The organism is Xanthomonas bonasiae, from assembly GCF_017163705.1.
GTDB lineage: Bacteria > Pseudomonadota > Gammaproteobacteria > Xanthomonadales > Xanthomonadaceae > Xanthomonas_A > Xanthomonas_A bonasiae.
In genome coordinates, this window is the sequence record NZ_JAFIWB010000009.1 from 56,932 (window position 1) to 114,247 (window position 57,316).

The 57,316-nt window shown below is 67.9% G+C and carries 45 protein-coding genes, 1 other RNA gene and 3 pseudogenes (1 of these 49 cut by a window edge); 31 read left to right on the forward strand and 18 right to left on the reverse strand.

Annotated features, from left to right (window positions below; translation table 11 throughout):
• Positions 1 to 172: 172 nt before the first annotated feature.
• Positions 173 to 2,803: a TonB-dependent receptor gene (locus JR064_RS10575; RefSeq protein WP_206229689.1), complete on the reverse strand. Its 2,631-nt coding sequence runs from the start codon at positions 2,801 to 2,803 to the stop codon at positions 173 to 175.
• Positions 2,804 to 3,027: 224 nt separating this feature from the next.
• The gene (locus JR064_RS10580; RefSeq protein ID WP_191825269.1) at positions 3,028 to 3,201 is read right to left on the reverse strand and encodes a hypothetical protein; all 174 of its coding nucleotides are present in this window, start codon (positions 3,199 to 3,201) and stop codon (positions 3,028 to 3,030) included.
• A gap of 733 nt (positions 3,202 to 3,934) precedes the next feature.
• Here JR064_RS10580 and JR064_RS10585 point away from each other — a divergent pair.
• The 10 genes from JR064_RS10585 to JR064_RS10630 all read left to right on the forward strand — a co-directional run bounded on the left by JR064_RS10585 (position 3,935) and on the right by JR064_RS10630 (position 19,557).
• Positions 3,935 to 6,634: a TonB-dependent receptor gene (locus JR064_RS10585; RefSeq protein WP_206229690.1), complete on the forward strand. Its 2,700-nt coding sequence runs from the start codon at positions 3,935 to 3,937 to the stop codon at positions 6,632 to 6,634.
• 111 nt (positions 6,635 to 6,745) lie between these two features.
• Positions 6,746 to 9,631, forward strand: a complete 2,886-nt coding sequence (galA, locus tag JR064_RS10590) for a beta-galactosidase GalA (RefSeq protein WP_206229691.1) — start codon at positions 6,746 to 6,748, stop codon at positions 9,629 to 9,631.
• Positions 9,632 to 9,737: 106 nt separating this feature from the next.
• A complete protein-coding gene (locus JR064_RS10595) occupies positions 9,738 to 11,990 on the forward strand; it encodes an alpha-N-acetylglucosaminidase (protein WP_241092995.1) in 2,253 nt (750 codons plus the stop codon).
• Positions 11,987 to 13,141: an acyltransferase family protein gene (locus tag JR064_RS10600; protein ID WP_206229693.1), complete on the forward strand. Its 1,155-nt coding sequence runs from the start codon at positions 11,987 to 11,989 to the stop codon at positions 13,139 to 13,141. The genes JR064_RS10595 and JR064_RS10600 overlap by 4 nt, the downstream gene beginning before the upstream one ends.
• A gap of 104 nt (positions 13,142 to 13,245) precedes the next feature.
• Positions 13,246 to 13,968, forward strand: a complete 723-nt coding sequence (locus JR064_RS10605; protein ID WP_179568040.1) for a GntR family transcriptional regulator — start codon at positions 13,246 to 13,248, stop codon at positions 13,966 to 13,968.
• 38 nt (positions 13,969 to 14,006) lie between these two features.
• Positions 14,007 to 15,287, forward strand: a complete 1,281-nt coding sequence (locus tag JR064_RS10610; RefSeq protein ID WP_179567291.1) for a sugar MFS transporter — start codon at positions 14,007 to 14,009, stop codon at positions 15,285 to 15,287.
• A 42-nt stretch (positions 15,288 to 15,329) separates the two neighbouring features.
• Entirely contained in the window at positions 15,330 to 16,397 is a 1,068-nt protein-coding gene (locus tag JR064_RS10615) for a LacI family DNA-binding transcriptional regulator (RefSeq protein ID WP_179567289.1), read from the forward strand.
• A gap of 8 nt (positions 16,398 to 16,405) precedes the next feature.
• The gene (locus tag JR064_RS10620) at positions 16,406 to 17,434 is read left to right on the forward strand and encodes an SIS domain-containing protein (protein ID WP_206229723.1); all 1,029 of its coding nucleotides are present in this window, start codon (positions 16,406 to 16,408) and stop codon (positions 17,432 to 17,434) included.
• Entirely contained in the window at positions 17,434 to 18,579 is a 1,146-nt protein-coding gene (nagA, locus tag JR064_RS10625; protein ID WP_179567287.1) for an N-acetylglucosamine-6-phosphate deacetylase, read from the forward strand. The genes JR064_RS10620 and nagA overlap by 1 nt, the downstream gene beginning before the upstream one ends.
• 171 nt (positions 18,580 to 18,750) lie before the next feature.
• A complete protein-coding gene (locus JR064_RS10630; protein ID WP_206229694.1) occupies positions 18,751 to 19,557 on the forward strand; it encodes a fructosamine kinase family protein in 807 nt (268 codons plus the stop codon).
• Between the two features lie 173 nt (positions 19,558 to 19,730).
• Here the strand turns inward: JR064_RS10630 and JR064_RS10635 are convergent, their stop codons facing one another.
• Positions 19,731 to 20,966 (reverse strand): multifunctional CCA addition/repair protein, encoded by a 1,236-nt coding sequence (locus tag JR064_RS10635; RefSeq protein WP_206229695.1) that lies wholly within the window; start codon positions 20,964 to 20,966, stop codon positions 19,731 to 19,733.
• Positions 20,967 to 21,097: 131 nt separating this feature from the next.
• Positions 21,098 to 23,062, reverse strand: coding sequence for a transglycosylase SLT domain-containing protein (locus tag JR064_RS10640; protein WP_206229696.1), 1,965 nt, complete (start codon positions 23,060 to 23,062; stop codon positions 21,098 to 21,100).
• Between the two features lie 633 nt (positions 23,063 to 23,695).
• Here JR064_RS10640 and JR064_RS10645 point away from each other — a divergent pair.
• The gene (locus tag JR064_RS10645; RefSeq protein ID WP_206229697.1) at positions 23,696 to 26,581 is read left to right on the forward strand and encodes a TonB-dependent receptor; all 2,886 of its coding nucleotides are present in this window, start codon (positions 23,696 to 23,698) and stop codon (positions 26,579 to 26,581) included.
• Positions 26,582 to 26,872: 291 nt separating this feature from the next.
• Here the strand turns inward: JR064_RS10645 and JR064_RS10650 are convergent, their stop codons facing one another.
• From JR064_RS10650 to JR064_RS10665, 4 genes are all read right to left on the reverse strand, one after another.
• Positions 26,873 to 27,640, reverse strand: coding sequence for an endonuclease/exonuclease/phosphatase family protein (locus JR064_RS10650; RefSeq protein WP_179567270.1), 768 nt, complete (start codon positions 27,638 to 27,640; stop codon positions 26,873 to 26,875).
• 28 nt (positions 27,641 to 27,668) lie between these two features.
• Positions 27,669 to 28,499: a thiol:disulfide interchange protein DsbA/DsbL gene (locus JR064_RS10655; protein ID WP_206229698.1), complete on the reverse strand. Its 831-nt coding sequence runs from the start codon at positions 28,497 to 28,499 to the stop codon at positions 27,669 to 27,671.
• A gap of 118 nt (positions 28,500 to 28,617) precedes the next feature.
• A complete protein-coding gene (locus JR064_RS10660; RefSeq protein WP_191825280.1) occupies positions 28,618 to 29,259 on the reverse strand; it encodes a thiol:disulfide interchange protein DsbA/DsbL in 642 nt (213 codons plus the stop codon).
• A gap of 85 nt (positions 29,260 to 29,344) precedes the next feature.
• Positions 29,345 to 30,166 carry a c-type cytochrome gene (locus JR064_RS10665; RefSeq protein WP_191825281.1) on the reverse strand — a complete coding sequence of 274 codons (822 nt, stop codon included), beginning with the start codon at positions 30,164 to 30,166 and terminating at the stop codon, positions 29,345 to 29,347.
• Between the two features lie 129 nt (positions 30,167 to 30,295).
• Between JR064_RS10665 and yihA the strand changes: the two genes are divergently transcribed.
• On the forward strand, positions 30,296 to 30,919 hold the full coding sequence (gene yihA, locus JR064_RS10670) for a ribosome biogenesis GTP-binding protein YihA/YsxC (protein WP_206229699.1): 624 nt from the start codon (positions 30,296 to 30,298) through the stop codon (positions 30,917 to 30,919).
• Positions 30,920 to 31,485: 566 nt separating this feature from the next.
• Here yihA and JR064_RS10675 read toward each other — a convergent pair.
• The 5 genes from JR064_RS10675 to JR064_RS10695 all read right to left on the reverse strand — a co-directional run bounded on the left by JR064_RS10675 (position 31,486) and on the right by JR064_RS10695 (position 35,086).
• Positions 31,486 to 32,478, reverse strand: a complete 993-nt coding sequence (locus tag JR064_RS10675; protein ID WP_206229700.1) for an MBL fold metallo-hydrolase — start codon at positions 32,476 to 32,478, stop codon at positions 31,486 to 31,488.
• Positions 32,479 to 32,585: 107 nt separating this feature from the next.
• Complete coding sequence (locus tag JR064_RS10680; RefSeq protein WP_191825283.1) at positions 32,586 to 33,416, reverse strand: helix-turn-helix transcriptional regulator; 831 nt, start codon at positions 33,414 to 33,416, stop codon at positions 32,586 to 32,588.
• 269 nt (positions 33,417 to 33,685) lie between these two features.
• A non-coding RNA gene (locus JR064_RS10685) (sX9 sRNA) lies at positions 33,686 to 33,761 on the reverse strand.
• Positions 33,762 to 33,822: 61 nt separating this feature from the next.
• Entirely contained in the window at positions 33,823 to 34,245 is a 423-nt protein-coding gene (locus tag JR064_RS10690; RefSeq protein ID WP_191825284.1) for a VOC family protein, read from the reverse strand.
• Between the two features lie 145 nt (positions 34,246 to 34,390).
• On the reverse strand, positions 34,391 to 35,086 hold the full coding sequence (locus tag JR064_RS10695; RefSeq protein ID WP_191825285.1) for a VIT1/CCC1 transporter family protein: 696 nt from the start codon (positions 35,084 to 35,086) through the stop codon (positions 34,391 to 34,393).
• Positions 35,087 to 35,306: 220 nt separating this feature from the next.
• Here JR064_RS10695 and JR064_RS10700 point away from each other — a divergent pair, with 220 nt between their 5' ends.
• The 9 genes and pseudogenes from JR064_RS10700 to JR064_RS10740 all read left to right on the forward strand — a co-directional run bounded on the left by JR064_RS10700 (position 35,307) and on the right by JR064_RS10740 (position 42,523).
• The gene (locus JR064_RS10700; protein WP_206229701.1) at positions 35,307 to 36,671 is read left to right on the forward strand and encodes a glutamate--cysteine ligase; all 1,365 of its coding nucleotides are present in this window, start codon (positions 35,307 to 35,309) and stop codon (positions 36,669 to 36,671) included.
• A gap of 428 nt (positions 36,672 to 37,099) precedes the next feature.
• Positions 37,100 to 37,480 (forward strand): hypothetical protein, encoded by a 381-nt coding sequence (locus tag JR064_RS10705; protein ID WP_206229702.1) that lies wholly within the window; start codon positions 37,100 to 37,102, stop codon positions 37,478 to 37,480.
• A 66-nt stretch (positions 37,481 to 37,546) separates the two neighbouring features.
• Positions 37,547 to 37,795 (forward strand): hypothetical protein, encoded by a 249-nt coding sequence (locus tag JR064_RS10710; RefSeq protein WP_191825289.1) that lies wholly within the window; start codon positions 37,547 to 37,549, stop codon positions 37,793 to 37,795.
• Positions 37,796 to 37,903: 108 nt separating this feature from the next.
• Positions 37,904 to 38,266: a hypothetical protein gene (locus JR064_RS10715; protein ID WP_191825290.1), complete on the forward strand. Its 363-nt coding sequence runs from the start codon at positions 37,904 to 37,906 to the stop codon at positions 38,264 to 38,266.
• 461 nt (positions 38,267 to 38,727) lie between these two features.
• Positions 38,728 to 39,180, forward strand: a complete 453-nt coding sequence (locus tag JR064_RS10720) for a YybH family protein (RefSeq protein WP_206229724.1) — start codon at positions 38,728 to 38,730, stop codon at positions 39,178 to 39,180.
• Between the two features lie 1,522 nt (positions 39,181 to 40,702).
• A pseudogene (locus tag JR064_RS23370) lies at positions 40,703 to 41,035 on the forward strand (transposase); the annotation flags it as partial.
• 314 nt (positions 41,036 to 41,349) lie between these two features.
• The gene (locus JR064_RS10730) at positions 41,350 to 41,706 is read left to right on the forward strand and encodes a hypothetical protein (RefSeq protein WP_191825292.1); all 357 of its coding nucleotides are present in this window, start codon (positions 41,350 to 41,352) and stop codon (positions 41,704 to 41,706) included.
• Positions 41,707 to 41,768: 62 nt separating this feature from the next.
• Positions 41,769 to 42,065: a hypothetical protein gene (locus tag JR064_RS10735; RefSeq protein WP_206229703.1), complete on the forward strand. Its 297-nt coding sequence runs from the start codon at positions 41,769 to 41,771 to the stop codon at positions 42,063 to 42,065.
• 161 nt (positions 42,066 to 42,226) lie between these two features.
• A complete protein-coding gene (locus tag JR064_RS10740; protein WP_191825293.1) occupies positions 42,227 to 42,523 on the forward strand; it encodes a hypothetical protein in 297 nt (98 codons plus the stop codon).
• 328 nt (positions 42,524 to 42,851) lie between these two features.
• Here JR064_RS10740 and JR064_RS23375 read toward each other — a convergent pair.
• From JR064_RS23375 to JR064_RS10755, 4 genes and pseudogenes are all read right to left on the reverse strand, one after another.
• Positions 42,852 to 43,811 (reverse strand): annotated as a pseudogene (locus JR064_RS23375) (ATP-binding protein); the annotation flags it as partial.
• Positions 43,812 to 44,083: 272 nt separating this feature from the next.
• A pseudogene (locus tag JR064_RS23380) lies at positions 44,084 to 44,378 on the reverse strand (two-component sensor histidine kinase); the annotation flags it as partial.
• Positions 44,379 to 44,404: 26 nt separating this feature from the next.
• On the reverse strand, positions 44,405 to 45,121 hold the full coding sequence (locus JR064_RS10750) for a response regulator (protein ID WP_038237819.1): 717 nt from the start codon (positions 45,119 to 45,121) through the stop codon (positions 44,405 to 44,407).
• Between the two features lie 292 nt (positions 45,122 to 45,413).
• Positions 45,414 to 47,492, reverse strand: coding sequence for a beta-galactosidase (locus tag JR064_RS10755; protein ID WP_206229705.1), 2,079 nt, complete (start codon positions 47,490 to 47,492; stop codon positions 45,414 to 45,416).
• Between the two features lie 478 nt (positions 47,493 to 47,970).
• Here JR064_RS10755 and JR064_RS10760 point away from each other — a divergent pair, with 478 nt between their 5' ends.
• The 6 genes from JR064_RS10760 (at position 47,971) to fghA (ending at position 52,861) form a co-directional block, all read left to right on the forward strand.
• Positions 47,971 to 49,002, forward strand: coding sequence for a glycosyltransferase (locus JR064_RS10760; protein ID WP_241092991.1), 1,032 nt, complete (start codon positions 47,971 to 47,973; stop codon positions 49,000 to 49,002).
• A gap of 249 nt (positions 49,003 to 49,251) precedes the next feature.
• A complete protein-coding gene (locus JR064_RS10765) occupies positions 49,252 to 49,743 on the forward strand; it encodes a hypothetical protein (RefSeq protein WP_206229707.1) in 492 nt (163 codons plus the stop codon).
• Positions 49,744 to 49,856: 113 nt separating this feature from the next.
• Complete coding sequence (locus JR064_RS10770) at positions 49,857 to 50,132, forward strand: metal/formaldehyde-sensitive transcriptional repressor (protein ID WP_179567232.1); 276 nt, start codon at positions 49,857 to 49,859, stop codon at positions 50,130 to 50,132.
• 43 nt (positions 50,133 to 50,175) lie between these two features.
• Positions 50,176 to 51,285 (forward strand): S-(hydroxymethyl)glutathione dehydrogenase/class III alcohol dehydrogenase, encoded by a 1,110-nt coding sequence (locus tag JR064_RS10775; RefSeq protein ID WP_145702909.1) that lies wholly within the window; start codon positions 50,176 to 50,178, stop codon positions 51,283 to 51,285.
• 69 nt (positions 51,286 to 51,354) lie between these two features.
• Positions 51,355 to 51,927, forward strand: coding sequence for an S-(hydroxymethyl)glutathione synthase (gene gfa / locus JR064_RS10780; RefSeq protein WP_206229708.1), 573 nt, complete (start codon positions 51,355 to 51,357; stop codon positions 51,925 to 51,927).
• A gap of 103 nt (positions 51,928 to 52,030) precedes the next feature.
• Positions 52,031 to 52,861: an S-formylglutathione hydrolase gene (fghA, locus tag JR064_RS10785; protein WP_179567228.1), complete on the forward strand. Its 831-nt coding sequence runs from the start codon at positions 52,031 to 52,033 to the stop codon at positions 52,859 to 52,861.
• 43 nt (positions 52,862 to 52,904) lie between these two features.
• On the opposite strand, the gene JR064_RS10790 is transcribed toward fghA, so the two are convergent.
• Entirely contained in the window at positions 52,905 to 53,822 is a 918-nt protein-coding gene (locus tag JR064_RS10790; RefSeq protein WP_206229709.1) for a dioxygenase family protein, read from the reverse strand.
• Between the two features lie 340 nt (positions 53,823 to 54,162).
• Here JR064_RS10790 and JR064_RS10795 point away from each other — a divergent pair, with 340 nt between their 5' ends.
• The 4 genes in view from JR064_RS10795 to JR064_RS10810 are tightly spaced (at most 8 nt apart) and all read left to right on the forward strand, a layout consistent with a single transcriptional unit that may run on beyond the window.
• Entirely contained in the window at positions 54,163 to 54,771 is a 609-nt protein-coding gene (locus tag JR064_RS10795) for a lytic transglycosylase domain-containing protein (RefSeq protein WP_206229710.1), read from the forward strand.
• Complete coding sequence (locus tag JR064_RS10800) at positions 54,768 to 55,070, forward strand: TrbC/VirB2 family protein (protein WP_179567222.1); 303 nt, start codon at positions 54,768 to 54,770, stop codon at positions 55,068 to 55,070. Before JR064_RS10795 ends, JR064_RS10800 begins: the two co-directional genes overlap by 4 nt.
• Before the next feature lie 8 nt (positions 55,071 to 55,078).
• Entirely contained in the window at positions 55,079 to 55,363 is a 285-nt protein-coding gene (locus tag JR064_RS10805) for a VirB3 family type IV secretion system protein (protein ID WP_179567220.1), read from the forward strand.
• Positions 55,360 to 57,316: the 5' portion of a VirB4 family type IV secretion/conjugal transfer ATPase gene (locus tag JR064_RS10810; protein ID WP_206229711.1), read on the forward strand. It continues 443 nt past the right edge of the window; only the first 1,957 of its 2,400 coding nucleotides appear in the window; it begins with the start codon at positions 55,360 to 55,362; its stop codon lies beyond the right edge, outside the window. Before JR064_RS10805 ends, JR064_RS10810 begins: the two co-directional genes overlap by 4 nt.

A 57,316-nucleotide genomic window follows, 5' to 3' on the forward strand; every position in this document is an offset into this window, starting at 1 on the left:
ACGGGGAGCGGCGCCTGCGGGAGCGGCGCCGGATAGCCTGCTGAATTCATTGTAGGAGCGGCTTCAGCCGCGACCGGCAGCATGGGGCAATTGCGGACGCCCCGCGCGGTCGCGGCTGAAGCCGCTCCTACAGAAAGCGTGGTTCCGGCTGCAGCCGAGCGCCGGATCGCGCTCAGAACTTGAAGTGCAGCGTGGCCATGTAGCGGCGGCCGTTCTTGTAGCGTCCGGCCGGGTGGTCCTTGTCGCCCAGGTACTGGAAGTAGTCCTCGTCCAGCAGGTTCTGCGCGTCCACCTGCAGCGACCACTGTTCGCTGATCGCATAGCCGATGCTCGCGCCCAGGTCGGTGTAGTCGTCGACGCTGGCCGGCGCGGCGCCGGCGACGTAGCCGCCGGCCAGATAGCTGTCGCGCCAGTTCAGGCTGATGCGCGCGTTCCACGGCCCCTTCTCGTAGTACGGGCTGAAGGCCACGCTGTTGCGCGACTGGTAGGGCAGGCGGTCGCCGGTGTTGTTCTCGCCGTTGGCATAGGTGTAGTTGGCGGTCAGGCCGAAGCCGCTGCTGCCGAACGGTTGCTGGTAGGCGAGGGTGAAGCCCTTGACCTTGCCGTCGCCGGCGTTGCGCGGGCGCTGGATGCTGTAGTCGCAGTAGCCGTCGGCGGTGCAGCCGTTGCTGCCGAGCATCTGCGCCCAGGTCTGCGGCGAGGTGTCGCGGATCGAGTTGTACTGGCGTTCGATCGTTGCCGAGGTGTCGATGTAGTTGTCGATCTTCTTGTAGAACAGCGACCAGGCCACCACCGCCTGCTGCGCGAAGTAGTACTCGGCCGACAGGTTGAAGTTCCACGATTCGTACGGCGACAGCGCCGCGTTGCCGCCGCTGCCGGTGAGCGTGGTGTCGTTCAAGAAGGTGTTGTTGACCATCTGGTTGTACGGCGCCCAGGCGATCACCTTGCCCGCGGCGAAGCGGAACACCCAGTCGGTGTCGGTGTCGTAGGCCAGGTTCAACGACGGCAGCAGGAAGTTCTCCTTTCTGGTGCGGGTCTGCCACTTGCTGTCCAGGTCGTCCAGCGTCGGCGTGCCGCTGTAGACGAAGCCGCTGCCCTCGGTCTTGGAATCCACGTAGCGCACGCCGAGGTTGCCGCGCAGGCCGCCGTTGGAGAAGTTCAGCTGCACGTAGGCGGCGTTGTTGGTCTGCTGCAGCGCCCAGCTGTTGTTGAGGTAGCTGGCCGGGTCGGGATTGGCGTAGTCCACCGGGCTGTTGCGGATCCAGTCGATGACGTTGCCGCGCCCCGCCTGCACGTGTTGGCCTTGATCGGGATAGAAGCCCTGGATGTCGGTCAGGCCGATCGTGCCCACGTCGGCCAGGGTGCCGGGCGTGACGCCGCCGTACACGTTCAAGGTGAAGTCTTCATCGTGCTTGCCCTGGCGCACGCCGAACAGCAACTGGTTGAACACGCTGTCGAACTGCAGGTTGAAATCCAGCTGGGCGTAGCGGTCCTTGCTGTGCGTGGCGAAGATGCCGTTGTTGCCGAACCAGCCGCCGGCCGAGCCCCAGTTGGCCGGATCGCGCGCGCCGGCCTGATCGTCGAAGCGGATGCCGCGTTGCAGATCCCAGCTGAAGCCGCCGTTGTAGAACGGTTCGATGAAGTATTGCGACAGGTCCTTGTTGTCCGACTTGCTCTGCCCGACCTGGCCGCTCACGCCCCAGCCTTCGCCGCGGAACGCGCCGCGCAGGTCGATGCCCTTGGTGACGACTTCCGACTGGCGCACGTTGTTGTCGTAGATCACCGTGCCGCCGCCGGCATTGGCGTTGGCGCCGGAATGGCCGCTGCCGACCACGCCGTTGCGCACGCTGCCGAGCGCGTCCACCGCGTCGATGGTGCCCTGGTTCCAGGTCAGGAAGCTGTACATCGACTGGTTGTAGTTGTCGAAGTTCTCCTTGATGTACAGGCCGCTGAGGTTGAACTCCAACGCATCGCTGGGCTTGAGCTGCAGGTTGAGCACGGCGCTGTCGCGCTTGCGGTCCTGTTGGAACCAGGCCGCGTTGACCGAGTTGGGCACGTCCGCATCGGCGGGCACGCCGCCGGCGTTGGCGAAGGTCGCGGCCTTGGCGTAGCCGAACACTTCCATGCCCTGGCGATCGACGCGCTCCTCGTAGTGCTGCGCGGACACCGCGATGCCGAAGGTCTCCTGCGGGTTCTTCCAGCTGTACAGCAGCGAGGCGTTCGGCTTGCCCTCGCTGGCCTGCTGGCTGTAGCTGTAGCCGACCGAGCCGGCGATCTCGTTGGCCTTCAGGTCCAGCGGTTGCCGGCTGTGCATCAGCACGGTGCCGCCGAGGCTGCCTTCGACCAGCCGCGCCTCGGAGGATTTGACGATCTCCGCCCGCCCCAGGATCTGCGGCGACAGCAGGGTGTAGTCGAAACCGCGGTTGGGCTGCTCGCCGTACAGCCAGATCGCCTGCGCCACCGGGTGGCCGTCCAGGAACGACAGGTTGAGGCTGGGATCGGTGCCGTCGATGCTGACCCGCTCGCCCTGGCCGAAGCGGCGGTCGATGGTGACCCCGGGAATCTGCGCGAACGCTTCGGCGACGTTGGTGCTGGGGAACTTGCCGATGTCCTCGGCGGTGATCGCTTCGGACACGGTGACGTTGTTGCGTTTGGTGTCCAGCGATCTTTCCAGGCTGGCGCGGATGCCCACGACCTGGACGGCGTCCAGGTCGGTGGCATCGCCGCCGGCCTGCTGCGCCTGCGCGGCACAGGCCAGGGTGGCGAGGATTGCTGCGGACAAGACGGAATGGCGGTATTGCATGATGTCTCTCCTCATCATTCAATGGGTCGACGCGGCGCGCGAGCGTTGCGCTGCGTGCCGGCTCTGCCTGTTGCCTTACTGCCTGCGGTGCTGATGCCTGCTGTGCTGCTGCGTGGGTGATGCGCGGTGTGGCTGGCTGGAGTCTTCCGGCGCTGGGGCCGCCGGTTTCGCTTGTGCGTGCAATGCCTGGTGCAACGTGCCGCCGTGGTGCGCGACGCGCTGCGTCAAGCTGTCGAGCTGAAACGATGCCGATGCGGCAGGGCGGCGCTGGCCACGGCGATGCCAGCCGCTGCGGCGGACAGCGGTATGCCGACCCCGGTGGCGAACAGGGCGTGCAACGGCGTGTGGTATTGCAATGGCGTGCCGAGTGCGGCACGCGACTCGCGCGTCAGGATCATTGCGATCACATGCCTCCCATGGCCCGCTTTTGCGCCGCGTATGCGCGGCCCCACCCCCGTGTGTGCCGATTCTTACGAGGCTATGACAACGATGTCAAGTCTTGTCCGGAAAATTCGTCTGGTGCTGGTTTCGCCATGCGTAACGCCGGCCGGCGTCCCGCTGTCGCCATCCGTGTTCGTCGAAACGCAGCTGCATCAACGGGTTATGCGGACCGCCGGGACGGCGGCGGCGGCGCGCAAATGAGAACGCGGCGCAGTCATGTCGCGGTGCACAAAATTGGTCTCATTCGTAGAATTGGTGCGACATAGGTATCGTGACAACGATGCGTGAAAGCGGACGCGCACAAAATATTTATGATCGACAAGTTTCTGATAATGAAAGATATTTTCTGGAGCGCGCAGCAAGTCCAGGCGCCATTTGCCGATTGTGGGTATTGCAGCGTTGACATAATCTTTCTAAGACCATAAGAATCGAAGCGCCTGGAATTGGTCTTTGCCAATTCGGGATCGATCAGTCCAGCAGCATGCAATCGCCCGCTCCGGGGTAGGGACGGGGACGCGCCTTGCGCACCACGAGGCGCCGCAACAGACAGCACGTTCCATCGACTCCGTGTCCGCACGGACGGCATCGCCCTGCGCGTCGCGTCGGGCGCAATGGAGGGTGCTGCCTGCCGATCGCTGCCGCTGGATGTCAGACGTGCCGTGCCGATCAGCCATCAACCAGGATAGCCCAATGCCACATGCCGCCCGCTCCCGTCCGCACTGCTGTTCCCTGTCCGTCCTCGCCAGCGCCATCGCGTTCGGCCTGCTCAGTGCCGCAGCGCAGGCGCAGCAAGCGCCCGCATCCGATTCCATCTCCCAGCTCGACACGGTCACCGTCACCAGCTCCTACCAGAAGAGCCTGATCACCGCGCTGGACAACAAGCGCGAAGACGCGCGCATGACCGACGGCATCTCCTCCGAGGACATCGGCAAGTTCCCGGCCGAGAACATCGCCGAGGCGATCCAGCGCATTCCCGGCGTGCAGATCTCCACCATCAACGGCCGCGGCTCGACCATCAGCATCCGCGGCCTGGGCCCGCAGTATTCGGCCACCACGATCAACGGCCAGACCATCAAGAGCGCCGATTTCACCGACGGTTTCCGCTACGACATCATCCAGCCGGAAGTGGCCGCGGCGATCGAGGTGATCAAGTCGCCGTCGGCGGACATGGATGCCGGCGGGCTGTCGGGCACGGTCAACATCGAGACGACCAAGCCGCTGGACTACAAGGAGCGCAAGCTGATCCTGTCGGCGAAGGAGCAGTACTCCGAATTCGCCGGCGGCGCGCCGACGCCGAAGGCGGTGCTCACCTACATCGACCAGTTCCAGCTCGCCGATGGCGGCCAACTGGGCGTGTTCGTCAACGCCGGCTACCAGAAGCTCAAGGACCGCGCCGACTACCTGTGGATCGACCGCTGGTACACCCAGGACACCGACGACGGCACCCTGTACATCCCGCGCCGCCCGCGCTACCGCTCGATCGAGCGCGAGACCGATCGCAAGATGCTCACCGCCGGCCTGCAGTGGAAACCGAACGACCGGCTGGAGATGAACCTGACCGCGCTGTACTCGCAGGACAAGACCGACAACGACATGAATCAGTTGGTCTATTCCTTCGACCGCAACTACCTCACCGTGCTGGAGACCAAGGACCTGACCGCGACCAAGGTGTCGGCGTCCAACTACTGGCTGGAGAACAACCGCCAGCTCGAGCGCCACGATCTCACTTCGCAGCTGGTGACCTGGGACGCCAAGTGGAAGGGCGATGCGTGGACCTTCAGCGGCGTGGCCAACTACACCGAAGGCAAGACCGACGAGGACGAGCGCGCGGTGATCCTCGGTCGCCTGCCGTCGGCGACGCTGTTCGACATGTCCAATCCCGGCGCGATCTCGCTGACCACCGATGCCGACGCGAACGACGCCAGCGCCTGGGACCAGGCCAACCTGGTGCGCGACGAATACCCCAACGGCGCGATCACCAAGCTCAGCAACAAGGAATGGTCGCTGCAGTTCGATGCCGAACGCTACGTCGGCGCCGGCTTCCTGGACTCGGTGAAGTTCGGCACCAAGTTCCGCCGCGAGACCTTCGACCGCAACGTCTGGCGCCGCGATTTCCTGTACCTGATCAACTCCGGCGCGGTCTCCGGCTACGCCATGTTCCCGGAACTGTCGGCGGCCAGCTCCAGCGTCAGCAACTTCCTCGACGGCAACCTGGCGTCGCAGAGCGGCTGGGTGGCGCCGGACGTGTACGCCTACGCCGACGCGCTGGCCGCCTCCGGCATCACCGTGCCGGTGCTGTTCGCGCCGCAGGCCAGCTACCACATCCGCAACGACATCTTTTCCGCCTACGCGCTGGCCAAGATCGATACCGAGGTCGGCAGCATGCGCCTGCGCGGCAACGTCGGCGTGCGCTACGAGAACACCAAGCGCACTACCGACACCTACCTGACCACCGCCTCGCAGTACAGCGAGGACGCCAACGAGGTGGTCGGCACCGAACGCGCGCCGTACGACTACCACAACTGGTTGCCGAGCCTGAACCTGGTGCTGGACATGCGCGAGGACCTGCTGCTGCGCTTCGCCGCCGGCAAGGTGTTGGTGCGGCCGATCCTGGACAGCAACACCGCCATCGCCACCACCATCTCCTCGGGCAGCAACACCGGCGGCACCACCACCTACGACGTGTCGCTGGGCCAGACCGACCTGAAGGCGCTGACCGCCGACCAGGCCGACCTCAGCCTGGAGTGGTACTACGGCCAGGGCGGCGGGCTGACCCTGGCCGGCTTCTGGAAGCAGGTCAAGAACGGTACCTTCAACAGCATCGTGTGCCCGACCACGTTCAACGGCGCGGCGCTGTCCAGCAACAGTTCCGGCGATTGCGTGGACGGCAGCGGCAACATCTACGAGATCACCGCCACCCGGAACGATCCGAGCAAGGTCAAGATCAAGGGCTACGAGCTGGGCTGGACGCAATCGTTCGACGCGTGGCTGCCGATCCAGGGCTTCGGCCTGACCGCCAACTTCACCCGGGTGCTCCCGCAGCGCGATACCGATTTCAAGATCCGCAACCTGTCGGAGAAGACCTGGAACGCCACCGGCTACTGGGAGAACGCAATGTTTTCCGCGCGGCTGTCGCTGAATCACCGCAGCGAGTACGAGCAGGACAGCAGCGACAGCTTCTTCGCCCGCGAAGGCCACACCATGAAGGCGCGCACCCAGCTCGACGCGGTGCTCGGCTACCAGGCCACCGATACGCTCAGTTTCCAGCTCGGCGGGCTCAACCTGACCGACAAGAAGGAAGAGGCGTACAAGGACATCAGCAGCCGCTGGCAGATGACCGGCGTCACCGGCCGCAGCTTCTACGTGTCGATGCAGTGGGACATCCTGTGAGGGCGATGCGGTCGCTTGCAGGGTAGTCCGCAGCCTGCCCGGCGCCGCGGTGGCGCCGGGCAGGGCAACGTGGCCTATCCCGATCGCATTCACAGGTTCCAGGGCAAGCGCATGCAACGACGAGAATTCCTGGCAGGCGGCGCGGGCGCCGGCCTGCTGCTGGCGGCGCCGCGGTTGAGCTGGGCGGGCAGCGCGGCGGATGCCGGCATGGCCGGCACCGCCTCCGCCACTGCCGCAGCGGCGGTGCCGGCGCCGACGCTGGCGGCCGATCCGGGCCTGTTCTGCCTGGACGAGGGGTGGCGCTTCCACGAAGGCGACATCCCGTTCCCGCCGATCAGCGGGCAGGACGCCAGCTACGACAACGCCAAGGCGGGCAAGGCCTGGGGCGCGGCCGCGGGCGATTTCGACGACAGCCAATGGCGGCAGCTGCGGCTGCCGCACGATTTCGCCATCGAGCAGCCGATCGAGGCCGGCGCCAACGTGGCGCAAGGCTATCGCCGCCGCGGCATCGCCTGGTACCGGCGCAGCCTGCGGCTGGACGAGGCGCAGCGCGGCAAGGCGCTGGAGCTGCGGTTCGACGGCATTTCCAGCCGCGCCACGGTCTGGGTCAACGGTTTGCTGATGGCGCGCAGCTGGAGCGGCTACGACGGGTTCGCCATCGACCTGAGCGCAATCGCGCGCTACGGCCAGGACCTCAACAGCATCGCGGTACGCGTGGATGCCGAGGCGATGGACGGCTGGTGGTACGAAGGCGCGGGCATCTACCGGCACACCTGGCTGGCGGTGCGCGATGCGCTGCATATCGTCGGCGATGGCGTGCATGCGGTGCCGCGGATCGGCGACGGCGAACGTTGGACGCTGCCGGTTGCGGTCACCGTCGCCAATGCCGGCGAGCAGGCCGACGCGGCGCTGCTGGAGGTGGCGCTGTACGACGCGCACGGCACGCTGCTGGCGCAGGGCAGCAGCGCGTTGCAGGTCGGCGCACTGGCACAGGCGGTGGCGCAGGTCGAGCTGCAGGTGCAGCGGCCGCAGCGCTGGGACGTGGCCGCGCCGCATCTGTACCGGGTCGCGGCGGTGCTGCGCAGCGCTGGCCGCGAGCGCGACCGCCGCGAATGCGCGATCGGCTTTCGCACGCTGCGCTTCGATGCGCAGCAGGGCTTCTTCCTCAACGAGCGGCCGCTGAAGATCAAGGGCGCCTGCCTGCACCAGGACCATGCCGGGGTCGGCGTGGCGGTGCCCGACAGCCTGCTGGAGTTCCGCATCCGCCGGCTCAAGGCGCTGGGCTGCAATGCGATCCGCCTGCACCACGCGGTGGCCAGCGAGCTGCTCGACGTCTGCGATCGGCTGGGCATGTTGGTGATGGCCGAGAACCGCGTATTCAATCCCGCGCCCGACTACGCCGCGCAGTTGCGCTGGCTGGTGCGCCGCGACCGCAACCGCGCCTGTGTGTTCCTGTGGTCGGTGTTCAACGAGGAACCGATGCAGGGCACCGCCGCCGGCTACGAAATGGTGCGCCGCGCGGTGGCGCTGGTGCGCGAGCTGGACGACAGCCGCCCGGTGACCGCGGCGATGAACGACGGCATGCTGACCCAGCGCAACGCGGCCGACGCGGTGGACGTGGTCGGCTTCAACTATCGCCAGTTCAACTACGACCGGGTGCGCGCGGCGATGCCGCACAAGCCGTTGCTGTCCAGCGAGGACACCAGCGCGTTCCAGACCCGCGGCGCCTGGTTCACCGACAAGGACGCGCACGTCATCGCCGAGGACGATTCGGTCGCCGCGCCGTGGGGCAACACCCATCGCACGTCGTGGAAACTGATCGACGAACGTCCCTATCTAGCCGGCAGTTTCGTCTGGACCGGCTTCGACTACCGCGGCGAGCCGACTCCGTTCGAATGGCCGTCGGTGTCCTCGTTCTTCGGCATCATGGATCTGTGCGGTTTCCCGAAAGGTGCCTACTGGCTGCGTCAGGCGCAGTGGATCGACGCTGCACCGGTGCTGCAGCTGCTGCCGCACTGGAACTGGCCGGGCCGCGAAGGCACGCCGATCAAGGTGATGGCGTTCTGCAACGCGCAGCAGGTGGAGCTGTGGCTCAACGGGCAGTCGCAGGGGCGGCAGGCGGTGGACCGGATCGAAATGAATGCCTGGCAGGTGGCGTACGCGCCGGGCGTGCTGGAGGCGGTGGCCTATCGCGATGGCCGCGAAGTGGCGCGGCAGCGGGTGCAGACGGTCGGCGCGCCGGTCGCGCTGCGGCTCACGCCGGACCGTGCGCGGATGCGCGGCGACGGCCGCGACGCGCAGCCGATCACCCTGGAAGCGGTGGATGCGCAGGGCCGCCACGTGCCGTTCGCCGATGCGCAGATCGCGCTGCAGGTCGAAGGCGGGCGCCTGCTCGGCGTCGGCAACGGCGATCCGAATCGGCACGCGGCCGACAACGTGCCGCAGGTGCAGTTGTTCAATGGCCTGGCGCAGGCCATCGTCGAGGCCGGCACCGGCCAGCGCCGGCTGCGCATCGAGGCGCGCGCGCCGGGCCTGCGGGCTGCGCAGGCCACGATCGGCCTGGATGCGGTGGCCTTGCCGCCGTCGCTGCCGCCGGCCGCCGCGGCGATGGTGGTGCCCGGCTGGCGGCGCACGCTGCCGTTCGCCGCGCCGCCGGATCCGGCGCTGCCGCGCGCGCCCAACGACAACAACAGCTGGAGCTTCTGCCAGCCGGGCAACCTGGAGACGCGTGCCGAGCGCGATGGCTATGTGCTGTACCGCACCGCGTTCACCCCGTGGGCCGGGATCCAGCAGCGCGGCGGCGTGCTGCGGCTGGGGCGCGCGACCGGCGCGGCGCAGGTGTATCTGGACCGGAAGCTGGTCGCCCGGGTGGCTGCGGGGCAGCATGCGCAACTGCGCTTGCCGCCTGCGGACGGCGAACGGGTGCTGGCGGTGGTGATGCAGGTGACGGCCGGAATGCCTTTCGGCTTCGACGATGTCGCGATAGTGGAGTATTGACCGAATGAAGCGAGTTTTCCGCCATGCCTTCCCGCACGCACGTGCCTGGATGCGCTTCGTGCGCGCGTTGCCGATCCCCGGGCAGGCCGCGCTGCTGCTGGCCTGCATGCTGCTGGCGCCGGCCGCGGTTGCGGCACCCGTACAGGACGCGCAAGGCGACGCCGCGCGCGGCGTACTGTTGCGCACGCTCGGTCCGCGCGCGGCCGCGCTGACCCTGCAACGGCAGCCGCGCGGCAACGGCAACGACTGGTACCAGGTCGCCGCCGACGCCGGCACGCTGCGCGTGTCCGGGTCCTCGGAAGTGGCGCTGGCGCATGGCGCGTACAGCTATCTGCAATCGATCGGCGCCGCCTCGGTGAGCTGGGAGGGCAGCCGGGTCGCGCTGCCTGCCGCGTATGCCGATTTCAGCGGGCAGCGCGTGGTCACGCCGTTCGCCTACCGCGCCTATCTCAACGTGTGCACCTACGGCTACACCACGCCGTGGTGGGACTGGGCGCGCTGGGAACGCGAGATCGACTGGATGGCGCTGCACGGCGTCGACATGCCGCTGGCGATGGAAGGCCAGGACTACGTGTGGCAGGCGTTGTGGCGCGAGTTCGGGGTGAGCGACGCGGACCTGGCGCAGTATTTCTCCGGCCCGGCGTTCGCGCCGTGGCAGCGCATGGGCAACATCGAAGGCTACGACGCGCCGCTGCCGCAGCAGTGGATCGACGACAAGCATGCGCTGCAGCTGCGCATCCTGCAGCGCATGCGCGCGCTGGGCATGAAGCCGGTGTTGCCGGCCTTCGCCGGCTACGTACCGAAGGCGTTCGCGCAGGCGCATCCGCAGGCGCGCATCTACCGCATGCGCGCCTGGGAAGGCTTCCACGAAACCTATTGGCTGGATCCGGCCGATCCGCTGTTCGCCAGGATCGCGCAGCGTTTCATCCAGCTCTACGACCGCACGTACGGCAAGGGCACCTATTACCTGGCCGATGCGTTCAACGAGATGCTGCCGCCAATCGCCGCCGACGGCAGCGACGCGCGCCTGGCCAGCTACGGCGACAGCACCGCCAACACGGCCAAGACCGCGCCGCCCGAAGTGTCGCCGGCACAGCGCGACAAGCGCCTGGCCGACTACGGCCGTGCGCTCTACGCATCGATCCATCGCGCCAATCCCGACGCGGTGTGGGTGATGCAGGGCTGGCTGTTCGGCGCCGACCGCCATTTCTGGACGCCGCAGGCGATCGCTGCGTTCCTGCGCGAGGTGCCCAACGACAAACTGCTGGTGCTGGACATCGGCAACGATCGCTATCCGGGCACCTGGAAACTGTCCGACGCGTTCGACGGCAAGCAATGGATCTACGGCTACGTGCACAACTACGGCGGCAGCAATCCGGTGTACGGCGACCTGGCGTTCTACCGCGACGACCTGCGCGCGCTGCTCGCCGACAAGGACAAGCAGCAGCTGGTCGGCTTCGGCGCGTTCCCCGAAGGGCTGCACAACAACTCGGTGGTCTACGAGTACATGTATGCACTGGCCTGGGGCGGGCAGGAGCGTTCGCTGCAGGACTGGCTCGGCGACTACACCCGCGCCCGCTACGGACATACCTCGCCGGCGCTGCGCGCGGCCTGGGACGACCTGCAGGCCTCGGTGCTGTCGACCCGCTACTGGACGCCGCGCTGGTGGCGCAGCCGCGCCGGCGCCTACCTGCTGTTCAAGCGGCCGACGCTGGACATCGGCGAATTCGAAGGCGCGCCCGGCGATTCGCCGCGCCTGCGCCGCGCGCTGGAGCAACTGCTGGCGCTGGCGCCGGAGTACGCCGACGCGCCGCTGTACCGCTACGACCTGGTCGACTTCGCCCGCCACTACGCCACCGGCCGCGTGGATGCGCAGTTGCAGCAGGCGGTGGCCGCGTACAGGCGCGGCGACGTCGCCGCCGGCGATGCCGCCTTCGCCCGCGTGCAGGCGGCGGTGCAGCAGCTCGACGGCCTGGTCGGCGGCCAGCAGGAGACCCTGTCGAACTGGCTCGACGATGCCGCCGGCTACGCGAAAACGCCGCAGGACGCGGCCTACTACCGGCGCGACGCCAAGGCGCAGGTCAGCGTGTGGGGCGGCGAGGGCAATCTCGGCGACTACGCGTCCAAGGCCTGGCAGGGCATGTACGCCGACTACTACCTGCCGCGCTGGGCGCTGGCGATGCAGGCGCTGCGGACGGCGGCAGTCGGCGGCGGCAGCGTGGACGAAGCGGCGCTGCAGCAGCGACTGCGCGCCTGGGAGCGAGACTGGGTGAAGCGCGAGACACCCTACGCACGGCAAGCGCCGGCCGATCCGGTCGCCGCGGTACGCACGCTGCTGCAGCAGGTGGATGCCCGATGAGCGCCGCTTCCGTGAGCATCCCCACCGCGGCGCCGTCGCGCGAACGCTTCCTGTCGCTGGACGTGTTCCGCGGCCTGACCATCTTCCTGATGATCCTGGTCAACACGCCCGGTGCCGGCGCCGATGCGTTCGTGCAACTGCGGCACGCGCCGTGGTTCGGCTTCACCGCCGCCGACCTGGTGTTCCCGTCGTTCCTGTTCGCGGTCGGCAACGCGATGAGCTTCGCGCTGGACCGCGGCCAGCCGCTCGGCGCGTTCCTGCGCCGGGTCGGCAAGCGCAGCGCGCTGATCTTCCTGCTCGGCTTCCTGATGTACTGGTTCCCGTTCGTGCACCAGGGCGCCGACGGCAGCTGGGGCTTCACCCCGATCGACCAGACCCGGGTGCCGGGCGTGCTGCAGCGCATCGCGCTGTGCTACGCGCTGGCCGCGCTGCTGTGCCGCTGGCTGCCGCCGCGCGGACTGCTGGCGGCCTGCGTCGCGCTGCTGCTCGGTTACTGGGCGGCGCTGTACCTGTGGGGCCAGCCGGGCGCGGAGCTGAGCAAGCTCGGCAACGCCGGCACGCGCCTGGACCTGTGGCTGCTGGATCCCGCGCAGCTGTACCGCAAGGACGGCGGCTTCGATCCGGAAGGCCTGCTCGGCACGCTGCCGGCCACGGTGAATGTCGTCGCCGGCTACCTGACCGGCCTGTACGTGCGCCGCGTCGGCAAGCAGGCGCGCACGGTGCGCTGGCTGCTGCTGGCCGGCATCGCGCTGGCGCTGCTGGCGCTGGCCTGGCAGCCGTGGTTCCCGCTGGCCAAGAAGCTGTGGACCGGCTCGTTCGTGCTGCTGACCGTGGGCCTGGACCTGCTGCTGCTGGGCGCACTGCTGTGGGCGATCGAAGTGCGCCAGTGGCGGGCCGGCAGCGGCTTCTTCACCGTGCTCGGGCGCAATCCATTGGCGATCTACCTGTTTTCCGAACTGTTCGTGATCGCCCTGCGGCTGGTCCCGGCCGGCGACAGCGGGTGGGACCTATACCAATGGCTGGGCATCGCGGTGTTCCAGCGGCTGCTGCCGGGACCCTGGGGCAGCCTGGCCTGTGCCCTGGCCTACACCCTGCTGTGCTGGGCGGTGGGCTGGTGGATGGACCGGCGGCGGCTGTACCTGCGGCTCTGACCCGGCGTGCACAGGCCGCGGATTGGTACTATATTGGACATAATGAATCCATACGGTCCGGAGGGAGCACGATGACCAAGCCCAAGCCGGAGGCCGACCCCAGATTGGCAGGCCTGGCCGTGGACCCGAGCGCGCCGACCCCGCTGTACCTGCAGCTGGCCAGCAAGCTGGTCGAGGCGATCAAGGGCGGCCAGTGGAAGCCGGGCGAGGCCCTGCCGGCCGAGCGCCAGCTGTGCGAGCAACTGCAGGTGTCGCGGGTGACCCTGCGCCAGGCGGTGGATGCGCTGGTCGAACAGGGCCTGGTCTCGCGCCGGCAGGGCGCCGGCACCTTCATCACCTCGCATATCCAGCACCAGCTCAGTGGCCTGGCCAGTTTCAGCGAGACCCTGCGTATGAAGGGCCTGGAGCCGGGCACGCGCTGGCTGGAGCGGCGCGTGCGCCCGGCGCACGGCGAAGAGATCCTGCGCCTGGGCCTGTCGCCCGATACCGTGGTGGCGTCGCTGACCCGCCTGCGCAGCGCCGACGGCCGGGTCATGGCCTACGAGAAAGCGGTGCTGCCGCAGCGCACCGTGCCCGATCCGCTGGCCATCGGCGATTCGCTGTACGCCTACCTGGACGCGCAGGGCACCCCGGTGGTGCGCGCGCTGCAGTACTTCCGTGCGATCAACCTGCCGGCGCGGCTGGCCGGGCACCTGGGCATGAAGGAAGGCGAGGCGATCCTGCACGTGGTGCGGGTCGGCTACACCCGCGACGGCAGCGCGATCGAGCTGACCGACACCTATTGCCACAACGACTACTACGACTTCGTCGCCGAACTGCGACGCTGATCGACCGACCCACGCGCCTTTCCGGAGCCCGCCCGCCCATGACCACCGCACGGCCTGCCAGTCCCTTCGCCTCGATCGCCATCGTCGGCCTGCTGTTCTTCATCATCGGCTTCTTCACCTGGATCAACGGCCCGTTGATCACCTTCGTGCGGCTGGCGTTCGACCTCAACGAGGTCAACGCGTTCCTGGTGCTGATGGTGTTCTACCTGTCCTACTTCTTCCTGGCGCTGCCGTCGTCGTGGATCCTCAAGCGCACCGGCATGAAGAAGGGCCTGGCGCTGAGCCTGGTGGTGATGGCGGCGGGCGCGGCGGCGTTCGGCCAGTTCGCCACGCAGCGCTTCTATCCCGGCGCGCTGGCCGGCCTGTTCGTGATCGGCAGCGGCCTGGCGCTGCTGCAGACCGCGATCAATCCCTACATCAGCATCCTCGGCCCGATCGAGAGCGCGGCGCGGCGCATCGCGGTGATGGGCATCTGCAACAAGATCGCCGGCATCCTGGCGCCGTTCCTGATCGGCACGCTGGTGCTGCACGGCGTCGGCGACCTCGCCGCGCAGGTGCAGGCCGCCGATCCGGTGGCCAAGGAAGCGCTGCTGACCGCGTTCGCCGCCAAGATCCACCTGCCGTACCTGGTGATGGCCGGCGTGCTGGTGGTGGTGGCGATCGGCGTGCTGTTCTCGCCGCTGCCGGAACTGAAGGCGTCGGAAGTCAACGCCGCGCCGGTCGGCGCCGGCAGTCCGGCGCAGAAGACCAGCATCTTCCAGTTCCCGCACCTGTGGCTGGGCGTGCTGTGCCTGTTCGTGTACGTGGGCGTGGAAGTGATGGCCGGCGATGCGATCGGCACCTACGGCAACGGCTTCCACCTGCCGCTGGACCACACCAAGCTGTTCACCTCCTACACCCTGGCGGCGATGCTGGCCGGCTACGTGGCCGGCCTGCTGCTGATCCCGACGCTGATCTCGCAGGCGCGCTACCTCAGCATCTCGGCGCTGCTCGGCGTGCTGTTCTCGGCCGGCGCCTATTTCACCCATGGCTACGTGTCGGTGGGCTTCGTCGCCGCGCTCGGCTTCGCCAACGCGATGATGTGGCCGGCGATCTTCCCGCTGGCGATCAAGGGCCTGGGCCGCCACACCGAGATCGGCTCGGCCTTGCTGGTGATGGGCATCGCCGGCGGCGCGATCATCCCGCAGCTGTTCGCGGTGCTGAAGCAGCACTTCGACTTCCAGCTGGTGTTCCTGCTGCTGATGGTGCCGTGCTACCTGTACATCCTGTTCTATTCCCTGGTCGGCCATCGCGCCGGCCAAGCCTCCGCCCGCGCGTGATCGCGCATCATGGGCGTACTTCCCGACGTGCAGGACCGCAGTATGCGTAGACCCACCATCAAAGATGTCGCCGAGCGGGCGCGGGTGTCGTTGAAGACCGTGTCGCGGGTCATCAACAACGAACCGTCGGTGATGCAGGCCACGCGCGCGCGCGTGCTGCACGCCATCGCCGAGCTGGACTACGAACCGGATCCGTCGGCGCGCAACCTGCGCAGCGGCACCCCGTTCGTGATCGGGCTGGTGTACGACAACCCCAACCCGTACCACATCATCGGCGTGCAGAACGGCGTGCTGGCGGCGTGCCGCGAGACCGGCTTCGGCCTGCAGATCCATCCCTGCGATTCGACCTCGCCGATGCTGGCCGAGGAACTGGCCGAGTGGACCCAGCGCTCGCGCCTGGCCGGGCTGGTGCTGACCGCGCCGATGTCCGAGCGCGCCGAGCTGGTCGCGGCGCTGACCGCGCGCGGGATCAAGACCGTGCGCATCATCGCCGCCACCGAAGATCCGAAGGACGGCCCCTGCGTCTACGTCGACGACCGCGACGCCGCCTACGAGGTCACCGAGCACCTGATCCAGCTCGGCCACCAGCGCATCGGCTTCCTGTGGGGCGGCACCTCGCACCGCTCCAGCGGCGAGCGCTACGCCGGTTACGAGGCCGCGCTGAAGGACTACGGCATCACTCTGGACAAGCACCTGGTGGTGCCCGGCGACTACACCTTCGACGACGGCTTCCGCGGCGCGCGGCGGTTGCTGGCGCTGCGCGAACCGCCGACCGCGATCTTCGGTTCCAACGACGAGATCGCCGCCGGCGTGCTGGCCGCGGCCAAGTCGGCGGGCATGAACGTGCCCTACGACCTGTCCATCGCCGGCTTCGAGGACAGCCCGTTCTCGCGCCAGTCGTGGCCGGCGCTGACCACCGCCAAGCAGGCCACCGAAGATATCGCGCGCCACGCCGCACGGCTGCTGATCAGCCAGCTGCGCAGCGACGCCTACGAAGACCATCCGGCGCCGATGCACAACCAGGGCTTCGTGCCGCAGCTGGTGGTGCGCGGCTCCACCGCGCCGATGCAGCCGCAGTCCCGCCGTTCTCCTTCCCCCGATCCCACATGACCCTGCCCATGGCACTGCCCACCGAAACCGAAACCCTGATGTTCCGCGAAGCCGCGGAAACCGCCGATGTCGTCGCCGCGCAGTTCGCGCGTAACCATGCCGTGGTCAGCACGCTGGCCGCGGCGTTGCGTGCCGATCCGCCGCCGTTCGTGGTCACCTGCGCGCGCGGCAGTTCCGACCACGCCGCGACCTACGCCAAGTACCTGTTCGAGACCCAGCTCGGTGTGGTCACCGCCTCGGCCTCGCCGTCGGTGGGTTCGGTATACGAATCGCCGCTGCAGTTGCGCGGCGCGCTGTACGTGGTGATCTCGCAGTCGGGCAAGAGCCCGGACCTGCTGCGCAACGCCGAGGCGGCCAAGGCCGCCGGCGCGCGCGTGGTGGCGCTGGTCAACGTCGAGGATTCGCCGCTGGCGCAACTGGCCGACACCGTGATCGCGCTCGGCGCCGGCCCGGAGAAGAGCGTGGCCGCGACCAAGAGCTACCTGGCCTCGCTGGCGGCGATCCTGCAGCTCGGCGCGCACTGGAAGAACGATGCGGCCCTGCTCGCCGCGCTCGACACGCTGCCGCAGGCGCTGCGCGCCGCGTGGCAGGCCGATTGGCGCCCGCTCACCGACGGCCTGGTCGATGCGCACAACCTGTTCGTGCTCGGCCGCGGTTTGGGCCTGGCCGCGGCGCAGGAAGCAGCGTTGAAGTTCAAGGAAACCTGCGGCCTGCATGCCGAGGCCTACAGCTCGGCGGAAGTGAAGCACGGGCCGATGGCGCTGGTCGGCCCCGGCTTCCCGGTGCTGGCCTTCGCCCAGCCGGACGAAACCGGCGCCGGCACCCGCAGCCTGGCCGAGGAGTTCCGCGGCCGCGGCGCGCAGGTGTGGCTGGCCAGCGCCGACGGCGACCTGCCGCTGGTCGCCGCGCCGCACCCGGTGTGCGCGCCGCTGCTGACCATCCAGAGTTTCTACCGCGCGATCAACGCGCTGGCGCTGCGCCGCGGCTACAACCCGGACCTGCCGCCGCATCTGAACAAAGTGACGGAGACGGTGTAATGACGACGACGGCGCTGCGCAATGCGCGCGTGCTCGGTGCGGATGGATTCCTCGACGGCGTGAGCGTGTTGCTGCAGGACGGGCGCATCGCCGCGCTACTCGACGACGGCGACGCGCGCGTGGCGGCGGCGACGACGCAGCTGGACCTGGGCGGCGGCACGCTGCTGCCGGGGTTCATCGACGTGCAGGTCAACGGCGGCGGCGGCGTGCTGTTCAACAACAGCACCGACGTCGAGGCGCTGCGCCGCATCGGCCAGGCGCATCGCCGCTACGGCACCACCGGCTACCTGCCGACGCTGATCAGCGACGATGTCGAGGTGATGCGCGCGGCGATCGCCGCGACCCGCGAGGCCATCGCCGCCGGCGTGCCGGGCGTGCTCGGCATCCACCTGGAAGGGCCGTACCTGGCGCCGGCGCGCAAGGGCACCCACAACGTGGACAAGTTCCGCGTGCCCGATGCCGCCGAACTGGCGCTGGCCACCTCGCTGGACAACGGCGTCACCCTGATCACGCTGGCCCCGGAACGGCTGCCGGTCGACAGCATCCGCACGCTGGCCGCCGCCGGCGCGCGCGTGTTCGCCGGCCACACCGCCGGCAGCTACGACGAGATCCGTGCCGGCCTGGATGCGGGCGTGTGCGGCTTCACCCATCTGTACAACGCGATGTCGCCGCTGCAGGGACGCGATCCCGGTGCGGTCGGCGCCGCGCTGGAAGACCGCCACGCCTGGTGCGGGCTGATCGTCGACGGCGTGCACGTGCATCCGGCCAGCCTGCGCGTGGCGCTGGCAGCCAAGCCGCGCGGCACGCTGTTCCTGGTCACCGACGCGATGCCGATGGTCGGCGCCGACAGCCCCAGCTTCGACCTGTACGGCGAAACCATCACCGAGGTGGACGGCGTGGTGCGCAACGCGGCCGGCGCGCTTGCCGGTTCGGCGCTGGACATGGCCAGCGCGGTCCGCAACAGCGTGCAATGGCTGGGCGTGAGCCTGGACGAAGCCGCACGCATGGCCTCGCTGTATCCGGCGCAATGCCTGGGCCTGGACGACCGCTACGGCCGCATCGCGCCCGGCTACCAGGCCGACCTGGTGCTGCTCGACGACGCGCTGCAGGTGCGGCAGACCTGGATCGCGGGAGCGGTGGAATAATCGGCGGCGTTGCCGAGCGTGTGCCGCGCGCGTCCGCCCTCGCGCAAGCGGGGGGCGTTCGTCGCCGGCGTGCCGTCGATTTCGATCCAGTTGTGGGAGCGACTTCGGTCGCGACGCGCTGCGCCGTGAATGCAGATCGCACCCAAGCGAAACGCCCTCTAGCCTGAGCCGATGCCTACCGCCGGTTCCGACCTGTTCGCCTTGCCGCCGCACGACGGCCTGCACCGGCTGACGTTGCGCGACGGCCGCGACGCGATCTGCAAACGCCGCCGCGCGATGCCGGCCGATTTCTTCGCCGCCGAAGTGCGCGGCCTGGACGCGCTGCGCGCTGCGGATGGTCTCCGCGTGCCGAAGGTGTACGCGCAGGGCGAAGACTGGTTGCTGCTCGAAGACCTGGGAGCGGCGGTCCCGCATCCGCACTTCGCCCGGCTCGCCGGCGAGGGTTTGGCACGCCAGCACCGCGTACGCGGCGGCCACTTCGGTTTCGACCACGACGGCTACATCGGCGACAGTCCTCAGGACAATGGCGCCGACCGCGACGGGCATCGCTTCTTCGTCGAACGGCGGCTGCGCCCGCAGGCCGAGCGCGCGCTGCGCAACGCTGCGCTGGTTCCCGCGGACATGGCGCGCCTGGAACGGCTGTGCGTACGCCTGCCGCAACTGATTCCGACGCAGCCGCCGGTATTGCTGCACGGCGATCTATGGCAGGGCAACCTGCATTGCGCCGGCGACGGCCTGCCGGCGCTGATCGACGCCGGCGCGGCGCACTACGGCTGGGCCGAGGCCGAACTGGCGATGCTGACGCTGTTCGGCGAACCCGATCCGCAACTGCTGCGCAGCTACGCCGAACACGCGCCGTTGGCGAAGGATTGGCGCGAACGCGCGCCGCTGTACAACCTCTACCATCTGCTCAATCACCTCAACCTGTTCGGTGATGGCTATCTGCAAGCGGTGCGTGCGGTGCTGGCGCGGTATTGATGGCGGTCCGCTGTGTGCGTGCAGCTGGCATATTCGACGCGGCATCTGCGGCCGCTAGCCAATTGTAGGAGCGGCTTCAGCCGCGACGGGCTTTACCGGTAGAGCCCGTCGCGGCTGAAGCCGCTCCTACAGGGGCGTTCTGTAGACAGATAGGCGTCGCGGAACAGGCCGCGTCAGTTCGCAGGCGTGCCGCGCGCTGCACCGATCGCCTTGATCCGCGCCTTCGCCAGTGCCTCGCCGATCTGCGGGCCGCTCAGGCCCTGCGCGGCCAAGTCGCGCGCGTTGACCGCCAGCGCCGCGGCGTGCAGGCGCTGCAGTTCGCGGCCCTGCGGGTAGTCGGCGTCCTCGTTGCCGAGGCGGCCGCGCTTGTCGGCCTCGCATACCAGCGCCAGCTGCGCGATGCGTTCGGGCTTGCGGAAGCCGTCGCAGCGCTGCAGCAGTTCGTGCACGGTGCGGTCGCGCAGCTCGGCCAGGCGATGCACGTTCAAGTGCTCGCGGCAGGCGATCTCGGCCAGCTGGCGATGTTCCTGCGGCAGCTTCAGCCGTTCGCACAGCGCGCGCAGCGGGGCGACGCCGCGCTGTTCGTGCATCACATGCTTCGGCCATTCCGCGGGCGGCGTCAGCGCCTTGCCCAGGTCGTGGGTCAGCGCGGCGAAGCCGATCAGCGCATCGCCCGGCGCCAGCCGTGCGGCCATGTCGCTGACCAGTTCCTGGTGGCGGCCGGTATCGATCTCGGGATGGTACTCGGCGCGCTGCGGCACGCCGTACAGCGCCTCAAGTTCCGGCAGCACGCTGCGCAGCGCATCGGCATCGTGCAGCGTGCGCAGGAACGCCGACGGCTGCGCCGAGGCCAGGCTGCGGCGCAATTCCTGCCACACGCGCTCGGGCACCAGCGTGTCCAGTTCGCCGCTGGCCGCCATCTCGCGCATCAGCGCCAGGGTCTCCGGCGCCACGCTGAAACCGAGCGGCGCCAGCCGCGCCATGAAACGCGCCGCACGCAGCACGCGCAGCGGGTCCTCGCCGAAGGCCGGGCCGATGTGGCGCAGCACGCGTTGTTCGATGTCGCGCACGCCGCCATACGGATCCACCAGCGCGCCGCTGTCCTCGTCGCGGGCGATCGCGTTGATGGTGAAGTCGCGCCGCTGCAGGTCTTCTTCCAGTGTCACCGACGGGTCGGCGTCGACCACGAAGCCGTGGTAGCCGCGCCCGGACTTGCGCTCGGTGCGCGCCAGCGCGTACTCCTCGCCGCTGTGCGGATGCAGGAACACCGGGAAATCGCGGCCGACCTGTTTGTAGCCCAGGTCCAGCATCTGCTGTGGCGTGGCGCCGACCACGACCCAGTCGCGGTCGCCGGGCGGTTGCCCGAGCAGGCTGTCGCGGACGGCGCCGCCGACGAGGTAGATGTTCATTGGGGGCCGGGAATGGGGAGTCGGGAATCGGGAATGGGAAAAGCAGGTTCGCTCGGTCCGATGCCGCCGTGGTGTGCGGACGTCAGTTTCGGCGAGAGCTCGCGCGGTGCGCCGTTGCGATTCCCCATTCCCTATTCCCGATTCCCTGCCGCAGACGCGGCCGCACAGACGAACTTCTTGCGCGGCGCGTCCAGCTTGCCGAGCATGCGGTCGCTGACCGGCAGCGCGTCGCCGTTGAGGCGCCAGTCGTAGATCACGCTGAAGGCGAGGATGCGCGCGACGTATTCGCGGGTTTCCTTGTAGCTGATCGTCTCGATCCAGAAGTCGGCGTCGTGGCCGGGGCGCTGGGTCTGCCAGCGTGCCGCCGGGCCGGGGCCGGCGTTGTAGGCGGCGATGGTCAGGTAGGGCAGGCCGTAGGTGTTCAACAGCTGGCGCAGGTAGGCGGTGCCGATGGCGATGTTGGTGTCCGGGTCGTACAGGCTGGCGGCGCCGCCGTAGCCGGCCAGGCCGAGGTTCCTGGCCACGCTGGCGCCGGTGGCCGGCAACACCTGCATCAGGCCCATCGCATTGGCCGGCGAGCGCGCGTTCGGGTTGAAGATGCTCTCGGCGCGGATCTCGGCGGCGACCCAGGCCGGGTCGATCGCGTTCTTGCCCGCTTCGCGGCGGATGGTGGCGTCGTGGTGCAGCGGGAAGCGCAGCGAATACAGGCGCTGCTCGTCGGGCAGCTTGCCCAGCGCGAACACCGCGCGGTCGAACCAGCCGTTGTCGCGCGCCACTTCCACTGCGATGCGTCGCTGGGTGTTGTCGAAGCGGGTCAGCGCGTCGTTCCATTCGGCCACGGCCCATGCCGCACGGTCGATCTTGAACAGTTCCAGCGCGCGCACCAGTGCCGGATCGCGGGCGACGGCGGCCTGCGCCTGCGCACTGTCGTTGGGTTCCCACGGGCATAGCGCATAGGGCTGCTTGAGCCGGTCGGCGGCCATGAAGCCGTGGAAAGTGGCGGACTTGGCGGCCTCGCGGTACAGCCGCTGCGCCTCGCCGGCATTGCTGGTCTTTTCCGCCAGCCGCGCCTCGAAATACTGCCAGCGCGAATCGTTGCGCTGCGCCGGTGCCATCTTGCGGATCGCCGCCAGCGCCGCCGGCCAGTCGCCGCGCGCCATCGCCTCGCGCGTGCGCCATTCGTGCAGGCGTTCGTCGTAGGCGCTGTCGGGTACCGCGTTGAGCCGGCGCGCCGAATCCGGTCCGTACGAGGCCACCGTCCACAACGCGATCTGGTACAGCACCTCGCCGCGCTGCGCCTCGCTCAGCTGCAGCGCCTGCGCAAATTGCGGCAACTGCCGCTCGGCCGCGTCCGGATCGGTCTTGGCCAGTTTCTCCAGGCCGTCCACCGCCACCTTGCGGCTGCGCTCGGTCTTCGGCCAGGTCAGCGCACGCGTGTGCACCGCGTCCAGGAACGCCGCATAGTCGTTGGCCAGGGCCAGTTCGGCGGCGGGCAGGCCGCGCGCGGCGCTGCGCATCACCGCCGGCTGCTGCGCATCGGCCGCCGCTTCCACCCGCGCCCAGCGCAGCGTGTCGTTCATTCCGCCGCGCGCCTGCAGCACCGCGAATACCGCATCGCAGGCATCGGGCAGCGACTTGCCGCTGCTGCGCCACAGCGCCTGCGCCTCGTCGATCCATTGCGCGTCGGCACGGCCGGTGGCCTGGCGCGCGTTGAGCTGGGCGCAGCGCAGGCCGGTGTTGTCGGTGGGCTTCCAGTTGGCCAGCAGCGCCGGCCAATCCTGGCGCCGCGCCAGCGCCGGCAGCCACAGCGTGCGGAAGCTCTCGGCCACCGGCTGCCCGGCGTAGCGCTTCAGGAAATCCTGCGCCTGCGCATCGGAGATGCGGTCGATGTTGCGGCGCAGGTTGGCGTATTCGAGCCAGCCGTACAGCGGGTGCTGTTTGAATGCGGCCGCTTGCACGGGATCGAACTGGCCGCGCTCGGCGGCGTCGATCGCCGCACGCAGCGCAGGACGTTGGGCGTCCAGGGTCTGGGCGAGGGCAGGGGCGGTGCCGCACAACGCGGCGGCGAGCAGCAGGAGAGACGTGCGCAATTTCATGCGCGGGACTATACCGAACGCCGATGAATCGACGCGGCAAGGGTTTTGCGGCGATGGCGACGCGAGCGCAGCGGAAGGCGTGCAGGGAGCTGCGCCCTTGCCCGCCGGAGCCTGCGCAGCACTGTCGGGCGCGGCGTGGGCGCTGGTTGGATCCGGCCAGCTGCGCTTGGCGTGACACGGTGCATTGGGCTGTCGCCATGCGCTTTGCGTGCCGCATGCTTGGCGCTGCATCGAGCCGTGTCCGCCCCGCGCCGTCGGAGGCCGCGAGGCGGTGTCGCAAACGGGCGTAGCGGTGCGACGCGTGCAGCCATGCCGCCGGCCGCGTCCGCGCCTGCAAGAACACCATGCACTTGGCTTCCCGTAGCTCGCCGAGCCGGCCGGCGCGATCGGCATGCCGTTGTCTTCGCCATGTCCCGGTATTCGCTTGCCTGGCGTGCACTGTCCTGCGGTGGCCCGAATCGAGTCCGGGTGGACTGCGCCATGTCTACGAAATCGTCCAGTCGGTCCGGGACTGTCCGAATCGCGGTCCGATTGCTTGCTTAGGGTTTACGTTTTGTTTACAAGGTAGGCCACGCCGTCGCGGTGCAGGGGGTCGCAGCGGCCGACCCACATCCTTTCTGGAGAGAGAGACGGATGAATTGCCTGCACCGCCATCCTTTGGTTTTCGCGGTTTCCTTGTCCTTGCTGGCCGGTTCGCCCGCGCTGGCCATCGCCCAGCAGGCCGCGCCCGCTGCCCCCGAGTCCGCCACCACCCTGGACAGCGTCCAGGTCACCGGCACGCGCATCCGCAAGGCCGAGCTGGAGGGGCAAGTGCCGGTGCAGACGCTGAGCCGCGCCGACATCGAACGCACCGGCCTGACCTCGATCGGCGACGTGCTGCAGGAACTGACCGCCTCCGGCTCGGCGTTGAACACCAAGTTCAACTCCTCCGGCAACTTCGGTTTCCCGCCCGACGGCAGCGGCGTCGGCGCCGGTTCGGCGCAGGTGGACCTGCGCCATCTGGGCGCCAAGCGCGTGCTGGTGCTGGTCGACGGCATGCGCTGGGTCAATGAGTCCTCGGCGTCCGGCGTGGGCGCGGCCACCGACCTCAACACCATTCCGCTGGCCATCGTCGAGCGCATCGAGGTGCTGGAAGACGGCGCCTCCTCGCTGTACGGCTCCGACGCGATCGCCGGCGTGGTCAACATCATCACCCGGCGCAAGTTCGACGGCGGCCAGGTCACGCTGAACTACGGCCAGTACGACAAGGGTGACGGCGCCAGCAAGGGCGTGGACCTGGCCTGGGGCCACAGCACCGAACGCACCAGCCTGTTCCTGGGCGCCAGCTACACCAAGCAGGATCCGATCTACGCGCGCGACCGCAAGCAGTCGTTGTATCCGGTGCCCGGCACTGGGCTCAGCTTCGGCAGCTCGGCCACGCCGGACGGCCGCTTCATCTTCGTCGATCCGGTCACCGGCGCCGAGCAGGACCTGACCCCGAACAGCGGCGCCGGCACGCCGACCTACGACGGCAGCGCCGGCTGCACCCGCAGCGACGACTACCACTGCTTCGGCACCGCCGATCGCTACAACTTCGCCGCCTCCAACCTGTTGCTGACACCGTCCGAGCGCAAGGGCGTGTTCGGCCAGTTCCGCTACTTCTTCAACGACGACGTGCAGTGGTACCTGAAGCTGCTCGGCAACCGCCGCGAGTCGACCAACCAGGCCGCGCCGGAGCCGATCTTCCTCGGCCCCGATGCCGGCACCGGCAATCCGCTGGCCGACAACATCGTCATTTCCGCGGCCAATCCGTACAACCCGTTCGGCTTCGACCTGGATTCGTCCAGCAACCTGATCATGATCGGGCGGCGGCCGGTGGAAGGCGGCGCGCGCGTGTTCGAGCAGCGCGTGGACACCCAGTACGTCGGCACCGGCTTCATCGGCAGTTTCGAGAGCGCCGACCGCACCTGGTTCTGGGACGTCAACGGCGCCTACAGCAAGAACAAGGCCGAGCAGACCAACTACGGCAGCTACAACATCTACAACATCAACCTGGCGCTGGGCGACCCGGCCGCCTGCGCGGCGGTTGCCGGCTGCGTGCCGCTGGACATCTTCGGCGGCGCCGGCAGCATCACCCCGGAGATGCTGCGCTGGATCCAGCCGGTGGTGCGCGACCGCAGCCAGAACGAGCTGACCCAGTTCACCGCCAACCTCAGCAGCGACCTGTTCACGCTGCCGGCCGGCGCGGTGTCCTTCGCCACCGGCGTGGAGTACCGCAAGTACGAGGGCTGGTACCAGCCCGATCCGCTGACCGTGATCGGCCACTACAACGGCGTGCCGTCGCTGCCGACCGAGGGCAGCTACAACGTCAAGGAGGCCTACCTCGAACTGAGCGTGCCGATCTTCGCCGACTCGCCGCTGGGCGACAAACTGGACCTGAGCCTGGCCGGGCGCTATTCCGACTACTCCACCTTCGGCGGCGAATTCACCCCGAAGTACGGCCTGCGCTGGCAGGTGTCGCCGGACTTCGTGCTGCGCACCAGCTATGCCGAAGGCTTCCGCGCCCCGACCATCGGCGAGCTGTACGGTTCGGCCGCGCGCGCCGACCTGACCCTGTCCGATCCGTGCTCGATCGGCCTCGGTGGCACCGCGCCGCGCGGCAGTGCAGCCAACTGCGCGACGCTCGGCGTGCCGGCCGGCTATCAGCAGGCCAACTCGCAGATCTCGGTGACCACCGGCGGCAACCGCGCGCTGGAGCCGGAGAAGGCGCGCAGCTTCAGCGCCGGCTTCGTGTGGAGTCCGTGGTTCGCCAGCAACGTGCCGTGGTCGGATCGCTTCGACGTCGAGGTGACCTTCTACCGCCACGACATCGACGGCGCGATCCAGGCGATCAACGCGCAGACCCAGCTCGACCTGTGCGTGGACACGCTGGACGCGACCTATTGCGACGGCATCACCCGCGCTTCCACCGGCGGCATCAACGGCTTCAACAACCGCCTGACCAACCTGGGTTCGATCAAGACCGACGGCTGGGACGTGGATCTGTTCTGGACTTCGCCGGAGACCGCGGCCGGGCGCTTCAAGATCGGCTGGCAGAACACCTTCGTCACCCGCTACGTCGCCACCGGCGCCGCCGGCCAGGTGCAGCCGCAGGAACCGGGCGTGGAAGTGGTGGACAGCGCGATCCCGGAGTGGACCAGTAACCTGACCCTGGACTGGTCGTTGAACCGCTGGAACGCCTCGTGGACGGTGCGGCACATTTCCGAACTGACCGAGCAGTGCGGTGACGCGGTGGCGTTCCCGGTGTGCAGCAACCAGGCCGCCGGCACCAACACGCTCGACGCGATCACCTACCACGACGTGCAACTGGGCTACCGCTTCGACTGGATGAAAGGCCTGACCGTCAGCGGTGGCGTCAACAACGTCTTCGACAAGGATCCGCCGATCTGCCTGTCGTGCTCGCTCAACGGCTATGACGCGTCGACCTACGACATCCCGGGCGGCCGTTATCTGTACGTGCGTGCGGATCTGAAGTTCTAGGGCGCTTCGATCCGCAAGCGGCCACTTGTGGGAGCGACTTCAGTCGCGACGGGCATTACCGATAAATCCCGTCGCGACCGATGGCTAGGCCACCGGAATCGCTTCCCCAATTCCTTGCGAGCCGCCGCATTGTCGCTTCCACAATGCTCCTTGCGAGCCGCCGCATTTCTGTAGGAGCGGCTTCAGCCGCGACGCTTTACCGGTAAAGCCCGGTCGCGGCTGAAGCCGCTCCTGCAGGGAATGCCGCCGCCGCACCGCCAACGCATGCCGCACAGGAAGCGCAGCAGCTGGCTAGCGCAGCATCGCCTGCGGCACTTCGATCTCGGTCGCCACCGCCAGGTGGTCGGAGAACGCGGCCGGTAGCGCGCGCTGCTCGTTGCAGCGCAGGCCGTCGCTGACCAGGATGTGGTCGATCGCGCGCTGCGGGCGCCAGCTGGGGAAAGTCGGCACCACGCAGCCCGGCGGTTGCAGCCGGGTGCGCTTGTACAGGGCCTGCATCTCGGGCCGGTCGGCGACGCAGTTGAAGTCGCCCATCAGCACCGCATTGGGATGGTCGGACAGCAGTTCGGCGATGAACGCCAGTTGCGAGGCGCGCGAGTTGGCGCCCAGCGACAGGTGCGCCACCGCGATCGCCAATCCTTCCGCACCGTCGCCGAACTTGGCCAGCAGCACGCCGCGCCCGCCGAGCCGGCCGGGCAGCGGATGGTCCTGCACTTCGACCGGCTCCAGCCGGCTGAGCAGGCCATTGGCGCTGGAGGCCACACCGCCCATGCGCCGGTTCGGCTGGTGGCTCCAGTAGTTGAAGCCGGCGCGCTCGGCCAGGTAGTGGGTCTGGTTGGTGAAGCCCGAGCGCAGGCTGCCCGGATCGCTTTCCTGCAGGCCGACGATGTCGTGCTCGCGGGCCAGCTGCGCGATCGCATCCAGGCTGCTGCGCTTGCTTCCCGCAGGCAGCGCATGCGACCAGCTGCGGGTCACGTAGTCGCTGTAGCGGCGCGTGCTGGAGCCGGCCTGGATATTGGCGGTGAGCACGCGCAGCGTGCGGGTGGCGGGGGCGGTCACGGCAGAGCGGCCTGGTGGGAGCGGGAGCTTACTTGGCCAGCGCCGCGCGCTCGCGCGCGATCAGGTGATCGGCGATGCGCAGTTTGTCCGGGTAGCTGTTGCCCTTGATCAGATACTTGCCGTTGACGATCAGCGACGGCGTGCCGTCGACGCCGCTGCGCATGGCGAACTGCTTGGCGCGGTTGGTCTTGCTGCTGACCGCGAAGCTGCCCATGGTGTCGGCGAATTGCTTGGGATCCACGCCGTACTTGGCGTAGAAGCCGGCGATGTCCTGCACCGAATCGCGGCCGCGCTCGCCCTTGAGGGTCTGGTCGACGTGGATCGCTTTGTACAGCGCCTCGTGGGTCTTCTCCTGCACGCCCAGCGCCTCGGCGGCGTAGAACGCGCGCGCGTAGTCGTCCCAGGTGCCGCCGAACATCGCCGGCACGTACACGAAATGCACATCCGCGGGCAGGCCGGCCTTCCATGGGCCGACCAGCGGCTGGAAGGCGGCACAGGCCGGGCACACGTAGCCGAACACTTCGGTCACTTCGATCTTGCCATTGGTCGGCTGGAACGGTTGGCCGCCCGGAATCTCCTTATAGTCGGTGCCGGCGACCGGTTCGGCCCCGCTCGGCGCACGCGCCGCGACCGGCGCGGCCGGCGCATCGGCGGCAGGCTGCGCAGCGGCATCGGTCGTCGGGGTGGAGGCGGTTTCGGCAGTGGCGGCCGGCGCGGTGTCGCTGGCGGCGGGCGCCGCCGGCGCTGCGGCCGGCGCGTCGGCGGCCGGGGCGACGGTGTCGGCAGAGCCGTCCTGGGCCTTGCATGCGACCAGGATCGGCAGCAGGGCCATCAGGGTCAGGGCGAAGCGGGTCTTCATCGGCGACATCTCCAGCAGGATGGGGGGCGAAACGCCGGCCGCGCCGAAACGCGCGGCAGGCAACCCCGGCATGATGCCATGGCGTGGATGAAGCGCCGTGTTGCGGGTTCGCGCGGGATTACTTGCCCGCGCGCTCGCGGGCGACCAGCGCATCGGCGATGCGCAGCATGTCCTGGAAATTCTTGCCCTTGACCAGGTACTTGCCGTTGACCACCAGCGCCGGGGTGCCGGGGATGTCGCTGCGCGCGGCGAAGTCGCGCGCGGCCTTGACCTGCGCGGCCACCTGCGGGCTGCTGTAGGCGGCAACGAAGTCCTGCGGCTTGACCCCGTATGCGGCATAGAACGCGGCCAGCTCTTCCGGCGCCACGTTCTGGACCGGCACGCTGTGCTTGTCGTGGATCGCCTCGAACAGGTCGTGGTGGCTGCGGGTCTGCACGCCCAGCTTCTGCGCGGCATAGAAGGCGCTGGCGAAGCTGTCCCAGAAACCGCCGAACGCGGCCGGCACCAGGGTCACCCGCACGTCCTTGCCCTGCTTGCGCGTCCACTCTTCCAGCAACGGCTCGAAGTGCGCGCAGTGCGGGCAGGTGTAGCCGAACACCTCCACCACTTCGATCTTGCCGGCCAGCGGCGCGAACGGCTGCGGTTTGGCGATCAGCGCGTAGTCCTCGCCTTCGACCAGGGCGGCGGTCTTGGGCTGCGCGCAGGCGCTCAGCGGCAACAGGGTGAGCAGGCACAGCAGCAGGCGGGGTAGACGGTTCATGCGATCTCCATGGCAAAAAACGAACGCCGGTCGTGACGACCGGCGCGAGGGGGAAGCGGTGCGGCGCCGCGACGGCGGCGCACGCTCAGGATTGTTGCGCAGGCGCCGCCTGTTGCGGCGAGACCGGCGCCGGTGCGGCCTGCGCCGCGGCCGCGTCGTCGGCACGGTCGTGCAGGCCCTGCAGGTAACTGCCGAGCGCCTTCATCTCCTGCTCGGTCAAGGGCTTGGCCACCTGCGCCATGATCTTGAACAGGGCCGGGTCGCGTTCCTGGGTGGTGCCGGACTGGTACTCCTGCAGGCGCCGCGCCACGTAGTCGGCATGCTGGCCGCCCAGGTGCGGATACGCCGGGCCGGGATTGCCGGCGCCGGTGGGACCATGACAGGCCATGCATGCCGGAATCCCGCGCGCCGGATCGCCGCCACGGTACAGCTGCTGCCCGACCTCGTAGAACTTCATGCCGGCGTACGGGCCTTCGCTGACCACCGCGTCGTCGGCGATGCCGGCGCCGGCCTTCTGCGTGGCGAAGTAGGCGCCGATGTCGCGCATGTCCTGCGCGCTCAGCGGCTGCACGAACGGCAGCATCGCCGCCACCGCGCCGGAGGTGCGCTCGCCGTGCGCGATCAGGGCCATCTGCCGCGCGCTGTAACGTTCGCTCTGACCGGCGATGCGCGGATACATCGCCAGGGACGGGTTGCCGTCGGCGCCATGGCAGGCGGCGCAGGCCGCGGCCTTGGCCTGGCCGGCCTTGGGATCGCCCCAGGCGACCTTGCCGACGTCGCCTTCCAGCGGCGCGGTGCGCACCGGCGCGTTGTCGGGGATGGGAACCACCGAGGTCTGCGCGAACGCGACCGCGGCGGCGATGGAAATTGCTAGACCGGCAAAGGCAAGAACGCGAGCGTGGCGCATTAGCTGAAGCTCCGTGTGACCCGACCCGCGGCTGCCAGGCCGGCGACCGCACTCGCGCGATTATCCCCGCGCGGCGCCCTGCCGGTCAACGAACCCCGCCAGGAGCGGCGGACGTGCGATCCTAGCGCCATGTCGCTGCTCATCGAACGTGCCCAATACCTGCTTTCCGCCCACAATCCCCGGCAGCTGCCGGAGGATGGGGGCTGGGAGGTGGCCTTCGCCGGCCGCTCCAACGCCGGCAAATCCAGCGCGCTGAACGCGCTCACCCGGCAGAACGCGCTGGCCCGCGTGTCCAAGACCCCCGGCCGCACCCAGCAGCTGGTGTTCTTCCAGATCCAGCCCGAGCGTTATCTGGTGGACCTGCCCGGCTATGGCTACGCCAAGGTGCCGCTGGAGCTGCAGGCGCACTGGCAGTCGTTCATCGACAAGTATTTCCGCACCCGCGAGGCCCTGCGCGGCCTGGTGGTGGTGATGGACATCCGCCACCCGCTGAAGGACTACGACCGGCAGATGCTCGGTTACGCGGTGCAGCGCGGACTGCCGGCGCATGCGCTGCTCACCAAGGCCGACAAACTCGGCCGCGGCCAGCAGGCGCAGGCGCTGCAGCAGGTGCGCAAGGATCTGTCCAGTTCCTTCGGCGACACGGTCAGCGTGCAGCTGTTTTCCGGCGAGACCCGCCAGGGCGTGGACGAAGCGCGTGCCATCGTCGGCGGCTGGCTGGGGCTGGACACGGAGCCGACCGCCGCGGCGTGAGCACGGCGGCGCCGGACCTCCGGCGTCTTCTGCGCAGGCGCTGCCTGCGATCGATCGCGAGCGGCGGACGCGGCGGTCCTGTCTGCGTTGGCTGCATCGCATGCGCGATGCCGGGCGCCCGCAGGGGTGGATGCCGGTACGGGCGCAGCCTCATGCATCCAAGCACCGCGAGACGCTTCGCGCCTGACCCTCACCCCAACCCCTCTCCCGGCGGGAGAGGGGCTAGTCGGCTGTTCCTTCTCCCGCCGGGACCATGGCCCCCTTTTTGGGGGAAGGTGCCCCGCAGGGGCGGATGAGGGTACGGGCGCAGCCTTGTGCACCCAACTCCGCGAGTCGCTTTCGCGCCGGACCCTCACCCCAACCCCTCTCCCGACGGTAGAGGGGCTAGTGCCTGTCCCCTTCTCCCGCCGGGAGAAGGTGCCCCGCAGGGGCGGATGAGGGTACGGGCGTAGCCTCGCGCCTCCAAACGCCGCGAGTCGCTTCGCGCCGGACCCTCATCCCAACCCCTCTCCCGGTGGGAGAGGGGCTAGCAGCTGTTCCCTTCTCCCACCGGGAGAAGGTCGCACTCAAGGCGTGGCCGGCAACGGCGCGAACTCGGCCGGGACCCAGGCGAACGCGTCGCCGTCACGGCGCACATGGCCCAGGCCCGGGAATGGCAGATGCGCGCCGGCCACCCACCAGCCGCCGTCGGCGGCCTGGGCCATGGTGCGCCTGCGCGCGGCGATCGCCGCCGTGCGGTCGCTGTCGGCTTCGTAGGAAGCCTGCGGCTGCGCGAACTGCACCGCGTGGTAGTGCACCAGGTCGCCCCACACCAACACCTGCTGGCCATCGCCGCCGTCGAACCGGTAGGACACATGGCCGGGCGTATGTCCGTGCGTATCCAGCGCCACCGCACCGCCCGGCAACGCATCGCCGGGACGGAAGCGGCGCAGCCGGTCCTTGGCCTGGTACGGTGCGGCCGCCGCGCGCGCCAGCGGGAACGCGAACTTCAGCATCTGCGGTGCGCTCGCTTCGCTGGCCGGATCCAGCCAGTACGCGGCATCGGCCGCGCTCAGCCACACCGTGGCGTTGGGATAGGCCGCCTGTCCCTGCGCATCGAGCAGGCCACACATGTGGTCCGGGTGCGCGTGGGTCAGCAGCACGTCGTCCACCTGCGCCGGCGCGTAGCCGGCCGCGCGCAGGTTCGCCAGCACCTGGCCCAGGCCGGGGCCGAAGCAGGTGGCGGTGCCGGTATCGACCAGGGTCAGGTGCGTGCCGTCCTGGATCAGGTAGGCGTTGACCGCGGTCTGCAGGCCCTTGGCGGTTTCCGGCACGTAGCGATGGTCGAGCAGGCGCGCGATCGCCTCCGGGGCGATGTTCGCCAGTTGCGCGCGCGGCAGCGCCACGGTGCCGTCGAACAGGGCGGTGACGCGCAACCGGCCGATTGCCTGGCGATAGACGCCGGGCACCTGCGTCTGGCTGCTGGCCGGCGCGGCGGCATGGGCGGGGGACGGCAGCGTCAGCGCCGCGCTGGCACTCAGGGCCAGCGCGCACAGCGCGCGCAACGGGAACACGGACATGGGGACTTCCTGGCAGAGCGGCAGGCGCCGCGGTACCGGCATGCTGCGCCTGCGCCGCTGCGCGATTCGCTCATTCCGCTGCGCGCGGCGTTCAGCGCCGACGCGGCTCAGTTGCCGATGCTGGACGGGTCCAGGCCGTAGCGTTGCTGGAAGCGTTGGCTGAAGCTGCGCACCGAACGATAGCCGACGTGCGCGGCGACCGTCTTCAGCGGCCAGCGCGTGGTGTAGAGCAGCTGCATCGCATGCGCCAGGCGCGCATCGGCGAGCAGTTCGCGCAAGGAGGTGCCTTCGCTGGCCAGGTGTCGGCGCAAGGTCGCGCCGCTGAGGCCCAGGCTGTCTTCGATGTCGCGCGAGCGCCAGGCGCGTTGCGGCTGCGCGACGACCAGGTCGCGCACCTGCGCGGCCACGCTCGGCGCCGGCGGCATCAACAGGCCGCCGTGGCCGCGCCGGCACAGTGCCACCACCAGGGCCGCCAGCGCCAACCGCGCCTCGGTGTAACGGCCGTCCTGCAGCGCCTGCCGCCATTGCAGCAGGGTGATGCCGAACTCCTCGGCGCGCAGCCGCGCCAGTTCCGCGCCGGCAGCGGGCAGCGGTTCGTTCCACAGCACGCGCGCCGCGCTCAGCGCTTCTTCGCACAGCGGCACCAGCACGCTCAGGTACAGGCCGCTGTGCGGATCCGGGATGTTGACCACATCAATGCGGCAGCGCTGCGTCACCAGGAACAGGTCGCCCGGCACGAAGTCCAGGGTTTGTGTCGCGGTGCGCACCTGCTTGCGTCCCTGCACCAGGATCGCCAGGTGCGGCTGCGGGATATCCACCGAGCGCGCCCCGTGTTCGCGACGCGCGGTGATGCAGGCATAGCCCTCGGCCTGCGTGCAGTCGGCCAGGCTGGCCAGGCGCGCCAGCAGCAAGGCGTCGGAAGAAGTGGTGTCGGCCATGGCCGCCGATGCTACCGCAGCGCACTGCGCGCGCGCTCAGAGTGAAGCGCCGGGCCGCTACATCGCAGCCGGCAGGACCACCACGACTGCGCTGGTGCCGGCCCCGCAAACTGCCGGTCTCGGCGCGCCACAGGCCGCTTCCCCGCGGGTTTGGCCGTTCGCGCCGCGGACAGCCGACGCATATCGCCTCAACGTGCATCACACACTTTAGCCAGCGGCGATCGAAAGAACCGGAGGGCCCCACACCATGCCGGATGAGACTTTAGCGTGGCTAACGAAACGTCACGAGCAGTCGCCAGGCGGGCGCGGACGGCGCACAGAAACTGCAGTGCACAAGTGGTACATGAGGATTTCGAGCGCTGCACGCGCCCGCCTGGCGGCTGCGCAGTCGTTTTGTTAGCTGCTCTTACCTGGGAGGCTGCATGACCTCGATGGTGATCCCGTCGGGTCCGCTGACGTAGGCAACGACGGTTCCCGCGCGTGGCCCGGCCTCGATCGGTCGCGGAGATCCTTTCAAGTGCCATCCCTGCGCCTGGATCCTGGCGACAGCCACGTCGATATCCGTCACGGTGACGGCAAGATGGGCCGCGCCGATCGCGCCAGCGCTTGCGGGTGTCTTGCCCAACGTGCGGGCTGTCGAGTATTCCAGCAGTTCGATGGGAAAGCCGGCAGGCGATACCACCAGCGCCATGCGGCAACGAGGATCGTCGACGCCCGTCACCTCGCGCAGGAAATCGCCGCCCATTTCGCCTGTGCGGACAAGTTCGAAGCCCATGGCCTCAGTCCAGAACGCGATCGCCTCATCCAGCGATGAAACGGAAAATCCCATGTGGTCGACGACGAAGGTACCAGTGTTAATTTTCAGTACTCCAGTTCAGGTTCCGCTTTGAGCGATGGGCGTGCGGTCGCCTCGCACTTCGGGGAAACACGTGTCGGCCATGCCGGTGATGCTACCCAGTACGGTGCGCGTCCGCTCACACATGCACGCCGAACACGTGCCCGATCGCGCCGCTGGCGAGCATCGCCGCCGCGCCCCAGAACACCACACGCACCGCACCGCGCACGCCCGAAGCGCCGCCGGCGCGCGCGGCCAGCGCGCCGGTCAGCGACAGGCCGACCAGGGTCGCCGCGCCGGTCACCCACAATTGCCGGCCGTCCGGCGCCAGCCACGCGGCCACGACCGGCAGCGCCGCGCCGGTGCAGAATGCTGCCGCCGACGCGGCCGCCGCCTGCAACGGCCGCGCGCGCAGGGTCTCGGTGATGCCCAGCTCGTCGCGCGCATGCGCGCCCAGCGCATCGTGCGCGGTCAACTGCTCGGCGACCTGGCGCGCCAGCGCCGCGTCCAGCCCGCGCTGGCGGTAGATGCCGGCCAGTTCTTCCAGCTCGCTGTGCGGGTCCTCGCGCAACTCGCGGCGCTCGATCGCCAGATCGGCGCGCTCGGTGTCCACCTGCGACTGCACCGACACGTATTCCCCGGCGGCCATCGACATCGCGCCGGCGACCAGGCCGGCGATGCCGGTCGCCAGGACCGCCGGCGCGGGTGCGCCGCTGCTGGCCACGCCGACCACCAGTCCGGCCACCGACAGGATGCCGTCGTTGGCGCCGAGCACCGCGGCGCGCAGCCAGCCGGCGCGATCGGCGCGATGCAGTTCGGAGTGGGCGGGGCGCATCGGCTGCCTGCAGGGCGGGGAACAGGCCTGCAGCCTAGCCGAGCGCGCTGCGGCCGGCGGTGCTGCGTCTCACTCTCGCTGGCGCCGACCGGGCGGATCCGTGGAATGCTGCAGTACCGCCGGTAGCGATGTGGGCTTCGCGCCGGTCACGCTATAGTGCGGCCCTTGCGAGGCGGGCGTTCCATCCCCACATCGCCTCATCTTCCGTGCGAGCCTGCCCTTGTCGAGCCCAAGCCACGTTGCCGAAACGCCGATCACCGACCGCAACGAACTGGTCGAGGTGCTGGCCTCCGGCGAAAAGCCCGAAGCGCAGTGGCGCATCGGCACCGAACACGAGAAGTTCGGCTTCCGCCTGGACGACCTGCGCCCGCCGACCTTCGACGGCGAGCGCGGCATCGAGGCCCTGCTCACCGGCCTGACCCGCTTCGGCTGGGAGCCCGTGCAAGAAGGCGGGCATACCATCGCGCTGCTGCGCGACGGCGCCTCGGTGACGCTGGAACCGGCTGGGCAGCTGGAGCTGTCGGGCGCGCCGCTGGAGACCATCCACGACACCTGCGTGGAAGTGGGCAGCCACCTCAACGAGGTCAAGCAGGTCGCCGACGAACTGCGCCTGGGTTTCCTCGGCATGGGCTTCCAGCCGAAGTGGCGCCGCGACGAGATGCCGTGGATGCCCAAGGGCCGCTACCAGATCATGAAGAACTACATGCCCAAGGTCGGCAAGCTCGGCCTGGACATGATGACCCGCACCTGCACGGTCCAGGTCAACCTGGACTACGCCAGCGAAGCGGACATGATCAAGAAGTTCCGCGTGTCGCTGGCGCTGCAGCCGATCGCCACCGCGCTGTTCGCCGACTCCCCGTTCACCGAGGGCAAGCCCAACGGCTACCTCAGCTACCGCTCGCACATCTGGACCGACACCGATGCCGACCGCACCGGCATGCTCGACTTCGTGTTCGAGGACGGCTTCGGCTACGAGCGCTACGTCGACTACCTGCTCGACGTGCCGATGTACTTCTCCTACCGCGACGGCACCTACGTCGACGCCAGCGGGCAGAGCTTCCGCGACTTCATGCAGGGCAAGCTGCCGGCGTTGCCGGGCGCACTGCCGACGCTGCGCGACTGGTCCGATCACATGACCACCGCGTTCCCGGAAGTGCGGTTGAAGAAATACCTGGAGATGCGCGGCGCCGATGCCGGCCCGTGGGGGCGGCTGTGCGCGCTGTCGGCGTACTGGGTCGGCCTGCTGTACGACGATGCCGCGCTGGACGCGGCCTGGGACCTGGTCAAGGATTTCAGCCTGGTCGAACGTCACGCCCTGCGCGACGGCGTGCCGAAGCAGGCGCTGAAGCTGCCGTTCCGCAACGGCACCGTGCAGGACCTCGCCGCCGAGTCGGTGAAGATCGCGCTGGACGGCCTGCGCCGCCGCGCCCGCCTGAACGGCGACGGTCAGGACGAATCGCGCTTCCTGGAACCGCTGGTGGAGATCCTGCACGCCGGGGAGACCGCGGCCGAGCGCAAGCTGGCGCTGTATCACGGGGCGTGGCAGGGGAGTGTCGACCCGGTGTTTTCCGAGTTCGCTTACTGATTGGCGTGCGCCGGCTGCGGTCGATGCAGCTGGCGGCGCTGTATCGCGAAGCCTCGCTTCGGAGAGCGGCTTCATCGACGATGTCGCATCGCACTCCCATGCTATTCGGCGTGCGCCCGCTTGGTGCACAGGGAGAGGGACGCAGCCGGAGCCGGCCGGGGAGTTTCTCCCACGCTGCCGAGAGTAGATACCCCGTTACGCCTTCACCGTCACGGGTGTAACTCATACGCCTGTGCAAACGTCGGATAACGCGGTCGCTGTCTGTGGCCGAACCGCCATCCATGAGCCGGCAAGCCACTGAAAGGTAATGGGAATTCACCTCTTTCCAGACTTCTTCCGATGGTGGATACTCGGTGCAACACCGCTTTTAGGTGGTCCAATAGTAGTTAGGGCTCACTGGCACCATTCACGCAACATGGAGGTATGCAATGAAAGCTGTCGCCGCTGCAACAGTACTGATGGGTTCTTCTCTCACGGCGTTTGCCGCGATGCCGGAGCAGGTCCAGTTCGTTGGCTACATTCAGCACGATGACCTGACGCCGATCACGTTCGACCTCCACTTGCCATCCAGACAAAGTGCTACCTTGGAACTGGCGGATGGCTCAACGCTGGAGCTGGTCACCCCAGGCGGCCAAACCAGCCCGGACGGGGCGCGCATTCGCCTGCTATCGCCCGCCGGCGAGATCATGCACGCCGCCACCGTGCCTGATCCGAGTCTGGCAAGTACGTCGTTCGCATATAGGATCTGCAACGGGCAAGCGACCTACATGAGTCCGGCACCTGCCGTGGTCCCGAAGTGCGGAGCGTGAGCCCTAACTATTCGCTCAAGCCGACGCCACTTCGTGGCGCGGCTTAACTCAAGTGTTAGGCCTCAGATGACAGATCACGAGAATATCCTTCCCGAGGCACTCGTGGTGGTTGAGCGAGATGGGATTCATCGCATCGAGATTCGCGAGGTTCTTCAAGAGGGTGATTCATATTTCCTGGTCTTCGCCAGATCAGATGGATCAAGCGTGCGCGTTCCCATTGACGGCACAAAGCTCAAGAGAACCGTGGATGGGCGAGTTCCTGCGGATCTGATCTACAACGGTGGTGCGCTTATCGCGCCGCGGCAAGAGGTGTGACTCATGGTTCTGTCTCTTGCAGCCTATGGTCTGAGGCCTAACAATTCGTTCAAGCCGAACCCGCTTCGCGGGTCGGCTTAATTCAGTTGTTAGGCCGCAGGAGACACAATGAGCTACGGTTTTCAGCTCTTTCATCCCGTCGTTCGTGAGCACACCGAACAAGGGAAGGAAATCGACGAGTTTGATCACCCGCCTCTTGATCAATCCGCCGTTGAAAGATTCATAGGCAAGCTCGCCAAGTACGGGTACAGCCTTGAGGCCACGACACCGCGGTGCCATGAGTTCGTAAAGAACATCGGTGGCTGTCCCGTCCAAGTGGCTGTGTTTGCGACGGAGATAGCGTTCTCAATTCCGTATTGGCAAAATTCCCAGGAGGTCATATTTGAAGCTCTGCAAGACGCAAGCGAGCTTGCTGAGCCCGAGCATATGGCCTTGTTCAATCCACAGGATGGAGAGTGGGCTGAGGCCTAACAATTCATTCAAGCCGAACCCGCTTCGCGGCTCGGCTTAATTCAGGCGTTAGGCCGTAGTGGAGCAATAGCATCGGGGCTCTCATCTTCGATCAGTTCACTGGCGCGCACGCGGTCGGCTCCGGACAGTGGTTCTCACCGCAACTGGCATCGGGCAGTCCGCCGCTTCGTCATTTCGTGTCACTGCTGTGCGGCACTCATAGCGCCTAGCTTTGGAGCCAACAGGCCCCGTGGCATTGCGGCGCAAGCTTCATCCCGCAAGCTGTGGCACACTCGGCTCAGGCGGGCAGTGCTGGGGAGCACGGTTGCGGTCTCAACCGTTTCGGCCACTCACTGCCTAACAACTCATTCAAGCCGACGTTGCTTCGCAACGCGGCTTAATTCAAGCGTTAGACCGCCGATACTCCAACAGGGTTGAGACATATGAGCCGTTCCATCCTCGTTTTTGTCGTCCTCGGCCTCATGCTGGTGACGGGGTCACTACTTGGGCAGAACGTTCCAGATCCAACCAAGACCACGGAGCTTTCCAGCGTTGCGTTACCATCTGAACTGGATCGAGTGCTTCGCGACTATGAACGCGCATGGCGCGCTGGCGACGCGGTGGCCCTCGCCTCGCTATTTGCGGAGGATGGGTTCGTGCTGCAAAGCAATCGTCCTCCAATCCGCGGACGCTCGGCCATCCAGGCAGCCTATGAGGGCCAAGGCGGCGGCCCATTGCGGCTACGCTCGCTCGCTTTTTCCGCCGGAGACACGATCGGCTACATCATAGGTGCCTACGGTTATGGCGATGCGTCCGGCGACACAGGAAAGTTCACCCTCACTCTGCATCGTGCGCCCGGTGAGCCGTGGCTAATCTTCTCGGACATGGACAATCTGAACACGTCACCAAAAAGTCAGCGTGTGTCAGAGCACTAGAGGGCGGTCTAACAATTCATTCAAGCCGAACCCGCTTCGCGGGTCGGCTTAATTCAGGCGTTAGGCCGCTCATGGAACTTAGGAAGCTCTTCGTAGTATTGCTTGTGGCCCTTGGTGGACTTTCGCTGCTAATGGCCACCACGTTTCTCGTCGCGGCTATCTATGCATCAGCAACAATTCCGGCAGGTCAAGTCAACGATGCTAGTTTTGGCTTTGTGTTTGCATCGTTCTTTGGAGTTGCTGGTCTTGTTCTGTTTGGCTTAGGTAGCAATTTTCAAGTCAGGTCGCATGCCCCGCATTAGCCGACGAGGCACGCGGCCTAACAATTCATTCAAGCCGACGCCGCTTCGCGGCGCGGCTTAATTTATGCGTTAGGCATCAATGGATATTCGGCCTCTATTAGTCAACCTTGAGTCTCCGTACAAAGACTACGACGGGTCCGAGGAGATCGCCCGTGAGGTGGTTCTTGCTGCGCTACGTTGGCCTACGGAATACTGGGTCAGGCTTGCAATTGAGTGGCTCGCGCAAGGTGCGCCAATTGACACTAAGTTCGTAGAAGCTCTAGACGAAGTTGCTCAGCATGTGGGATTTTCGCAGTTAGTTCGTCACAAGGCATTTGCCGTGGCACGTCGTTGGTGTCGCGCAAATGCCTAACATCTCCTTCAAGGCGGACACCTTCGGTGCCGCTTAACTCCAGCGTTAGGCCGTGGTGGAGCAACAGCATCGGTGCTCGCATATTCGACCAGTTCACTGGCGCGCACGCGGTCGGCTCCGGACAGGGGTTCTCACCGTAACTGGCATCGGACAGTCCGCCGCTTCGTCATTTCGTGTCACTGCCGCGCGGCACTCATTGCGCCTAGCTTCGGAGCCAACAGGCCCCGTGGCATTGCGGTGCAAGCTTCATCCCGCAAGCTGTGGCACACTCGGCTCAGGCGGGCAGTGCTGGGGAGCACGGTTGCGGTCTCAACCGTTTCGGCCACTCACTGCCTAACAACTCATTCAAGCCGACGTTGCTTCGCAACGGCTTAATTCAGGCGTTAGGCTCACAGCGAATATGCGGCTACCCATAGTTATTGACGGGCATGGAGACATCAGCATTTTCCGTTCGGTGGAGACTGCTGCTCACTACATTGAGCCCATTGATGTGCGCAACAACGAGTACGTCGCATACGACAGTGCTGGATTTCTACTTCAGCTAGTTCCGACTGAGCCGGTTGTCAGCATCCTCGGCTATCTGTCGGACGTGCCACACCCGGGCCAACTAGAGAAGGCTCTACGTTCGTTCCTGGAGCGTGGCTCTGGCGCCTTCACTCCAACAGAGGCAACGTCCCTTGAGGGACTACTGGCACACTGCATCCACACGTTCGGGTACACGGTGTGAGCCCTAACAATTCATTCAAGCCGAGCCCGCTTCGCGGTCTCGGCAAACTTCAGCCGTCTCGTAGCGGGCCGGCTTAAGGGCACCTCTAAAAACCTCGCCTTTGGCATCATATGAGCTAAAGAAGCAGCCAAGGTTTCCGCGATGATCAGTCTGTTTGCCGGCCACGAACGCGAAACCAAGCGTCATCAGATCGGCGACCCGCTGGCACTGCTGTCGCGGCATATCGACTTTGCTGGGATTGCCCGGGCCGTGGACGCGAAGCTGTCCTTGGGTACCGGCACGCGCGGCGGCCGTCCGGCCTGGCCGACGGAGATCATGGTCAAGCTGTTGCTGTTGCAACAGTTGTACAACCTCTCTGACGATGCGCTGGAGTACCAGGTGTTGGATCGGCGCAGCTTCCAGCAGTTCCTGGGGCTGGAGCACAGCGGCAAGGTACCCGACGCCAAGACGATCTGGGTGTGGCGTGAGCGTGTGAAGGCCAAGGATCTGATGGGCGACATCAGCGCGGCGATCGGCAGGGATCCACATAGATACGGAGATCCGCGATTTGCGTGAGCTCATCGAAACTGCGCCCGGGGTGCAACGTATCCAATCTATCGAGCGGCATCCTAAGGGTGGGCACTCAATTACACTCGACTTTTCCTACGAGGCGTTCGACTCGTTCTTCAAGCACGTAGAGGCGCAAGACTGGATGGCTGTTCTATGAGCCACATCGCCACCGCGCCTAATCACTCGTTCAAGGCGGACGCGCTAACGCGCCGCTTAACTCCAGCGTTAGGGCTTAGAACATGAATCCGAGCGAATTCGTTGATGCGCTGAAGATTGAGTGTGCGGATGCTGCCGTCTCCGGCTGCATAAGCACATATCAATCCCCGCCCGGTCGCAGACCCGCACAAACACTGCTTGATCTTTCCAACTGGTATCGGGGGCTTGGTCCTGCTGATCAGGCCAACGTTATTGCTGCAATGCGAGATGCAGCGGATGCAACGCTTTTTGGCGTACTGTGCGTTATTGACGGTGTTCGAGCGATTGAGGATCATCCTGACAAGTCCGAGTTTAGACTCACAGCGACACGCGGTGGCTCAACCTTCATCATTTCACCAGGGCCTGAGCACCTTCATGACTTGCTGCGCGCTGAGTCCTAACAATTCATTCAAGCCGAACCCGCTTCGCGGGTCAGCTTAACTCGGGTGTTTAGGCATCAGCCATGAGACATCTGTTGCTAGTCCAAAATACATTTCAGATCCCTGGCAGAGGACTCATCCTGGCGCCGGACGTTCCATTTGCATCTCATTTCAATAACTTCAGGGATACGGTTCTGGTTGAGCCTCCTGCAGCTAATCCATTTCAGATTGAGGCAGATTTCTCGCTCACTCACTTCCACCCTGGCGGTTACAAGATTTTTGTCACGCTTCCAAACTTGTCAAAGGCATCAGTGCCGATTGGCAGTGAAATTTCGGCACTGGAGTCGGTGCACACTAGGCTTCTGGCTGCAGATGCCTAACAATTCATTCAGGCCGAACCCGCTTCGCGGGTCGGCTTAACTCATGTGTTAGGCCCATGAAAAGACTTATTGCAACTTTGGCAATGCTTCTTTCAACCTCGGGCGCATCCTGTGCGCAGTCCACTCCGCCAATCGATGTTTCTGGGCTTGCGGAAGCATCCATGAACTTCGACCAAGAGGGAGTCGGCCCATTCCTCGGTAGTCTGTCGCAATCCTTTTCTTCTGGATTCAGCGCCAACCAGGCGGACAAACTTGCCGCAGCAATTGACTCCTTGCCGGTCGAGCAGACTGGCAGCTGGGAGTACGGCGTCACAGTCAACGGCAAGCCCGAGCGCTTGGTGATCGTCGCGTTCAAGGACGACGTTGACGCCCCAGATCTCGCCTTCTATTCGTCCCCAGAGTTGGCCGTCAGCATTCAAAAGCAACTAGAGTCTTTCGCGCAGGCCCAAGGTTGGTAGGGCCTAACAATTAATTAAGCCGATGCCACTTCGCGGCGCGGCTTAACTCAGGTGTTAGGCCCGTAAAAAGAAGAATGCGATGAGCGGATGTTTGTCCACTCACAGCATCGTTCGCCCTGGCAAGGCGCTCGCACCGAAGCCGCGTCGCTGCGCGGCTGTTTCAAGCTTGGGCCGCGTATGGACGTGCCGAGCGCAGACTACGCTGGATACCACTTGCCTCCGCATTGGCGCTCGCCGGCAGCGCGCGGCCGCTGGAACGCCTACCAGCGTCGTGTTGGATCAGGCGCTTGCACACGCCCAATCGTCCAGCGCTGTGCGCGGGCGCCGCTCAGCCCACAGCCGCCTGGCACGGCAACTCCACGCACACCCGCAGCCCGCCTTCGGGGCGGTTGGTCAGGGTGATCTCGCCGCCGTGGGCGAGGACGATGCTGTGCGCGACGGACAGGCCCAGGCCGATGCCGCCGGTGTCGCGGTTGCGCGAGTTCTCGCCGCGGAAGAACGGCAGGAACAGTTGCTCGTGCTGGGCCGGGTCGATGCCGGGGCCGTCGTCGTCGATCCACAGCGTGCAGTCGGCGCCGTCGCGGTGCAGTTGCAGGCGCGCGCGCTTGCCGTACTTCAGCGCGTTCTCAAGCAGGTTCATCACCATCCGTCGCAGCGACAGCGGGTCGCCATCGAGGGTGATGGCCTGGCCCGCGACGAAGCTGACTTCGGCGCCGGTGTCGCTGGCGTCGTCGACCACGCTCTCCACCAGCAGGCGGAAATCCAGCGGCGCGCGGGTGCCGCGGCGGCTGTCGTTGTGGATGAAGTCCAGCGCTGCGGAGATCATCGCCTTCATCTCGTCGATGTCGGCGATGGTCTTGTCGCGCAGCGGCGGCTGCAGGCCTTCCAGGCGGAACGCCAGGCGCGCCAGCGGGGTGCGCAGGTCGTGGGCGATCGCCGCGACCATGTGCGTGCGCTCGTTGATCAGGCGGTTCAGGCGCGCCTGCATGGCGTTGAACGAGTCGGCGGCCTGCACGATTTCGCTGGGGCCGCTGCGCTGCAGCGGCTCCGCATTGGGATTGCGGCCGAGCCGGTCGGCGGCTTCGGCGAAGCGCTTGATCGGCGCGGCCAGCGCGCGCGAGAACCACCACGCCAGCGGCAGCATCGCCAGCAGGCCGGCGACGAACAGCAGCGCGACCTGGGTCTTGAACGCGGTGGAGAAGCGTCGCGGCGGCGAGACCACGCTGCGCCAGCGGCCGTCGGGTTGCTGCAGTGCGGCGGTGAAGCCGCCCAGCAGCGGGGATTCGGGGGCGAAGCCGCGCTCGCGCCAGCGCGATCGCATTGCGCGCATGGTGGCGCCGGCGGCGCCATTGCTGACCGAGGCGGACTCTTCCGGCGGCGGCCGCCGCGTCGCTTCGTCGCCAAATGGCGAAGGCGGTTGCGACGGCGCTTGCGATGGCGGGCCGCGATCGGCGAACGGCGGCGGCGGCCCGCTTCCCGGCGGGCGGTCGTCTCCGGCCGGCGGCGGTGGCGGGCGTTGCTCGTCCTGCGGGAAGTCCGGTGCAGGGAAATTCTCGCTGCCGCTGCGATAGAAGCGCACCCGGTCCGGCGCCACGTCCAGCCAGCTGGTCATCATGCGTTCCGCGAAACGGTCCCGGATCTGCCCGGCAGCGGGCAGCGGCGCCTGCACCGTGTCGTGCACCTTCAGCGTCTGCGTGCCGGCCGGCATCTTGGTGGTCAGCAGCGCGATCACCTCCGGCGGGTGCACCGGCATCTCGTACACCGGCGTGCGCAGCACCAGCAGGGCGATGCCGATCAGCTGCGCGGTCAGCAGCGCAGCCAACAGCAGCAGGAACGTGCGGGCAAAGATCGACATGCCGCGTCGCCCCCGCTGCTGCGTGTTCACAGGCGGGCGACGCTCGGCAGCAGCATGTAGCCTTCGTTGCGCACGGTACGGATCAGTTCGGTCTGCACGCGTTCGTTGATCTTGCGGCGCAGGCGGCTGATCTGGCTGTCGATGGCGCGGTCGTAGACCTCGGTGTCGCGGCCGCGCGCATAGTCGAGCAGCTGGTCGCGGCTGAGCACCCGCTGCGGATGTTCGACGAAGGTGCGCAGCAGGGCGAACTCGCCGTCGGAGAGGTTGATGAAGATGCCGGTGGGATCGCGCAGGTCGCGGCGGATCACGTCCAGGCGCCAGCCGGCGAACTCGTAGACATTGCCGCGCGCTTCCGGCGGCAGCGTCGCCGCCTGGCTGCGGCGCAGCAGCGCGCGCACCCGCGCCAGCAGCTCGCGCGGATTGCACGGCTTGGCCAGATAGTCGTCGGCGCCCACCTCCAGGCCGATGATGCGGTCGGTGTCGCTGCCCAGCGCGCTGAGCATGATCACCGCCGGCGCGCCGCGCTCGCTGGCCAGCTGCCGGGCGGCGCTGAGGCCGTCCTCGCCGGGCATCATCACGTCCAGGATCACCAGGTCGGGCTGGCGGATCGCCATCAGCCGGCGCATGTCCGCGACATTCTCGGCGGCTTCCACCTGGTAGCCGTGCTCTTGCAGGAACTCGCTGATGAGCCGGCGCAGATCGGGGTCGTCGTCGACTACCAGAATGAAGGATTGCATATCCATGATCTTGAAGGGCGGCCGCGACGGGGTTCAGCCAGTCTAGACGCAGCCGCTGCCGCCTGGAACTGGTGCGGGCAGGCCATCGCTGCTGGGTGCAAGGCGGGCGTGTGATCGCGGGGTCATGATAGGCAGCGGCGACGGTGGCCTCATGGCGGGTTTGTGTCGTATTCAGACACGTGTTGACACAAAGCGCTGACGCGCCGGCGCCTCGCGGCGGTCGCGTGGGCGTGTTGCATGAGGCGCGCCGACCGCGCCAGGGGAGTTCGGCGCCTGGCGGCGCCGTATTGGATGCGGCTTACTGCACCAGTTCCACGCCGAACGGGTCCAGATCGATCCGGCCGGAATAGGTCTTGCGCGTGAGCACTCCGGTCTTGCTGCCGGGGAAGGTCACGCTGGCCGGGGCGTCGTTGGTGTTGACGTACAAGGTGCGCCCGTCGACCACTCGCGCCACCACGCCCGCCGGCGTCTGCGGCCCGCGGACGATGCCCAGGGACGCATACAGCGAGCGCAGCAGCGGCGCGATGAACTGCCCCTGCGCCGCGGTGGCGAGGTAGATCGCCTGTCCCTTGCCGTAGCGGTTGATCGCGATCGCCGGGCTTTTCTGCGGCGTGTTGGCGAACATGGCCAGCGGCTTGGCGGTGCCCAGTTCCAGCACTTCGTAGTACGTGTCGGTGCCGGTCAGCGTGGCGCCGTCGAAGCCGATCTGCAGCGGCGCTTTCGACCGGTAGAACTCGTTGGTGCGCAGGCCGAACACATCGGTCAGCCGGCCAGGCAGCGGGGTTTCGAACCATTTGCCGGTTTCGTCCACTTTCGCCGAATAGCCGGTCATGATCACAGTGCCGCCCTTGGCCACGTAGTCGCGCACGGCCTCGGCGGTTTCCTTGTCCATGATGTAGGCGCTGGACAGAATCACCAGCTTGTACTTGTCGATCGCGTCGTGGCCGATGTCGATCACCGCGGTGTCGATGTTGTCCTCGAACAGCGGCGCGAACGCGGCCTTGACCTGTTCGCCGTAGTTGCCCTTGAAATACTCCTGCATGGTGTTGGGGCCGGGCGGCGGCGTGGTCAGCCAGTTGGTGTCGAAGGAGTAGTGGACGGCGACGTCGGGCCTGCCATAGCGCGGGAAACCCATGCCGCGCAGGGTCTTCATCTCGCTGGCGATGCGCTTGAATTCATCGACCTTCCAGGACGGCCGGCTGTCGTGGTCGAGCAGGCCGAACAGGGACTGTTCCTCGCCGCCGATATGCGAGTTGAAGGTCCAGGCGAGGAAGGTCTGCGAATAGTGCAGCAGGCCGAAATAGGCCCACATCCGCGAGCGCCCGGGCGTGCCGTAGTAGCCGCCGCCGCCGGCGGTGAACTCGTTGAACCAGATCGGCGTCTGGTGTCCGGCGCGGGTCATCATCACGTCGAGTGCGGCGGTCAGCGGATCGCCGGGGTAGAAGCCCTGCGCGCCGTAGGTGGAGATCTCGTCCCACGAGCGCAGGTAGTCGAAGCCTTTGGTCGGCGCGGTCGGCCACAGGTTGGAGGCGACCGGCAGGTTCGGCGCGTAGCGTTTGCGCGCCGCTTCCAGATCCTTGAGCGCGCCGATGGTGTCGTCTGACCAGAAACGGCGCAGGTCGAGATAGCGCTCGTTCGGTCCGGGGCCTTTGACGTAGGGCAGGTCGACCTGGTCCCAGTCGTTGATCCGGCGCGACCAGCGCTGCGTGGCCCAGGCCTTGTTGAGTGCGGCGATCGAGCCGTACCTGTGCTTCAGCCAGGCGATGAAACGTTGCCGGTCGGCTTCGGAATAGGACAGCTGGCCGTTGCCGATTTCGTTGTCGTAGCCGAGCGCGATCACTGCCGGATTGTTGGCGTAGCGCTGCATCATGGTCTCGGCCAGGCGCCGCGCCAGGCGCCGGTAGTCGGGGTCGGCGATGTTGTCCCAGTAGCGCGTCGCCGCATGCAGGCGCACGCCGTCCTGGTTGACCAGGTCCACGCCGGGATAGGCCTTGTGCAGCCAGATCGGCGCCGGTTGCCCGGGGATATCGACCACGACCTGGATGCCGGCGGCATGCATCTGTGCGACGACGTCGTCGAACCAGTCGAAGGTGAAGTGGCCTTCCTCCGGTTCGAACGAATCCCACGACAGATCGCCCATGCGCACCATGCTGAAGCCGGCCGCCTTCATGACCGCGATGTCCTGCCGGATCTGTTCCGGCGAGCGGTCGATCGGCTGATAGTTGGCGCCGACGAACAACTGGCCCTTGCCTGGCCAGTCCGGATGCCCGTCGGCGCTCTGCGCGTGGGCGCTGCGCGGCGGTGCGATGAGCGCGAGGACGGCGCCGAGCGCCAGGGTCAGGACAAGGCCGGCCAAGCGGGCGATCGAATGCGTCATGCGTGTCGTGTTCCTGGGAAGGGGGCGCGGCGGTGCGCAGCCACCTGGGCGACATGCGGCTGGCACGGGCCCGGGGCTTCGGTCTTGGCGGTGAGCGTCATGCACGCGCATGCGGCGAGGGCGCACAGCGCATGTCGCGCTTGCTCAACAGGGACATCGGTCTCTCCGTCTGCCTGGTCGTGCTCGGGCGCTGCGCGTTCCCCTGGAGCAGGGCGCTCCAGACGCGGCATGAGCCAGGCATGGTTGCAAATATCGCTGCACCCGACAAGCCGCCTGCCGCCTGCGCGGGGCGGCGTCCACGGGCGTCGCTCCGGCCTGCCGCCGCCGCGATGCGATGTCCGTGGCTCGCCGACGATACGCGTCCATCGTCGGCGGCGTCCGCTGGCCTGGCTGAAGTGTGCCGTGTGCCGGCATGTCTGGACAAAACGCCGACATCTGCGCCCTCGACGCTGACCCTCTTTCTTCAAGTACCACGTGCATGGCGTCCGATCTCTACCGCATCGTCAGTTGCGACAACGGCACCGGCCTGAGCCGGGATCTGGGACTGATGGCCGACGCGCTGACGCTGGGCGGCCAGCGCGTGCAGCGACTTGGCTTCAGCCGCGGCAAGCTGACCCGATTGGTGCAGGAGGCCGGCGCCCGGCTGGCAGGCGCATTCGGCCACCAGGTGCACACCCAGGTGTTTTCCGAGCGCGTCTATCCCGGCTGCCTGGCCTTGGCCGAGCGCAACCTGCTGGTGCCCAATCCGGAGTGGTTCCTGCCGCAATGGTTGCCGCTGCTGCCGCGTTTCGAGGCGGTGCTGTGCAAGACCCGGCATGCCGAGCTGGCGTTCCGGCGGTTCGGCTGCCGCACCCGCTACATCGGCTTTACCAGCCGCGACCGCTACGATCCTGGGATACCGCGCCGCTACGCGTTCTTTCACCTGGCCGGGCGCAGCACCGCCAAGGGCACGCGGGTGTTGCTGGACACTTGGCAGCGGCATCCGCAATGGCCGCAACTGACCGTGGTGCAGAACCCGCGCAGCGCCGGCGAACGGGTCCGCGCCGGCAACATCGACCATCGCATCGCCTACCTGGACGACGCCGAACTGCGCACGCTGCAGAACGCCCATCTGTTCCACCTGTGCCCGTCCGAGGTGGAAGGCTTCGGCCATTCGCTGATGGAGGCGATGAGCGTCGGCGCAGTGACGCTGACCACCGACGCCGAGCCGATGAACGAGCTGGTGACGCCGGCGCGCGGCCTGCTGCTGGCGCCGGCATGCTCGCGCATGCAGCGGCTGGCCTCCTATCACTACGTCGATCGCGCCGGCATCGAGGCCGGCGTGGAGCGCGCGCTGGCTCTTTCGGTACTGCAGCGCGACACGATCTCGCGCGCCGCGCGTCGCTACTTCTGCCACAACGATGCGGCTTTTGCGACACGGTTCCAGGCCGCGGTGCTGTCCCAGGCGGCGCCGGCCGCGGCGGCGCCCGCGGTGGAGCGCATCGCCGGGATCGGAGTGCCTGCGCCATAAGGGGGCGGGCGGCGCCATGGCGGCTGTTGCGTCGCCCTTCGCCGGACCAATCGCGGACCCGGCAAGCGGTGCCCGGCCAGCGTATTCCCCGCGTGTCGCCCGCCGACAACGGCGCGCGATATCGGCATGAAAGGATGCGGTCCGCGGGTGCATCGGCGAGCTTGCCGCGGGGAGCGGGTGCGGCGCCGTCGGCGCACCGCGTCCATCGCCCGTTTTCACCACCCGCCATCAGGAGGAGGCATGCCTAACATGACATCGCATCGAATCGCCAAAGCGGCGCTGACCCTAGTGTTGAGTACCGCGCTGAGCGGCTGCGTCACCGTCTATGTCGGTGGTCCCGCCGCGCTGCCGCCGCCACCGCCGCCGCCGGACGGCGGGCCGCGCCACGGCCCTGGCCACGGGGCGGACAGCGGGCCGGGCCACGACCAGGCGCCGCCGCGCGACCCGGCGTTCGAGGCCGCGGTGCAGTCCTGCGCGCGCGAGCTCGGGCTGCCGCTGCCTGGACGGCCGCCAGGTCCGCCGCCGGCCGATGCCGGCATGGGCAAGGGTGCCCCGGCCAATGGCGGCGCGCGGCCGGTGGGCGCTGGGCCGGATCCGGCCAAGCCGGACCCGGCGATGCGCGCCAACTTCGCCAAGCTCGATGCCTGCCTGCGCGGCAAGGGCGTGACGCCGCCGCCGTGGCGTGGTCCGTCGCAGGATGGCGCCGCACCATCCGCGGCCGCGCCGCCCGCGCAGCGCTGAGTCCTGCGGCCAGGTGCCGCATGCCCGCGCCGTCCCGATCCGGTATGGCGCGGGCGTTTTCTTTTTCGGGCAGAGGAATATACTGTCCCCCAGTATAGTTCCCAGGTCGCCGCATGCCGCATACGCCCCACGAGAAGAAACGCGTCCTGGCCCGCATCCGCCGCGTGCGCGGACAGACCGAGGCGCTGGAGCGTGCGCTGGAAGGCGGTGCCGATTGCGCTGCGGTGCTGCAGCAGATCGCAGCGATCCGCGGCGCGGTCAACGGCCTGATGTCGGAAGTGATGCAGGCGCACATCCGCGAAGAATTCGGCCATGCCGCCGCCTCGGAAACGCAGCGCGCCGCGCGCGTGCGCGAGATGGGCATGCTGGTCCGCTCCTACCTCAAGTGATCCCGAACCCCACGACCCAACCCGTTCTTCCAGGAGAAACCTCATGAAATCCCGTGCCGCCGTCGCTTTCGAAGCCGGCCAGCCGCTGCAGATCGTGGAGATCGACGTCGAACCGCCGCGCCAGGGCGAGGTGCTGGTCCGCATCACCCACACCGGCGTCTGCCACACCGATGCGTTCACGCTGTCCGGCGACGATCCGGAAGGCATCTTTCCCGCCGTGCTCGGCCATGAAGGCGGCGGCATCGTCGAGGCGATCGGCGAGGGCGTGACCAGCGTCAAGGTCGGCGACCATGTGATCCCGCTGTACACGGCCGAATGCCGCAAGTGCAAATTCTGCCTGTCGGGCAAGACCAACCTGTGCCAGGCCGTGCGCGCCACCCAGGGCAAGGGCCTGATGCCCGACGGCACCACCCGCTTCTCCTACAACGGCCAGCCGATCTTCCACTACATGGGCTGCAGCACCTTCAGCGAATACACCGTGGTGCCGGAGATCTCGCTGGCGGTGGTGAATCCGGAAGCGCCGCTGGAGAAGGTGTGCCTGCTCGGCTGCGGCGTCACCACCGGCATCGGTGCGGTGCACAACACTGCCAAGGTCAAGCCGGGCGACTCGGTGGCCGTGTTCGGCCTGGGCGGCATCGGCCTGGCGGTGATCCAGGGCGCGGTGCAGGCCAAGGCCGGGCGCATCCTGGCCATCGACACCAACCCGGGCAAGTTCGATCTGGCGCGCAGCATGGGCGCCACCGACTGCATCAACCCCAAGGACTACGCCAAGCCGATCCAGGAAGTCATCGTCGAGCTGACCGATGGCGGCGTGGATTTCAGCTTCGAGTGCATCGGCAACGTGCACGTGATGCGCTCGGCGCTGGAGTGCTGCCACAAGGGCTGGGGCGAGAGCGTCATCATCGGCGTGGCCGGCGCGGGCCAGGAGATCAGCACGCGTCCGTTCCAGCTGGTCACCGGCCGCGTGTGGCGCGGCAGCGCGTTCGGCGGCGTCAAGGGCCGCACCCAATTGCCGGGCATGGTGGAGCAGGCGATGCATGGCGAGATCGATCTGGATCCGTTCATCACCCACACCTTGCCGCTGGAAGAGATCAACGAAGCCTTCCACCTGATGCACGAAGGCAAGTCGATCCGCACCGTGATCCATTTCTGACCTGACGGTCAGTCCGGCGCGCGGCCGCTTCCGCGCATGCAGGTACGCAACGAACCCGGGAGGGGCATGATGAGTACCGTAACGATTCATCCGTCGGTGGACGGCGGAGTGCGCGCAGGCGCGGAGAATTTCCAGGGCGGCACCCTGGAATGCCACTGCGCCAGCGACAAGGTGACCGTGGACGTGGGGGCGCAGACCGCGCACAACCACGCCTGCGGCTGTACCAAATGCTGGAAGCCGAAAGGTGCGACGTTCGCGGTGATCGCGGTGGTCGGCCGCGACAAGGTCAAGGTCACCGCGCACGAGGAGAAGCTGAAGGTCGTCGACGAGAGCGCGACGATCCGGCGCCATGCCTGCACCGGCTGCGGCGTGCACCTGTACGGGCGCATCGAGAACACCGAGCATCCGTTCTACGGCCTGGACTTCATCCATACCGAGCTGTCGCCGCAGCAGGGCTGGTCGGCGCCGGGCTTCGCCGCGTTCGTGTCCTCGATCATCGAGAGCGGCACCCGCCCGGAAGCGATGGACGGCGTGCGCAGCCGGCTGCGCGAGCTGAAGCTGGAGCCCTACGACTGCCTGTCGCCGCCGTTGATGGACGCGATTTCCGCCCACGTCGCGCGCAAGAACGGCGTGCTGCAGTAAAGCCTGCCGCCCGCGGCATGCCGCCCTGGCGGCGCGTCGCGGCGGCGTCTCCGGATGCGGCCGGCGTTTGCCTGGCCGCGTCCCCCTCTTCGGGATCCCTTTCATGGAACGCATCGAACACCATGCCTGCTGCGGCGGCTGGCAGGACGTCTATCGCCACGACTCGGCCGTGCTCGGCTGCACGATGAACGTGGCCGTGTACCTGCCGCCGCAGGCCGAACACGCCACGCTGCCGGTGCTGTACTGGCTCAGCGGGCTCACCTGCACCGAGCAGAACTTCATCACCAAGGCCGGCGCGCAGCGCTACGCCGCCGAGCACGGGGTGATCCTGGTCGCGCCGGACACCAGCCCGCGCGGCGACGATGTCGCCGATGCCGAGGGCTACGACCTGGGCAAGGGCGCCGGTTTCTACGTCAACGCGACCCGCGAGCCGTGGGCCAGGCACTACCGCATGTACGACTACGTGGTGCAGGAGCTGCCCGCGCTGATCGAGGCGCAATTCCCGCACAACGGGCGGCGCGCGATCAGCGGCCACTCGATGGGCGGCCACGGCGCGCTGGTGATCGCGCTGAAGAATCCCGGCCGCTATCGCAGCGTGTCGGCGTTCTCGCCGATCGTGGCGCCGTCGCAGGTGCCGTGGGGCGAGAAGGCGTTTTCGGCCTATCTCGGCGACGACCGCGCCAGCTGGAAGGCCTACGACGCCACCGCGCTGATCGCCGGGGCGAGCGAGCGCCTGCCGTTGCTGATCGACCAGGGCGGCGGCGACGAGTTCCTCGACAAACAGCTGCAGCCGCAGTTGCTGCAGGCCGCGGCCGATGCCGCCGGCTACCCGCTGACGCTGCGCCTGCAGCCCGGCTACGACCACAGCTACTACTTCATCGGCAGCTTCATCGGCGAGCACATCGCCCACCACGCGCGCGCGCTGCAGGGCTAAACGCCGCTGCAGCGCTGCGGATGGGCGCCGCCGCTTGGCGAGGCTACACCGCCAGGCCGATGGTGATGGTGCCGGTGTAGCCGTTGCTGGTGTCGCCGCTGAGCGTCGGCGTCTGCGCGGCCAGCTGCGTGCTGGTGTTGTCGCCGAACACATTGTCGCTGGACAGGCTGATCGCGGCCTTGTTGGTGACGCTGGCGCTGTAGCCGCTGACCGCGGCATAGACCGTATCGCAGATGTCGCTGGGCATCGCCATCTGCGAGGTCAGCACCTTGTTGGTATAGCTGGTCGCGGTGTCCAGGCTCGGATAGATCTCGAAGTGGATGTGCGGCCAGCGTCCGCTGTAGCAGGCGGGGAAGATGGTCTGGAAGGTGACCTGGCCGTTGCTGTCGGTGACCTGCACGCCGCGCAGGTAGTTCTGATCCTGGATGCCGCTGGAGTACAGCGAATACTTGCCGTCGCGATTGCAATGCCATAGGTAGATGGCGTAGCCGGACAGGACCGCGCAGCTGTTGTTGACGTTGACCAGGGTCAGGGTCAGGGTCAGCGGCAGGCCGGCCGCGGTCCCGCTGTCGCTGCCGAAGCTGCTGCGGATGTCGCTGCGGACGATGCCGCTGGACGAGAGCACGTTCACCACGCTGCTGTTGACGCTGTTGGAGCCGTCGGCGGGATAGGGGCCGGCGGTTTCTTCCGGATCGGCAATGCAGCTGCCCGATGTGGTGCTGGTGGTGGTGGTCGTCGTGGTGCTGGTGGTGGTCGATGCCGTAGTGGTGGTCGCGGTGGACGTGGACGAAGTGTCGTCGCCGCTGGAGCCGCCGCCGCAGGCGCTGATCACCGCCATCGCGCTGCCGGAGGCGATCCAGGCGAGCAGGCGCCGCCGTTCCTGCATGCGTTGCTCGAGAGTTTGCAGGTCGAACTGCAGGCCGCGGTCGTGGTCGTCGAGGTCGTGGTTGCGGTCTGTCATGGCGTGGCCTCCAAAGGCGCGTGGCGAGAGTCGATCATGCGCACCGTTGAGTGGGCACGAGCGCCGCCAGTCTTGCCGTTCGCCGCTTGCGGCGTTTGCCTGAATATTGCCTCGCGCGACAAATGCCGGCGCAGTGCCGCGTGCGAGGATGGATTCGAGCTTTCGTGTCCGTTGCGTCGCGCATGCGGCAACAGGCTGGCGACTGGCGACTGGCGACTGGCGGCATGTCGCAGTCGCGCGACGTTCCCGCCCGCAACGTGCCATCGCGATTCCGGATTCCACTGCCATGCTGCGCCACACCGTTTTCCGCCGCCCACGTCGTGCCGTACCGGATGCCCGCATGCGGCGCCTCGCATCGTTGCTGCTGGCGCTGGCGGCATGGCCGCAGGCCCACGCACAGGTCATGGAAATCGGCGAGGACGGCAGCGTGCGTCACCTCGGCGAAGGTTGGGCGACGCCGGGCGCGGCGCAGCGTCCGGCCGCCGCGGCGCCTGCCTCCGTGGTCGCGGCCGCGCCGCCCTATCGCGCCGCCTTCGAGGCCGCTGCCGCCCGCCATGGACTCAGTGTCGCGTTGCTGCAGTCGCTGGCCTGGTCCGAGTCGCGCTACGACGCCTCCGCGGTGTCGCCGGCCGGTGCGATCGGGGTGATGCAGTTGATGCCGGCCACCGCCCGCGCACTGGCGGTGGATCCCTGGGATCCGCAGCAGAACATCGAGGGTGGGGCGGCCTATCTGCGCCAGCAGCTGGACCGCTTCGATGGCGATCTGGAGCGCGCACTGGCCGCCTACAACGCCGGACCCGGGCAGGTGCAGCGGCATGCAGGCGTGCCGCCGTTCCGCGAGACCCGCGCCTATGTCGCCGGCAACCTCGAGCGTCTGGCCGAGCTGAGCGTCGCCGGCGGCGCGGCCTCCACCGTGTCGCTTTCCGTTCCCCAGGGAGATCTGCAATGAACCCCATGTTCCGCCGCCTGCCGATATCGCTCGCCACCGTCGCGTTCGCTCCCGCCGCGTGGGCGCGGGGCGGCGATCCGGCCGGCTCCGGGCCGATCCTGTCGGCGCTGGAGTGGATCCAGGGCACGCTGCTCGGCAATGCCGCCACCGCGGTGGCGGTGATCGCCGTGGCCGTGGTCGGTTTGATGATGCTGAGCGGGCGCATCCATTGGCGCCTCGGCGCGACCGTGATCCTCGGTTGCTTCGTGTTGTTCGGCGCGACCACCATCGTCGCCGGCATCCGCGCGGCGGCAGGTTGAGCAAGGCGATGAGCGCGTTGCGATCCACGCCGATCTTCCCCGCGCTGACCCGGCCGCAGATGTTCTGCGGCGTCACCTACAGCTATTTCATCGTCAATGGCGTGGTGACCACGGAAGCGTTCCTGATGACGCGTTCGTTCTGGGCGCTGGCGGTGGCGCTGCTCGCCCATGGCGTCGGCTACCTGGCCTGCCTGCGCGAGCCGCGCGTGTTCGACCTGTGGCTGGTGCGGGTCAGCCGCTGCCCGCGGGTGCGACATTGGCGCCGCTGGCGCTGCAACAGCTACGCGCCATGATGCGGCCGCGCGAACAACGCGCTGGCGACCATCTGCCCTACGCGCGGCTGCTGGATGCGCATACCGTGCAGTTGCGCGATGGCGCGTTGCTGCAGTGCCTGCGCCTGGAAGGATTGGCGTTCGAGACCGCCGACGGCGACGTGCTGGACCTGCACCAGCAGGCGCGCGACGCGGCGTTGCGTGCGGTAGCCGATTCGCGCTTCGTGTTGCATCACCACCTGCTGCGGCTGCGTGCGAGCGTGGACGTGGGCGGCGACTTCGCCGATCCGGTCTGCGCGCTGATCGACCGGCGCTGGCGCGGGCAGCTCGGCCAGCGCCGGCTGTTCGTCAATGAGTTGTTCGTCAGCCTGCTGCGGCGCCCGGCGCGCGGCAAGACCGGTATCGCCGAGCGCCTGGGTGGCGTGTTGCGCAGGGGCCTGGGCGACACCGCGCGCGCGGCGGCGCTGGCGCGCGAGCGCCGCGAACTGGATGCCGCGCGCGATGCCTTGCTGGCCGCGTTGCAGCCCTACGGCGCGCGCCTGCTCGGCGAGTACGAGACCGCGCACGGAGTGTGCTCCGAGCCGCTGGAACTGCTCTCGGCGCTGTACAACGGCGAGCTGCGGCCGATGCTGCGGCCGCCGCATGGCGACCTGGGCCATCACCTGCCGTACCGGCGCATCAGCTTCGGTCTGGAAGCGCTGGAACGCAAAGGCCCCGGTGCCGCGCGCGACTACGCCGCGCTGCTGTCGCTGAAGGAGTATCCGCCGAACGCGCTGCCGGGCATGCTCGATGCGCTGTTGCGCATGCCGTGCGAACTGGTGCTCTCGGAGAGCTTCGCTTTCGTCGAACGGCAGTTGGGACTGGAGCGCGTCTCGCTGGCGCTGCGCCGCATGCGCGCCGCCGAAGAGGATTCGGCGGCGCTGCGGCAGGGCCTGGTCGAGGCCAAGGACGACCTGGCCAGCGGCCGCGCGGTGTTCGGCGAACATCGCTTCGGCCTGCTGGTGCGCGCCGATGCGCTGGAGGCGCTGGACGCGGCCGTCGCCGAGTGCGCGGCGGCGCTGGCCGACCTGGGCGCGGTGGCGGTACGCGAGGACCTGTGCCTGGAGCCGGCGTTCTGGGCGCAATTCCCCGGCAACGAAGCCTACGCGGCGCGGCATGCGCTGCTGTCCAGCGGCGCGTTCGCCAGCCTGGCCTCGCTGCACGGCTTTCCGCAGGGCCGCGCCGACGGCAACCACTGGGGCGACGCGGTGACGGTGCTGGAAACCACTGCCGCCACCCCGTATTTCTTCAATTTCCACCGTGGCGACCTGGGCCACTTCAGCGTGATCGGCCCGTCCGGCTCGGGCAAGACGGTGGTGCTGAACTTCCTCGCCGCGCAGGTGCAGAAGTGGCGCCCGCGCGTACTGCTGTTCGACAAGGACCGCGGCGCGGAGATCTTCGTGCGTGCGATCGGCGGGCGCTATGCCAGCTTGCGCAGCGGCGAGGCGACCGGCTTCAATCCGCTGCAGTTGCCGGATACGCCGGGCAACCGGGCGTTCCTGCGGCGCTGGCTGGCGCAGTTGCTGGGCGATGCGCAGCAGCCGTTGAGCGCCGACGAGGCGGCGATCCTGGCCGCCGCGGTGGACGCCAATTACGAGCAGGCGCCGCAGTACCGCCGCCTGCGCCATTTCCGCGAACTGCTCGGCGGCCAGCGCCGCCCGCAGCCCGGCGACCTGGCCGCGCGCCTGGCGCCGTGGTGCGGCGACGGCGAGCGCGCCTGGTTGTTCGATCACGCCTACGACCGATTGGACCTGGGCATTCCGACATTGGGGTTCGACATGACCGAGCTGCTGGACATGCCGCAGCTGCGTACGCCGACGTTGTTGTACCTGTTCCACCGCGTGGAGGAGCGGCTGGACGGCAGCCCGGCGCTGATCCTGATCGACGAAGGCTGGAAGGCGCTGGACGATGCCGTGTTCGCGGCCCACTTGCGCG

What these genes read in the sequence shown, in the direction of transcription:
- JR064_RS10575 (WP_206229689.1), bottom strand. Translation starts at nt 2,803, where the DNA reads ATGCAATACCGCCATTCCGTCTTGTCCGCAGCAATCCTCGCCACCCTG.
- JR064_RS10580 (WP_191825269.1), bottom strand. Translation starts at nt 3,201, where the DNA reads ATGATCCTGACGCGCGAGTCGCGTGCCGCACTCGGCACGCCATTGCAA.
- JR064_RS10585 (WP_206229690.1), top strand. Translation starts at nt 3,935, where the DNA reads ATGCCACATGCCGCCCGCTCCCGTCCGCACTGCTGTTCCCTGTCCGTC.
- galA (WP_206229691.1), top strand. Translation starts at nt 6,746, where the DNA reads ATGCAACGACGAGAATTCCTGGCAGGCGGCGCGGGCGCCGGCCTGCTG.
- JR064_RS10595 (WP_241092995.1), top strand. Translation starts at nt 9,738, where the DNA reads ATGCTGCTGGCGCCGGCCGCGGTTGCGGCACCCGTACAGGACGCGCAA.
- JR064_RS10600 (WP_206229693.1), top strand. Translation starts at nt 11,987, where the DNA reads ATGAGCGCCGCTTCCGTGAGCATCCCCACCGCGGCGCCGTCGCGCGAA.
- JR064_RS10610 (WP_179567291.1), top strand. Translation starts at nt 14,007, where the DNA reads ATGACCACCGCACGGCCTGCCAGTCCCTTCGCCTCGATCGCCATCGTC.
- JR064_RS10615 (WP_179567289.1), top strand. Translation starts at nt 15,330, where the DNA reads ATGCGTAGACCCACCATCAAAGATGTCGCCGAGCGGGCGCGGGTGTCG.
- JR064_RS10620 (WP_206229723.1), top strand. Translation starts at nt 16,406, where the DNA reads ATGGCACTGCCCACCGAAACCGAAACCCTGATGTTCCGCGAAGCCGCG.
- nagA (WP_179567287.1), top strand. Translation starts at nt 17,434, where the DNA reads ATGACGACGACGGCGCTGCGCAATGCGCGCGTGCTCGGTGCGGATGGA.
- JR064_RS10630 (WP_206229694.1), top strand. Translation starts at nt 18,751, where the DNA reads ATGCCTACCGCCGGTTCCGACCTGTTCGCCTTGCCGCCGCACGACGGC.
- JR064_RS10635 (WP_206229695.1), bottom strand. Translation starts at nt 20,966, where the DNA reads ATGAACATCTACCTCGTCGGCGGCGCCGTCCGCGACAGCCTGCTCGGG.
- JR064_RS10640 (WP_206229696.1), bottom strand. Translation starts at nt 23,062, where the DNA reads ATGAAATTGCGCACGTCTCTCCTGCTGCTCGCCGCCGCGTTGTGCGGC.
- JR064_RS10645 (WP_206229697.1), top strand. Translation starts at nt 23,696, where the DNA reads ATGAATTGCCTGCACCGCCATCCTTTGGTTTTCGCGGTTTCCTTGTCC.
- JR064_RS10655 (WP_206229698.1), bottom strand. Translation starts at nt 28,499, where the DNA reads ATGAAGACCCGCTTCGCCCTGACCCTGATGGCCCTGCTGCCGATCCTG.
- JR064_RS10660 (WP_191825280.1), bottom strand. Translation starts at nt 29,259, where the DNA reads ATGAACCGTCTACCCCGCCTGCTGCTGTGCCTGCTCACCCTGTTGCCG.
- JR064_RS10665 (WP_191825281.1), bottom strand. Translation starts at nt 30,166, where the DNA reads ATGCGCCACGCTCGCGTTCTTGCCTTTGCCGGTCTAGCAATTTCCATC.
- yihA (WP_206229699.1), top strand. Translation starts at nt 30,296, where the DNA reads ATGTCGCTGCTCATCGAACGTGCCCAATACCTGCTTTCCGCCCACAAT.
- JR064_RS10675 (WP_206229700.1), bottom strand. Translation starts at nt 32,478, where the DNA reads ATGTCCGTGTTCCCGTTGCGCGCGCTGTGCGCGCTGGCCCTGAGTGCC.
- JR064_RS10680 (WP_191825283.1), bottom strand. Translation starts at nt 33,416, where the DNA reads ATGGCCGACACCACTTCTTCCGACGCCTTGCTGCTGGCGCGCCTGGCC.
- JR064_RS10690 (WP_191825284.1), bottom strand. Translation starts at nt 34,245, where the DNA reads ATGGGATTTTCCGTTTCATCGCTGGATGAGGCGATCGCGTTCTGGACT.
- JR064_RS10695 (WP_191825285.1), bottom strand. Translation starts at nt 35,086, where the DNA reads ATGCGCCCCGCCCACTCCGAACTGCATCGCGCCGATCGCGCCGGCTGG.
- JR064_RS10705 (WP_206229702.1), top strand. Translation starts at nt 37,100, where the DNA reads ATGAAAGCTGTCGCCGCTGCAACAGTACTGATGGGTTCTTCTCTCACG.
- JR064_RS10710 (WP_191825289.1), top strand. Translation starts at nt 37,547, where the DNA reads ATGACAGATCACGAGAATATCCTTCCCGAGGCACTCGTGGTGGTTGAG.
- JR064_RS10715 (WP_191825290.1), top strand. Translation starts at nt 37,904, where the DNA reads ATGAGCTACGGTTTTCAGCTCTTTCATCCCGTCGTTCGTGAGCACACC.
- JR064_RS10720 (WP_206229724.1), top strand. Translation starts at nt 38,728, where the DNA reads ATGCTGGTGACGGGGTCACTACTTGGGCAGAACGTTCCAGATCCAACC.
- JR064_RS10730 (WP_191825292.1), top strand. Translation starts at nt 41,350, where the DNA reads ATGAATCCGAGCGAATTCGTTGATGCGCTGAAGATTGAGTGTGCGGAT.
- JR064_RS10735 (WP_206229703.1), top strand. Translation starts at nt 41,769, where the DNA reads ATGAGACATCTGTTGCTAGTCCAAAATACATTTCAGATCCCTGGCAGA.
- JR064_RS10740 (WP_191825293.1), top strand. Translation starts at nt 42,227, where the DNA reads ATGAACTTCGACCAAGAGGGAGTCGGCCCATTCCTCGGTAGTCTGTCG.
- JR064_RS10750 (WP_038237819.1), bottom strand. Translation starts at nt 45,121, where the DNA reads ATGGATATGCAATCCTTCATTCTGGTAGTCGACGACGACCCCGATCTG.
- JR064_RS10755 (WP_206229705.1), bottom strand. Translation starts at nt 47,492, where the DNA reads ATGACGCATTCGATCGCCCGCTTGGCCGGCCTTGTCCTGACCCTGGCG.
- JR064_RS10760 (WP_241092991.1), top strand. Translation starts at nt 47,971, where the DNA reads ATGGCGTCCGATCTCTACCGCATCGTCAGTTGCGACAACGGCACCGGC.
- JR064_RS10765 (WP_206229707.1), top strand. Translation starts at nt 49,252, where the DNA reads ATGACATCGCATCGAATCGCCAAAGCGGCGCTGACCCTAGTGTTGAGT.
- JR064_RS10770 (WP_179567232.1), top strand. Translation starts at nt 49,857, where the DNA reads ATGCCGCATACGCCCCACGAGAAGAAACGCGTCCTGGCCCGCATCCGC.
- JR064_RS10775 (WP_145702909.1), top strand. Translation starts at nt 50,176, where the DNA reads ATGAAATCCCGTGCCGCCGTCGCTTTCGAAGCCGGCCAGCCGCTGCAG.
- gfa (WP_206229708.1), top strand. Translation starts at nt 51,355, where the DNA reads ATGAGTACCGTAACGATTCATCCGTCGGTGGACGGCGGAGTGCGCGCA.
- fghA (WP_179567228.1), top strand. Translation starts at nt 52,031, where the DNA reads ATGGAACGCATCGAACACCATGCCTGCTGCGGCGGCTGGCAGGACGTC.
- JR064_RS10790 (WP_206229709.1), bottom strand. Translation starts at nt 53,822, where the DNA reads ATGACAGACCGCAACCACGACCTCGACGACCACGACCGCGGCCTGCAG.
- JR064_RS10795 (WP_206229710.1), top strand. Translation starts at nt 54,163, where the DNA reads ATGCGGCGCCTCGCATCGTTGCTGCTGGCGCTGGCGGCATGGCCGCAG.
- JR064_RS10800 (WP_179567222.1), top strand. Translation starts at nt 54,768, where the DNA reads ATGAACCCCATGTTCCGCCGCCTGCCGATATCGCTCGCCACCGTCGCG.
- JR064_RS10805 (WP_179567220.1), top strand. Translation starts at nt 55,079, where the DNA reads ATGAGCGCGTTGCGATCCACGCCGATCTTCCCCGCGCTGACCCGGCCG.